At 70.6% G+C, this 56291-nt stretch carries 53 protein-coding genes (2 of these 53 cut by a window edge); 33 read left to right on the forward strand and 20 right to left on the reverse strand.

Features of this window, described 5'->3' with window-relative positions; genetic code table 11:
* From typA to ACWC94_RS10200, 6 genes are all read left to right on the forward strand, one after another.
* Positions 1–428 carry the 3' portion of a translational GTPase TypA gene (typA, locus tag ACWC94_RS10175; protein ID WP_450796064.1) on the forward strand. The gene continues 1480 nt to the left of window position 1, outside the view, so the window shows 428 of its 1908 coding nt (coding positions 1481–1908); its start codon lies beyond the left edge, outside the window; the stop codon is at positions 426–428.
* Between the two features lie 407 nt (positions 429–835).
* A complete protein-coding gene (locus ACWC94_RS10180) occupies positions 836–1870 on the forward strand; it encodes an ABC transporter permease (RefSeq protein ID WP_450796065.1) in 1035 nt (344 codons plus the stop codon).
* A 60-nt stretch (positions 1871–1930) separates the two neighbouring features.
* Positions 1931–3739 carry an ABC transporter substrate-binding protein gene (locus ACWC94_RS10185; RefSeq protein WP_450796066.1) on the forward strand — a complete coding sequence of 603 codons (1809 nt, stop codon included), beginning with the start codon at positions 1931–1933 and terminating at the stop codon, positions 3737–3739.
* A gap of 86 nt (positions 3740–3825) precedes the next feature.
* Complete coding sequence (locus ACWC94_RS10190; protein ID WP_450796067.1) at positions 3826–4806, forward strand: ABC transporter permease; 981 nt, start codon at positions 3826–3828, stop codon at positions 4804–4806.
* A 10-nt stretch (positions 4807–4816) separates the two neighbouring features.
* Entirely contained in the window at positions 4817–5839 is a 1023-nt protein-coding gene (locus ACWC94_RS10195; protein WP_450796068.1) for an ABC transporter ATP-binding protein, read from the forward strand.
* Between the two features lie 12 nt (positions 5840–5851).
* Positions 5852–7024, forward strand: a complete 1173-nt coding sequence (locus ACWC94_RS10200; protein WP_450796069.1) for an ABC transporter ATP-binding protein — start codon at positions 5852–5854, stop codon at positions 7022–7024.
* On the opposite strand, the gene ACWC94_RS10205 is transcribed toward ACWC94_RS10200, so the two are convergent.
* The 7 genes from ACWC94_RS10205 to ACWC94_RS10235 form a co-directional block, all read right to left on the reverse strand.
* Positions 7021–7761 carry a class I SAM-dependent methyltransferase gene (locus ACWC94_RS10205; protein ID WP_450796070.1) on the reverse strand — a complete coding sequence of 247 codons (741 nt, stop codon included), beginning with the start codon at positions 7759–7761 and terminating at the stop codon, positions 7021–7023. The two genes, ACWC94_RS10200 and ACWC94_RS10205, sit on opposite strands and share 4 nt — an antisense overlap.
* Positions 7762–7825: 64 nt before the next feature.
* Positions 7826–8041: a DUF397 domain-containing protein gene (locus tag ACWC94_RS10210; RefSeq protein WP_450796071.1), complete on the reverse strand. Its 216-nt coding sequence runs from the start codon at positions 8039–8041 to the stop codon at positions 7826–7828.
* A gap of 65 nt (positions 8042–8106) precedes the next feature.
* Positions 8107–9165: an ABC transporter ATP-binding protein gene (locus tag ACWC94_RS10215; RefSeq protein ID WP_450796072.1), complete on the reverse strand. Its 1059-nt coding sequence runs from the start codon at positions 9163–9165 to the stop codon at positions 8107–8109.
* A gap of 25 nt (positions 9166–9190) precedes the next feature.
* Positions 9191–10216, reverse strand: a complete 1026-nt coding sequence (locus tag ACWC94_RS10220) for an ABC transporter ATP-binding protein (protein ID WP_450796073.1) — start codon at positions 10214–10216, stop codon at positions 9191–9193.
* A gap of 8 nt (positions 10217–10224) precedes the next feature.
* A complete protein-coding gene (locus tag ACWC94_RS10225) occupies positions 10225–11205 on the reverse strand; it encodes an ABC transporter permease (protein ID WP_450796074.1) in 981 nt (326 codons plus the stop codon).
* An 82-nt stretch (positions 11206–11287) separates the two neighbouring features.
* Positions 11288–13069 carry an ABC transporter substrate-binding protein gene (locus tag ACWC94_RS10230; RefSeq protein WP_450796075.1) on the reverse strand — a complete coding sequence of 594 codons (1782 nt, stop codon included), beginning with the start codon at positions 13067–13069 and terminating at the stop codon, positions 11288–11290.
* Positions 13070–13143: 74 nt separating this feature from the next.
* Positions 13144–14172 carry an ABC transporter permease gene (locus ACWC94_RS10235; RefSeq protein ID WP_450796076.1) on the reverse strand — a complete coding sequence of 343 codons (1029 nt, stop codon included), beginning with the start codon at positions 14170–14172 and terminating at the stop codon, positions 13144–13146.
* A gap of 487 nt (positions 14173–14659) precedes the next feature.
* On the opposite strand from ACWC94_RS10235, the gene ACWC94_RS10240 reads away from it, so the two are divergent.
* From ACWC94_RS10240 to ACWC94_RS10260, 5 genes are all read left to right on the forward strand, one after another.
* Positions 14660–16279 (forward strand): peptide ABC transporter substrate-binding protein, encoded by a 1620-nt coding sequence (locus ACWC94_RS10240; protein ID WP_450796077.1) that lies wholly within the window; start codon positions 14660–14662, stop codon positions 16277–16279.
* A gap of 5 nt (positions 16280–16284) precedes the next feature.
* Entirely contained in the window at positions 16285–17205 is a 921-nt protein-coding gene (locus tag ACWC94_RS10245) for an ABC transporter permease (protein WP_450796078.1), read from the forward strand.
* Positions 17198–18178, forward strand: a complete 981-nt coding sequence (locus ACWC94_RS10250) for an ABC transporter permease (protein WP_450796079.1) — start codon at positions 17198–17200, stop codon at positions 18176–18178. Before ACWC94_RS10245 ends, ACWC94_RS10250 begins: the two co-directional genes overlap by 8 nt.
* Before the next feature lie 207 nt (positions 18179–18385).
* Complete coding sequence (locus tag ACWC94_RS10255) at positions 18386–19369, forward strand: ABC transporter ATP-binding protein (RefSeq protein ID WP_450796080.1); 984 nt, start codon at positions 18386–18388, stop codon at positions 19367–19369.
* On the forward strand, positions 19353–20417 hold the full coding sequence (locus ACWC94_RS10260) for an ABC transporter ATP-binding protein (protein WP_450796081.1): 1065 nt from the start codon (positions 19353–19355) through the stop codon (positions 20415–20417). The genes ACWC94_RS10255 and ACWC94_RS10260 overlap by 17 nt, the downstream gene beginning before the upstream one ends.
* A 116-nt stretch (positions 20418–20533) precedes the next feature.
* On the opposite strand, the gene ACWC94_RS10265 is transcribed toward ACWC94_RS10260, so the two are convergent.
* On the reverse strand, positions 20534–22672 hold the full coding sequence (locus ACWC94_RS10265) for a prolyl oligopeptidase family serine peptidase (RefSeq protein ID WP_450796082.1): 2139 nt from the start codon (positions 22670–22672) through the stop codon (positions 20534–20536).
* Between the two features lie 164 nt (positions 22673–22836).
* On the opposite strand from ACWC94_RS10265, the gene ACWC94_RS10270 reads away from it, so the two are divergent.
* The 8 genes from ACWC94_RS10270 to ACWC94_RS10305 all read left to right on the forward strand — a co-directional run bounded on the left by ACWC94_RS10270 (position 22837) and on the right by ACWC94_RS10305 (position 30627).
* Positions 22837–23031, forward strand: a complete 195-nt coding sequence (locus tag ACWC94_RS10270; protein ID WP_161287201.1) for a hypothetical protein — start codon at positions 22837–22839, stop codon at positions 23029–23031.
* A gap of 59 nt (positions 23032–23090) precedes the next feature.
* On the forward strand, positions 23091–23951 hold the full coding sequence (gene mshB / locus ACWC94_RS10275; protein ID WP_450796083.1) for an N-acetyl-1-D-myo-inositol-2-amino-2-deoxy-alpha-D-glucopyranoside deacetylase: 861 nt from the start codon (positions 23091–23093) through the stop codon (positions 23949–23951).
* Positions 23948–24364, forward strand: a complete 417-nt coding sequence (locus ACWC94_RS10280; RefSeq protein WP_450796084.1) for a DUF6113 family protein — start codon at positions 23948–23950, stop codon at positions 24362–24364. The genes mshB and ACWC94_RS10280 overlap by 4 nt, the downstream gene beginning before the upstream one ends.
* Before the next feature lie 191 nt (positions 24365–24555).
* Positions 24556–26985, forward strand: coding sequence for a hypothetical protein (locus ACWC94_RS10285; RefSeq protein WP_450796085.1), 2430 nt, complete (start codon positions 24556–24558; stop codon positions 26983–26985).
* A gap of 144 nt (positions 26986–27129) precedes the next feature.
* Positions 27130–28083: an ABC transporter ATP-binding protein gene (locus ACWC94_RS10290; RefSeq protein WP_450796086.1), complete on the forward strand. Its 954-nt coding sequence runs from the start codon at positions 27130–27132 to the stop codon at positions 28081–28083.
* A complete protein-coding gene (locus ACWC94_RS10295; RefSeq protein ID WP_450796087.1) occupies positions 28080–28820 on the forward strand; it encodes an ABC transporter permease in 741 nt (246 codons plus the stop codon). The genes ACWC94_RS10290 and ACWC94_RS10295 overlap by 4 nt, the downstream gene beginning before the upstream one ends.
* Positions 28821–28825: 5 nt before the next feature.
* Positions 28826–30016, forward strand: a complete 1191-nt coding sequence (locus tag ACWC94_RS10300) for a sensor histidine kinase (protein WP_450796240.1) — start codon at positions 28826–28828, stop codon at positions 30014–30016.
* On the forward strand, positions 30013–30627 hold the full coding sequence (locus ACWC94_RS10305; RefSeq protein WP_450796088.1) for a response regulator: 615 nt from the start codon (positions 30013–30015) through the stop codon (positions 30625–30627). The genes ACWC94_RS10300 and ACWC94_RS10305 overlap by 4 nt, the downstream gene beginning before the upstream one ends.
* Before the next feature lie 4 nt (positions 30628–30631).
* On the opposite strand, the gene ACWC94_RS10310 is transcribed toward ACWC94_RS10305, so the two are convergent.
* The gene (locus tag ACWC94_RS10310) at positions 30632–31519 is read right to left on the reverse strand and encodes a transglutaminase family protein (RefSeq protein WP_450796089.1); all 888 of its coding nucleotides are present in this window, start codon (positions 31517–31519) and stop codon (positions 30632–30634) included.
* Positions 31506–32528, reverse strand: coding sequence for a GNAT family N-acetyltransferase (locus ACWC94_RS10315; RefSeq protein ID WP_450796090.1), 1023 nt, complete (start codon positions 32526–32528; stop codon positions 31506–31508). The genes ACWC94_RS10310 and ACWC94_RS10315 overlap by 14 nt, the downstream gene beginning before the upstream one ends.
* A 140-nt stretch (positions 32529–32668) precedes the next feature.
* On the opposite strand from ACWC94_RS10315, the gene fdxA reads away from it, so the two are divergent.
* Both fdxA and ACWC94_RS10325 read left to right on the forward strand, forming a co-directional pair.
* The gene (fdxA, locus tag ACWC94_RS10320) at positions 32669–32989 is read left to right on the forward strand and encodes a ferredoxin (protein ID WP_023546973.1); all 321 of its coding nucleotides are present in this window, start codon (positions 32669–32671) and stop codon (positions 32987–32989) included.
* 137 nt (positions 32990–33126) lie between these two features.
* Positions 33127–34224, forward strand: a complete 1098-nt coding sequence (locus tag ACWC94_RS10325) for a bifunctional succinyldiaminopimelate transaminase/glutamate-prephenate aminotransferase (protein WP_450796091.1) — start codon at positions 33127–33129, stop codon at positions 34222–34224.
* A gap of 78 nt (positions 34225–34302) precedes the next feature.
* Here ACWC94_RS10325 and ACWC94_RS10330 read toward each other — a convergent pair whose 3' ends face one another.
* Complete coding sequence (locus ACWC94_RS10330; RefSeq protein ID WP_450796092.1) at positions 34303–34722, reverse strand: ATP-binding protein; 420 nt, start codon at positions 34720–34722, stop codon at positions 34303–34305.
* A 287-nt stretch (positions 34723–35009) separates the two neighbouring features.
* Complete coding sequence (locus tag ACWC94_RS10335) at positions 35010–35996, reverse strand: heavy metal transporter (protein WP_450796093.1); 987 nt, start codon at positions 35994–35996, stop codon at positions 35010–35012.
* 201 nt (positions 35997–36197) lie between these two features.
* Here ACWC94_RS10335 and dapE point away from each other — a divergent pair, with 201 nt between their 5' ends.
* On the forward strand, positions 36198–37277 hold the full coding sequence (gene dapE, locus ACWC94_RS10340) for a succinyl-diaminopimelate desuccinylase (protein WP_450796094.1): 1080 nt from the start codon (positions 36198–36200) through the stop codon (positions 37275–37277).
* A 105-nt stretch (positions 37278–37382) separates the two neighbouring features.
* A complete protein-coding gene (locus ACWC94_RS10345; RefSeq protein ID WP_450796095.1) occupies positions 37383–38141 on the forward strand; it encodes an LOG family protein in 759 nt (252 codons plus the stop codon).
* A 358-nt stretch (positions 38142–38499) separates the two neighbouring features.
* Here ACWC94_RS10345 and folP read toward each other — a convergent pair whose 3' ends face one another.
* A complete protein-coding gene (folP, locus tag ACWC94_RS10350) occupies positions 38500–39360 on the reverse strand; it encodes a dihydropteroate synthase (RefSeq protein WP_450796096.1) in 861 nt (286 codons plus the stop codon).
* 137 nt (positions 39361–39497) lie between these two features.
* On the opposite strand from folP, the gene ACWC94_RS10355 reads away from it, so the two are divergent.
* Together ACWC94_RS10355 and ACWC94_RS10360 are read left to right on the forward strand one after the other, a co-directional pair.
* Positions 39498–39854, forward strand: a complete 357-nt coding sequence (locus tag ACWC94_RS10355) for a DivIVA domain-containing protein (protein ID WP_450796097.1) — start codon at positions 39498–39500, stop codon at positions 39852–39854.
* Positions 39851–40441 (forward strand): DNA-3-methyladenine glycosylase I, encoded by a 591-nt coding sequence (locus ACWC94_RS10360; protein WP_450796098.1) that lies wholly within the window; start codon positions 39851–39853, stop codon positions 40439–40441. Before ACWC94_RS10355 ends, ACWC94_RS10360 begins: the two co-directional genes overlap by 4 nt.
* 175 nt (positions 40442–40616) lie before the next feature.
* On the opposite strand, the gene chcB is transcribed toward ACWC94_RS10360, so the two are convergent.
* Positions 40617–41420 (reverse strand): 2-cyclohexenylcarbonyl CoA isomerase, encoded by an 804-nt coding sequence (gene chcB / locus ACWC94_RS10365; RefSeq protein ID WP_450796099.1) that lies wholly within the window; start codon positions 41418–41420, stop codon positions 40617–40619.
* Between the two features lie 372 nt (positions 41421–41792).
* Here chcB and ACWC94_RS10370 point away from each other — a divergent pair, with 372 nt between their 5' ends.
* Positions 41793–41960 carry a DUF3117 domain-containing protein gene (locus ACWC94_RS10370; protein WP_018544333.1) on the forward strand — a complete coding sequence of 56 codons (168 nt, stop codon included), beginning with the start codon at positions 41793–41795 and terminating at the stop codon, positions 41958–41960.
* An 87-nt stretch (positions 41961–42047) separates the two neighbouring features.
* On the opposite strand, the gene ACWC94_RS10375 is transcribed toward ACWC94_RS10370, so the two are convergent.
* The gene (locus ACWC94_RS10375) at positions 42048–42746 is read right to left on the reverse strand and encodes an O-methyltransferase (protein ID WP_450796241.1); all 699 of its coding nucleotides are present in this window, start codon (positions 42744–42746) and stop codon (positions 42048–42050) included.
* A gap of 234 nt (positions 42747–42980) precedes the next feature.
* Between ACWC94_RS10375 and sigE the strand changes: the two genes are divergently transcribed.
* From sigE to ACWC94_RS10400, 5 genes are all read left to right on the forward strand, one after another.
* Positions 42981–43691 carry an RNA polymerase sigma factor SigE gene (gene sigE / locus ACWC94_RS10380; protein WP_450796100.1) on the forward strand — a complete coding sequence of 237 codons (711 nt, stop codon included), beginning with the start codon at positions 42981–42983 and terminating at the stop codon, positions 43689–43691.
* The gene (locus tag ACWC94_RS10385; RefSeq protein ID WP_450796101.1) at positions 43688–44737 is read left to right on the forward strand and encodes a zf-HC2 domain-containing protein; all 1050 of its coding nucleotides are present in this window, start codon (positions 43688–43690) and stop codon (positions 44735–44737) included. Before sigE ends, ACWC94_RS10385 begins: the two co-directional genes overlap by 4 nt.
* Before the next feature lie 134 nt (positions 44738–44871).
* Positions 44872–46902 (forward strand): trypsin-like peptidase domain-containing protein, encoded by a 2031-nt coding sequence (locus ACWC94_RS10390; protein WP_450796102.1) that lies wholly within the window; start codon positions 44872–44874, stop codon positions 46900–46902.
* A gap of 104 nt (positions 46903–47006) precedes the next feature.
* Positions 47007–47459: a sec-independent translocase gene (locus ACWC94_RS10395; protein WP_450796103.1), complete on the forward strand. Its 453-nt coding sequence runs from the start codon at positions 47007–47009 to the stop codon at positions 47457–47459.
* A 250-nt stretch (positions 47460–47709) separates the two neighbouring features.
* The gene (locus ACWC94_RS10400) at positions 47710–48375 is read left to right on the forward strand and encodes a hypothetical protein (RefSeq protein ID WP_450796104.1); all 666 of its coding nucleotides are present in this window, start codon (positions 47710–47712) and stop codon (positions 48373–48375) included.
* A 55-nt stretch (positions 48376–48430) separates the two neighbouring features.
* On the opposite strand, the gene ACWC94_RS10405 is transcribed toward ACWC94_RS10400, so the two are convergent.
* A complete protein-coding gene (locus tag ACWC94_RS10405) occupies positions 48431–51019 on the reverse strand; it encodes a DUF6185 family protein (protein ID WP_450796105.1) in 2589 nt (862 codons plus the stop codon).
* Positions 51020–51193: 174 nt separating this feature from the next.
* On the opposite strand from ACWC94_RS10405, the gene ACWC94_RS10410 reads away from it, so the two are divergent.
* Entirely contained in the window at positions 51194–51604 is a 411-nt protein-coding gene (locus ACWC94_RS10410; RefSeq protein WP_450796106.1) for a hypothetical protein, read from the forward strand.
* An 80-nt stretch (positions 51605–51684) separates the two neighbouring features.
* Here the strand turns inward: ACWC94_RS10410 and ACWC94_RS10415 are convergent, their stop codons facing one another.
* From ACWC94_RS10415 to ACWC94_RS10425, 3 genes are read right to left on the reverse strand one after another with little or no spacing between them, the layout of a single operon-like run.
* Entirely contained in the window at positions 51685–52818 is a 1134-nt protein-coding gene (locus ACWC94_RS10415) for an Mrp/NBP35 family ATP-binding protein (protein ID WP_450796107.1), read from the reverse strand.
* Positions 52819–52861: 43 nt separating this feature from the next.
* Entirely contained in the window at positions 52862–53476 is a 615-nt protein-coding gene (locus ACWC94_RS10420) for a DUF1003 domain-containing protein (RefSeq protein ID WP_450796108.1), read from the reverse strand.
* Positions 53466–54755 (reverse strand): magnesium transporter MgtE N-terminal domain-containing protein, encoded by a 1290-nt coding sequence (locus ACWC94_RS10425; protein WP_450796109.1) that lies wholly within the window; start codon positions 54753–54755, stop codon positions 53466–53468. The genes ACWC94_RS10420 and ACWC94_RS10425 overlap by 11 nt, the downstream gene beginning before the upstream one ends.
* A gap of 225 nt (positions 54756–54980) precedes the next feature.
* Between ACWC94_RS10425 and ACWC94_RS10430 the strand changes: the two genes are divergently transcribed.
* Positions 54981–55730, forward strand: coding sequence for a hypothetical protein (locus ACWC94_RS10430; RefSeq protein WP_450796110.1), 750 nt, complete (start codon positions 54981–54983; stop codon positions 55728–55730).
* Between the two features lie 176 nt (positions 55731–55906).
* Here ACWC94_RS10430 and ACWC94_RS10435 read toward each other — a convergent pair whose 3' ends face one another.
* Positions 55907–56291, reverse strand: partial view of a hypothetical protein gene (locus ACWC94_RS10435; protein WP_450796111.1) — the 3' portion only. The gene runs 128 nt beyond the window's last position; only the last 385 of its 513 coding nucleotides appear in the window; the start codon falls outside the window, past its right edge; the stop codon is at positions 55907–55909.

The following is a 56291-nucleotide window of genomic DNA, read 5'->3' on the forward strand; positions in this document are numbered from 1 at the left end:
GCCACTCCATCCACGAGGGCCACGAGCCCTGGTTCGGCACGCTGCAGACGCGTAACAACGGCTCGCTGGTCGCCGACCGCGCCGGTGCCGTCACCGCGTTCGCGATGACGAACCTGCAGGAGCGCGGCGTGCTGTTCGTGGAGCCGGGCACCGAGGTGTACGAGGGCATGATCGTCGGCGAGAACTCCCGCTCCGACGACATGGACGTCAACATCACCAAGGAGAAGAAGCTCACCAACATGCGGTCCTCGACGGCCGACGTGGCCGAGTCGATCGTGCCGCCGCGCAAGCTGTCGCTGGAGCAGTCGCTGGAGTTCTGCCGTGACGACGAGTGCGTCGAGGTGACCCCGGAGGCCGTTCGCATCCGCAAGGTCAACCTCGACCAGCGTGAGCGGGCCCGCGCCGCGAGCCGCGCCAAGCACGGCTGATCCAGGACCCGTTGAGCCCGGGTGCCCCCCAGGATGGGGGCACCCGGGCTTTTTGCAACCCGTTTTCGGGACCCCTATGTCCGGCATGCGGAGATCGTTGCCCGATAGCCAAGTAACAAGTCCGTTTCGTGCCTTCTTCCGTCGAACACTTTGTCCAGATTTTGGAAGCTTCTGCGGCGATCCGTGACTGAATTGAGATCTACGGGCGGTGGTCGGTGGTCGACCCATGGCAGATAGTTAGCCGCGAAGCGCTCGGGTCAACGGGTCTCGCGCACTGTGGGGACAGTGTGCCGACTCACGAGCACCAGGGGGTGTCTGTCCCTCCGTCAGGGGTGTCGGAGGGACGACGGAAACCCTCTCCTGTTGGTGAACGCGTGGAGTCACTCATACCTTGAAACGGACGAACCGTGACAAGTCCTATCGACATTGAGGGCGGCGGGACTTCGGTCGTCGTCGACGGCGAACCAGGGCCGGAGGCGAAGGGCGAAACCGTCAAGCTCGAGGGCCGGTCTCCCGGCCAGCTGATGTGGATGCGCTTCAAGCGCGACCGCACGGGCGTGATCTCGGCCTACGTCGTGGGCTTCTTCTTCCTGGTCGGACTGCTCGCCCCGCTGATCGCCAAGCTGTACGGCAAGAACCCGTACACGGTGTACGCGGACGAGCGCCCGGACCTCTTCGACAGCGCCGGTGTGCCGGTACAGCCCAACGGAGGTATCAGCGGCGACTTCTGGTTCGGCCTCGAACCCGGCAACGGCTACGACGTCTTCACCAAGCTGATCTACGGCATCCGCACCTCCCTGACGATCTCGGTCGCCGTCACCCTCGCCGTGGTCGTGACCGGCATCCTGCTCGGTGTCGCGGCCGGCTATCTCGGCGGCAGGACCGACTACTTCATCGGCCGGGTCATCGACTTCCTGCTCGCCTTCCCGGCCCAGCTGTTCTTCATCGCGAGCATGCCGGTCGTGGTCTCCCTGTTCGTCAGCCCGCGCGACGAGACACCGACCTACGTCCGGGTGGTGGCCCTGATCCTGGTCCAGTGGTTCCTGGGCTGGATGGGCCTCGGCCGGATCCTGCGCGGCACCGCACTCGCCCTGCGGGAGCGGGAGTTCATCGAGGCGGCCAAGGTCAGCGGGGCCTCGCCGTGGCGGATCATCCGCAAGGAGATCCTGCCGAACATCGTCACCCCGCTGCTGGTGCAGTCGACGTATCTGCTGCCCAACTTCGTGACCGCCGAGGCCGGTCTGTCGTACCTGGGTGTCGGCATCGTCGAACCGACGCCGGACTGGGGGCAGATGTTCTCCAAGGCGTCCACCGAACTGGTGATGCAGAACGACATCACCTACATGTTCTTCCCCGGCGTCTCGATGATCATCTTCGTCGTCGCGTTCAACCTGCTCGGGGACTCGGTCAGAGACGCCTTCGATCCCAAGACCGCGCGCTGACCTGGCACCACGTCAACCACACGGTTCGTCACTTTTCACAGATGGGTGGGAAATTTCGTGATGAGTAGGGGCGGACGCCACGCATACGGCGCACTCTCCGTGCTCGCGGCCGGAGCTCTCGTGCTCACCGGTTGCAGCAAGGGCGGCAGCGACAGCAGCGCCAACGACAAGAAGGACCAGGAGAACGCCAAACGGCAGCAGGCGTCGATCAAGTTCGGTGGGGCGGCGGACTCCACCGGCCCGGCGGCTCCGGTGCCCGGTGCCAAGCCGGGCGGCACCATGGAGGTGCTGCAGCGGGACTCGTACGCGCACCTCGACCCGGGCCAGATCTACGTCTCGGACCAGATGTCCGTCGCGCAGCTGCTGCACAGAGGCCTGACCGGCTACAAGGCCACCACCAACGACGGCAGCGGGCACGAGGTGGTCGGCGACCTCGCCACCGACTCCGGGACCACCACGGACGGCGGCAAGACCTGGAAGTACACGCTCAAGGACGGCATCAAGTTCCAGGACGGAACCCCGATCACGTCCAAGGACATCCGGCACAGCGTCGAGCGGCTCTTCGCGCCGTTCATCAACCAGGGCCCCGCCTACCTCCAGCAGTGGCTGGCCAACGCCTCCGGCGCCGCCTACCGCAAGCTGCTGCCCGACGGGCCGTACAAGGGCAAGCACCTGCCCGGCTCCGTCCTGGAGACCCCGGACGAAAAAACGATCATCTTCCACTTCAAGACCCCGCACCCCGACCTGCCCTACGCGCTGGCGATGTCCGGCTACGCGGTGGTCTCGGAGAAGGGCGACACCAAGCAGCGGTACGACAAGGCCCCGGTGGTGTCCGGCCCGTACAAGATCCAGTCGTTCAAGTCCGGCAAGTCGATGGTGCTGGTCAAGAACCCCCACTGGGACGCGAAGACGGACCCGATCCGGCACCAGTACGTGGACCAGTTCAACATCACGTTCAACCAGCAGTACGAGACCTCCACCAAGGCCCTGCTGGCCGACAGCGGCGCCGACCGGACCGGCATCAGCTTCAACAACCAGGTCGACGCGGGCAACCTGTCCCGGGTCCTCAAGGACCCGAAGATGAAGTCCCGCACGGTCGGCGGCTACCAGCCGTACGTGGGCCAGATGAACATCAACATGAGCCACAAGGCCATGCAGGACAAGACGGTCCGCGAGGCCATCGCCTACGCCCTGCCGATCACCCCGTTCCTGCGGGCCTACGGCGGCACCGACGCCATGGAGGTCGCGGGCGGCCTGATCTCCCCGACCGTCTCCGGCTACGACCCCACCTTCGACCCGTGGGGCAAGAAGAAGAAGCCCGCCGGCGACCCGGACAAGGCCCGTGAGCTGCTGAAGAAGGCCGGCAAGCTCAACATGAAGCTGACCTTCGGCTACATCAACACCCCCGAGGGCCAGCAGTACTCCACCGCCATGGCGGCGGGCCTGAAGAAGGCCGGCTTCGACGTCCAGCGCCAGGAGATCCCGTCCGAGACCTACTACGACCAGGTCTCCAAGGTGAACAACAACTACGACATCTTCCACACCGCGTGGGGTGCCGACTGGCCGTCCGCCTCGACCGTGATCCCGCCGCTGTACGACGGCCGTGTGATCGCCGACGGCGCGCAGAACTACTCGCAGGTCAACGACCCGAAGATCAACAGCGAGATCGACCGGATCGGCAAGATCACCGACCCGGTCAAGTCGGCGGCCGAGTGGGAGAAGCTCGACCAGTACATCGTGAAGGACAGCGTCAACGTCATCCCGACCGCGTACTACAAGCAGGTCCAGATCGCCGGCTCCCAGGTCGGCGGCCTCGTCTACGACGACGTGATCGGCGGCGTCGACCCGCGTCGCCTCTTCATCAAGTAACCGTCCCCGCCCGGTACCCGGCACCCTCCGCCAGCGGAGGGTGCCGGGTACCGCGGAGGCCGCCGACGTCTGAGAGCTGCCCTGTCATGCTGCGCTTCCTCGTGCGCCGGTTCATCGGTGCGGTCGTCATTCTGTTCCTGCTGAGCATCGTCACGTTCGTGCTGTTCTTCGGGGTGCCCCGGGACCCGGCGCTGATGATGTGCGGCAAGACCTGTAACCCGGACAGCATCGCGAACATCCACCATGTGCTCGGCCTCGACAAACCCATCACCGAGCAGTACGGGATCTTCCTGCACAACCTGTTCATGGGCAGCGGCCAGTTCGCCCAGGGACCCTGCCCCGCACCCTGCTTCGGCTACTCGTACCACACCAACGAGCCGGTCTGGGGCACGCTGATGGACCGGCTGCCCACCACCGTCTCGCTCACCCTGGGCGCGGCCGTGTGCTTCCTGTTCGTCGGCCTCGGCACCGGGCTCCTCGCCGCCTGGCGGCGAGGCACGCTGATCGACAAGACGGCCACCGCCGGCGCCATGGTGATCAGCTCGCTGCAGATCTACTTCCTCGGCCCGCTGGCCCTGGCGATCCTCGTCTACCAGACCCACTGGTTCGACAAGCCCGCCTACAACGAGTTCACCCAGGACCCGGTCTCCTGGTTCACCGGCCTGATCATCCCCTGGGTGATCCTCTCCACGATCTTCGCCGCGCAGTACACCCGTATGGCGCGGTCCTCGATGATCGAACAGCTCCAGGAGGAACACGTCCGCACCGCCCGGGCCAAGGGCATGTCCCGCCGATACGTGTTCTTCCGCTACGCCTGGCGCGGCTCGCTGATCCCCATCGTCACCATCTTCGGCATCGATCTCGGCTCGCTGTTCGGCGGCGCCATCATCACCGAGTACACCTTCGGCCTGCCCGGCCTCGGCAACCTCGCCGTCCAGTCCGTCTTCTTCAGCGACCTGCCGCTGCTGCTCGGCGTGATGCTCTTCTCCGCCAGCATGATCCTGCTGTTCAACATCGTCGTCGACGCCGCCTACGCCTTCATCGACCCGCGCGTGCGGCTGTCCTAAGGAGAGACACATGAGCACTCCCCTCCTCTCCGTACGGGACCTGCACGTCAGCTTCAAGACCGAGGACGGCGTCGTACGGGCCGTGGACGGGCTCTCCTTCGACCTGGAGCGCGGCAGGACGCTCGGCATCGTCGGCGAGTCCGGCTCGGGCAAGTCGGTGACCAACCTGACCATCCTCGGCCTGCACAACCCGATGTTCACCACGGTCGAGGGGGAAATCCTGCTGGACGGGCAGGAGTTGACCACGGCGCGGGAGTCCGAACTGGAGAAGCTGCGCGGCAACAAGGTCGCCATGATCTTCCAGGACCCGCTCACCGCGCTCTCCCCGTACTACACGGTCGGACGGCAGATCGCCGAGCCGTACATGAAGCACACCGGCGCCTCCAAGAAGGGGGCCTGGGAGCGCGCCGTGGAGATGCTCGGCAAGGTCGGCATCCCGAACCCCGCGGAGCGGGCGAAGGACTACCCGCACCAGTTCTCCGGCGGTATGCGCCAGCGCGCGATGATCGCCATGGCCCTGGTCTGCGACCCCGGCCTGCTCATCGCCGACGAGCCGACGACCGCCCTGGACGTGACGGTGCAGGCGCAGATCCTGGACCTGCTCAAGGACCTGCAGCAGGAGTTCGGCACCGGCATCGTCTTCATCACCCACGACCTGGGGGTGATCGCCGACATGGCCGACGACATCATGGTGATGTACGCGGGCGGCGCGGTGGAGCGGGGCACGGTCGACGAGGTGCTCAGAGCACCGCGCCACCCCTACACCTGGGGCCTGCTGAACTCGATGCCGCGCCTGGACTCCGACCTCGGTGGCCAGCTGTCCCCGATCCCCGGTTCACCGCCCTCACTGCTCAACCCGCCGCCCGGCTGCCGCTTCCACCCCCGCTGCACCTTCCAGGACCGGGTCGAGGGTACGGGCCGCTGTGTGCGCGAGCGTCCGCTGATGGCACCGGACCGGCCCTCCGCCTGCCATCTGACGCAGGAACAGAAGCAGACCATCTTCACCGAGGAGATCAAGCCCCGTCTGGGCTAGGAGGACAGTGTCATGACCGAGGGGACGACAGGGGAGACGGCAGGGGAGAGGGCGGGGGAGAGCGTCCTCACGGCCCCGCGTGAGCACGGCGCGGGCACGGACGGCGAGCCGCTGTTGCGGGTCTCGGGCCTGACCAAGCACTTCCCGGTCAAGGGCGGCTTCCCGATCCGCCGGACGATCGGTTCGGTACAGGCCGTGGACGGTATCGACCTCGCCGTGCACGCCGGGGAGAGCTTCGGCCTGGTCGGCGAGTCGGGCTGCGGCAAGTCGACCACGGGCCGGCTGATCACCCGCCTCCTGGAGCCGACCGGCGGCACGATCACCTACCGGGGCCGGGACATCAGCCGCGCCACGCGCAAGGAGCTCGCCCCGATCCGCTCCGAGATCCAGATGATCTTCCAGGACCCGTACTCGTCGCTGAACCCGCGGCAGACGGTCGGCAAGATCATCTCCAGTCCGATGGAGATCAACGGCATCAACCCGGCCGGCGGCCGGGAGAAGCGGGTCCGCGAACTCCTGGAGATCGTCGGCCTCAACCCCGAGCACTACAACCGCTTCCCGCACGAGTTCTCCGGCGGTCAGCGCCAGCGCATCGGTGTCGCGCGGGCGCTGGCCCTGGAGCCGAAGCTGATCGTGGCGGACGAGCCGGTCTCGGCCCTCGACGTCTCCATCCAGGCCCAGGTGGTGAACCTCCTCCAGAAGGTCCAGAAGGAACTGGGTATCGCGTTCGTCTTCATCGCCCACGACCTCGCCGTCGTCCGGCACTTCTCGCAGCGCGTCGCGGTGATGTACCTCGGCAAGATCATCGAGGTGGGTGACCGGGAGTCCATCTACACCCGGCCGCGCCACCCGTACACCCACGCCCTGCTGTCCGCCGTCCCCGAGGTGAACCTCGCGGTGGAGGACGCGGGCGGACGCGAACGCATCCGCCTGGCCGGCGACGTCCCGTCCCCCATCTCCCCGCCGTCCGGCTGCCGCTTCCGCACCCGCTGCTGGAAGGCCCAGGACAAGTGCGCGGCCGAGGAACCGCCGCTGGTGCGGATCCCCGGCAACCACGAGGGCCACCTGACGGCCTGCCACTTCCCGGAGGAGCCGACGACCGGGGCCCGGGACGAGGACATCGTGCTGGATCCGGCGCTGGCGGCGCTGGAGGAGGGCACGACGGACCAGGGGGACTCCGCCTAGGCGCGGCGTGCCACGGTGATGATCTCGGGAGCCGTGGGGGTCAGCGGTCCCCGCGCCCAGTCCCCGTACTGCTCGACGACCGTCAGCCCGGCGTCGGCCAAGAAGTCCCCCAGTGTGCGGGGGTCCAGGAAGCGCAGGACGCTGTGGCACACCCGGGGGGCCGGCCAGCCGTCGCCGTCGTAGGTCTCCGTGAACCGCACCCGGTCCCCGCCGGGCCCGTCGTCCTGGACCTCGTGCCACACCCGCACCGGTGTCCCGTCGGCGGCGGTGATCTCGTACACCCGCTCCGGGACCCACCGCTCCCAGACGCGGGCGGCCGGGTTGCGGGTCTCGAACACGAACCGCCCGCCGTCGGCGAGGGCCGCCCGGACCGCGCGCAGGGAGCCGCGGATGTCCTCGTCCCGGACCAGCTCCTGGAAGGCGTGTCCGGTCATGACGACGAGGTCGAATTCACGGGTCCACAGCCGGGTGCGCATGTCCCCGAGCACCCACTCGACGTCCGGCCGGGCCCGCCGTGCCTGTACGAGCATGGCGGGGGCCGGATCGAGGCCCATCAGCCGGCCCCGGTGCCCCTCGTCCCGGGCCCGGCGCAGCAGCCGCCCGGTGCCGCACCCGATGTCCAGCACCGAGCGGGCCTCACGCACCAGACCGAGGTAGAAGTCGTCACCCGGCCCCCAGGGGTTGAGGTGGTCGTAGAGCGCGGCGAGCGTGAGATCTGTGAAGACTTGATCCACCACCGCCGCAGTCTTGCACACGTTCCTGAACGATGGGTCAGTTTCCCGTGCAGTTTTTGAGCATCTCTCAGCTTTCGTGCTGCGCAGCGTCGATGAAAGAGGTGAAGGCGGTGGGTGCGACGGTGAGGGTGGCTCTCGCTGGGGGCCTTGAGCCGCGGACGGCCGTGCGGGTGTCCTGGTACGCGACTTCGACGGTGCGGGTGTTCGACGTGGAGTGAGCGGGCATGCCGAAGGCCCGCGTCCGGGGAGACGCGGGCCCTCGTTCCCTGGAAGCGGACGTCATGGGCTCGGGTCAAGGGGCCGGTGAAGTCCGTTCCGCAAGGGGCGGCTGACGGAGAAAGGGGTGTGTCAGGCCGCCGCCTCGGGGTCCTTGGAGAGACGGTCCTCGGAGGCGCGGGGAGCCGGGATCGTCTCCGTCGTCTCCGGGTAGTGGCACGCCGTCAGATGGCCCGGCTTGTTGCCCTCCGCCTGGACCAGCGGCGGTGCCTCGCTCGCGCACTTCTCCGTCGCCTTCCAGCAGCGGGTGCGGAAGCGGCAGCCGGAGGGCGGGTTGATCGGGGACGGGACGTCGCCGACCAGGCGGATGCGCTCGCGCGGCTCCGCGTCCACCGTCGCCTCGGGCACGGCGGACAGCAGGGCCCGGGTGTAGGGGTGGCGCGGGTTGCCGTACAGGTCGTCGCGGTCGGCGATCTCCACGATCTTGCCGAGGTACATCACCGCGACGCGCTGCGAGAAGTGCCGGACGATCGCGAGGTCGTGGGCGATGAAGACGAACGCGATGCCCAGTTCCTTCTGGACCTTCTGGAGGAGGTTCACCACCTGGGCCTGGATGGAGACGTCGAGGGCCGAGACCGGCTCGTCCGCCACGATCAGCTTCGGCTCCAGGGCCAGCGCGCGGGCCACACCGATGCGCTGGCGCTGACCGCCGGAGAACTCGTGCGGGAAGCGGTTGTAGTGCTCGGGGTTGAGGCCGACGATCTCCAGGAGTTCGCGGACCCGCTTCTCCCGGCCGCCCTCGGGCTGGATCCCGTTGATCTCCATCGGGCCCGAGATGATCTTGCCGACCGTCTGCCGCGGGTTCAGCGAGGCGTACGGGTCCTGGAAGATCATCTGGATCTCGGAGCGGATCGGGGCGAGCTTCCTGCGGTCCGCGTGCGTGATGTCCTGCCCGCGGTAGGTGATCGTGCCGCCGGTCGGCTCCAGGAGGCGGGTGATCAGCCGGCCCGTGGTCGACTTGCCGCAGCCCGACTCACCGACCAGGCCCAGGCTCTCGCCCTCGGCCACCTGGAAGTCCAGGCCGTCGACCGCCTGCACGGCGCCGACGGTACGGCGGATCGGGAAGCCGCCCTTGATCGGGAAGTGCTTGGTGAGCCCGGAGACGTCCAGGAGGGGGTTCGTGTTGCTCATGGTGTGAAGTCCCGTCTGGTGTCCGTCAGTTGTGCCGGGTTGCGGCGAAGTCGGCGAAGAGGTCCCGCTTCTGGTCCGAGGTGAGGTGGCAGGCGGAGCCGCGGCCCTCGGTCACCTCCAGCGTCGGGCGCTCGGTCGAGCACAGGCCGCCCGCCACCTTCTCGGTGAACGTGCAGCGCGGGTGGAAGCGGCAGCCGGACGGCGGGTTGAGGAGGGACGGCGGGGAGCCGGGGATGGGGGTGAGCGGCACGTCGACCGGCCCGTCCAGGCTCGGCATCGAGTTCAGCAGGCCGAGGGTGTAGGGGTGGTCCGGGGCGCTCAGCACCTGCTTCTTGGTGCCGCGCTCCACGCACCGGCCGCCGTACATCACCAGCACGTCGTCCGCGATGTCGGCGATCACGCCCAGGTCGTGCGTGATGAAGATGATCGCCGTGCCGAACTCCTGCTGGAGGTCCTTGAGCAGGTCCATGATCTGGGCCTGGACCGTCACGTCGAGGGCCGTCGTCGGCTCGTCGGCGATGAGCAGCTCGGGGTCGCAGACCAGGGCCATGGCGATCATCGCGCGCTGGCGCATACCGCCGGAGAACTGGTGCGGGTAGTCGTCGACGCGGGTGTCGGGCTGGGGGATGCCGACCCGGCGGAGCATCTCGATCGCACGGTCCCGGGCTTCCTTCTTGGAGGCGCCGGTGTGCTTGCGGTACGTCTCGGCGATCTGCGCGCCGATGGTGTGGTACGGCGAGAGCGAGGCCAGCGCGTCCTGGAAGATCATGGACATCTTGTTGCCGCGCAGCTTCTCCAGCTCGGACTCGGAGGCGTTGATCAGCTCCTTGCCCTCGAGGAGGATCTCGCCGTCCATCGTGGTGTTCCGCGGGTCGTGCAGGCCCAGGATCGCCATGTTGGTGACGGACTTGCCGGAGCCGGACTCACCGACGATGCCGAGGGTCTTGCCCTTCTCCAGGTCGAAGGAGAGCCCGTCGACGGCCTTGACGACGCCGTCCTCGGTGGAGAAGTGGACCCGCAGGTCGCGCAGGGAGAGGAAGGGGGTGCTCATGACTCTCCTTAGGCGAGGCGCACGCGCGGGTCGACGAGTGCGTACACGGCGTCGACGAGGATGTTGAAGACGACGATCGCGGCCGCCGCGACCAGGATGACGCCGAGCAGCACAGGAAGGTCGTTGGTGCCGACGGCCTTCACCGAGAGGGCGCCGATGCCCTGGAGGCTGAAGGTCCACTCGGTGATGATCGCGCCGCCGAGCAGCTGGCCGAGGTCGAGGCCGAAGATGGTGATGATCGGGCCCATCGCGCCGCGCCAGGCGAAGCGGAAGAACACCGCCCGGCGGGACAGTCCCTTGGCGCGGGCCGTACGGACGTAGTCCTCGCTGAGCGACTCGACCAGCTGGGAGCGCGTCATACGGGTGTAGTTGGCGGTGAAGATCAGCGACAGCACCAGCCACGGCACCAGCAGACCGGTGAACCACTTGCCCGGGTCGTCGGTGAACGGCGTGTAGTTGGCGCGGTCCAGCAGGTGCCACTGGTCCACGAGGAGGTACGTGGCGAGCACACCGACGACGAAGATCTGCATCGAGGACGCGACCAGCGACGCCGAGCTGGCGATCTTGTCGAGGGCCTTGCCCTGCTTCACCGCGGCCAGCATGCCCGTGCCGACACCGAAGAGCAGGAAGACCACGGAGCTGCCGAGGGCCAGGGAGAGCGTGGTCGGGAAGCGGTCCTCGATGGTGGCCATGACCGGCTCGCGGTTCTGGAACGAGTAGCCGAGGCACGGCGCGTCGCAGCGCCCGTACGAGGTGTAGTCACGCCCCACGAACAGGCCCTTGAGCCAGTCCCAGTACTGCACGGGGAGCGAGTGGTCGATCCCCAGGTTCTTCTTCACCAGGGCCAGGGTCTCGGGTGTGCAGACCTTGCCGCACGCGATGCGGGCGGGGTCGCGCGGAGCGGCGTAGAACAGGACGAACACCAGGGCGCTGATGATCAGCAGGATCACAGCGGCGCCGAGGGTCCGGCGGATGAGGAAGCGGAGCATGGCAGTTGGGTTTTCCTGACGGATGCCGTAGGGGGTGGAGAGGGCGGGGCGGCACGGGGCCGCCCCGCCGGGGGGTCGTACGTCAGGCCTTCACGAAGGTCTTGTACAGCAGGGTCGAGGCGAACTGCGGGTCCATCTGGGCGCCGCCGACCTTGGAGCCGTGCAGGTAGTAGCGGCGCTGGAAGGTCTCGGGAATGATCGGCGCGACCTCCTTCATGATCCGCTTGTCCAGCGCGGCCCAGGCCTTGCCCGCCTCCTGCTGGTCGGCGATCACCGCGTTCTTCTTGATCCCCTCGTTGATCCAGCTGATGTTGGTCTGCGAGATGTTGTTCTGGCCGTTGCCGATGGCGGCACCGTCGAACAGCGGCTGGATCACGGTGAAGGCGGTCGGCCAGTCCGGGGACCAGCCGAACCACATCACGTCGTAGGTGTTGTCGATCTGCTGGATCTGGTCGTAGTACGTGGTCTGGTCGATCGGCTTCATGACCGGCGTGAAGCCGGCCGCCTTCAGCGCGTTCTCGATGACGACCTTGGTCTTCAGGTAGGTCGGGTCACTCGGGAACGCGTAGACGATCTTCATGCCCAGCTTGCCGGCCTCCTTCAGGAGGGCCTTGGACTTCTCCGGGTCGCCCTGCGGCTTGGTGTTCTTGCCGTAGAGGTCGTACTTCTCGTAGCCGATGAGGTCCGGGCTCATGATCGAGGTCGCGAAGTCACCGGCGGTCGGGCCGCCGTAGATCTGCCGGATCTGCTGCAGCGGCCAGGCGTGGTTCAGGGCCTGGCGGACCTTCAGGTCGGTGACGCGCTTGGTGTTGATCGCGTAGTAGTACAGACCGGTGAGGAGGCCGTTGAAGGTACGCGCCTTCAGCTGCGGGTCGGTGAGCACCTTCTGGATGCGCTCGGCCGGGACTTCCTTGTAGATCGACACGGCCTGCTTGTCGTTGCCCTGGTCCGCGATGAAGCGGTCGGTGGACGTGAGGATCGTGACACCGAACTCGAACTCGAAGCTGTCCGGGTAGGCGTTGCGGATCGAGTCGGTCGCCGGGTCCCAGTGCGCGTTGCGGACCAGGACCATCGACTTGTCGGTCGTGTGCGCCTTGATCTTGTACGGACCGCAGGCGGCCGGCCGCTTGTCGTACTTCTCCTTGGTGTCCAGCTTCGGCGAGGTGGCGGCGTACGAGTGCATGCCCAGCGTGAAGTTGAAGTCCGGCTTGGCCTCGGCCAGGTGGAAGGTGATCGTGCGCTTCGCCTTGTCGGTGACGATCGAGTCGAGGTGCTTGCCCTTGTACGGGCCCTCGTAGGCGTCACGCCACTTGGCGCCCTTGCCGGTCAGCGCCATCTGGACGTAGGTGGCGGACTCGGTGATGAACGGGGCCCACAGGCGCTCGATGCCGTGGCGCACGTCCTCGACGGTCAGCTCGCTGCCGTCCTCCCACTTCAGACCCTCCTTCAGCGTGAAGGTCCAGGTCTTGTTGTCCTTGGAGGCGGTGCCGGTGTCGGTGGCGAGGTCGCCGACCAGCGTCTGGTGGCCCTGGGCGTCGGTCTTGTAGCCGGTCAGGCAGCGGTGCAGGAGCAGCGCGGCCGAGGAGTTGTACGCGTAGTAGATGCGCTGCGGGTCCAGGTGGGAGAAGTCCTGCGGCGACAGACCGTAGATCGTGCCGCCCTTCTTCGCACCGGGGATCTCCGGGGCCGGGCCGGTCGAGTCGGCCTTGGTGCCGATGGCGACCTTGGCGGCCGTGTAGGAGGTGGCACCGTCGGTCGGGCTGCCGTTGCCGCCCCCGCCGCCGCTGCTGCACGCGGACAGCAGCGTCGAGCCTGCGGCCGCGACAGAGGTGGCGATGACGAAGTTTCTGCGGGAGAGAGACATGGCTGACCCGTTCGTAGTGGAGGAAAAGAGGTGCTTGCGCCTGGCCGGGCCCCGTCGCCCGGCCGGGGCGGAACTCAGCGCTTGGTCTTCGGGTCCAGGGCGTCGCGGACCGAGTCACCGAGGAGGTTGAAGGCGACGACGAAGATCACCATGGCCAGGCCCGGGAAGAGCATGAAGGTGATGTCGTCCTGGTAGACCTTGGCGCCGTTCTGGATCATCACGCCCCAGTCGGGGGTGGGGTCCGAGAGGCCGACGCCGAGGAAGGCGAGGGCGGCTTCCGTGGTGACGTAGGTCGGCAGGAGGAGCGTTGCCTGGATGAGGATCGGGGTCCACAGGTTGGGCAGCAGTTCCTTGAAGATGATCCGGGCCGGGGAGGCACCGGTGACCTTGGCCGCCTCCACGAACTCGCGCTCGCGCAGGGCGAGTACCTCACCGCGCAGCAGACGCGCGATGGAGGCCCAGCCGAAGGCCGTCATCACGAGGATGAGGCTGGTGACGGTCAGCCAGACCGGGGTGGCGTCCGTCGGCGCGACGAAGATCGCCATGACCACCGGCCAGAAGGCGATGAAGAACAGCGTCTGCGGGAACGCCAGCAGGATGTCGATCACGCGGCCGACGAAGTAGTCCGTCTTGCCGCCCAGGTAGCCGGCGGTGATGCCGATGACGACACCGAGCAGGACCGTCAGCAGGGCGGCGGCCGTGGCGATCAGCAGCGAGTTGCGGATGCCGTACAGCAGGAAGGTGAAGACGTCCCGCCCGAGCTGCGGCTCGATGCCGAACCAGAAGTCGGAGCTGATGCCGCCGTTGGGCTTGATCGGGTAGCCGAACTGGTTGAACAGGCCCGGGATGTTCATGCCGTACGTGGTGTACGGGTCCTTGCCGTACACCTTGGCGATCAGCGGCGCGGCGATGCCCACCACGAAGAAGAAGATCACCACGAAGGCGGATATGACGCCCGAACGGTCCCGCTTGAAGCGGGTCCAGGCCAGCCGTCCCGGAGAGCGGCTCTCGGTGCCCTTCGGGTTGCCGGGCTTCGCCGATGGGGCGCTGTCTTCTTTGGTCACCTCGAGTGGGGCGGCCGACGAAGGGGTTGGGGGGGTCATGATGCTCCGTGCCCTGTGGTCAAGGCTCCGCAGGGCGCTCCCCTACGGGCTACGCCGGACTTTTTCAACGCAATTCATTCAAGGTCAATAAATTCTCGGTCGCCTTGGTTGCGTCTTTACGTTCTTTACTTGATCTTGACCGTTCCGTAGCTACGCGGGTAGCACGCCGTAATCAATCCGTGCTTCACATCGGACCAACTGCACCAATCGGGCAATGAGTTCGATATGCGGACGGCAGTGTGTCGAAATGCGTACATCGACACGTCACAATCCAACGTTTCGGCAACGTTGCACGGAGATCTGTTGCGCGGTCCGCGCAAGATCGTCCGGGCTCGCCCAGGTGGCTGTCTGCATTCGGATGACGTGTCCCCCTAAAGGCCCCCAATCCAGCGACGGGCATGCGATATGCCCTGTATGAGTCGATATTGGCCGGTATCTGATTCGATAGTGACCGGTATCGGATCGGTGAGCGCTCAGGAGGCACTGCATGCGTGGAAGAACGCACGCCGGACGGGCCGCCTGCGTGATCGCCACGGGGCTGCTGGCCGCCGGCTGCGGGGGCGGCGGCGGGTTCGGCGGCCCCGGTGTCCTGACCTCCTCCTGGGGTGACCCGCAGAACCCGCTGGAGCCCGCCAACACCAACGAGGTGCAGGGCGGCAAGGTCCTCGACATGATCTTCCGGGGTCTGAAGAAGTACGACCCGAGGACCGGCAAGGCCCAGAACATGCTCGCCGAGCGCATCGACACCCCCGACTCGCGGCACTTCACCGTCACCGTCAGGAACGGCTGGAGGTTCAGCAACGGCGAACCGGTCACCGCCCGGTCCTTCGTGGACGCCTGGAACTACGGGGCGAGCCTCAGGAACAACCAGAAGAACGCGTACTTCTTCGGCTACATCGAGGGCTACGACAAGGTCCACCCCGACAGCGGCGCGCAGACCGCCGACACGCTGTCCGGACTCAGGGTCACCGGCCCCAGGACGTTCACCGTCACCCTCGGCCAGAAGTTCTCCAGCTTCCCCGACACCCTCGGCTACGCGGCCTACGCCCCCCTCCCGCGCGCCTTCTTCACCGACCACGCGGCCTGGGTGAGCAAGCCGGTCGGCAACGGGCCCTACCAGATCGAGTCGTACACCAAGGGCTCCGCGATGAACCTGAGGAAGTGGGACGCCTACCCCGGCCCCGACCCGGCCCGGAACGTCGGCGTGACCCTGCTGGTGTACACCGACAGCGGCACCGCGTACACCGACGTGCTGGCCGGCAACCTCGATCTGGTCGACGACGTGCCGGCCAGCCAGCTCAAGAACGTCGGGACCGACCTGAACGGCCGCTACATCAACACCCCGGCCGGCATCCTGCAGACCCTGGCCTTCCCCTACTACGACCCGAAGTGGAACACCGCCGGGGCACGGAAGGTCCGCACGGGCCTGTCCATGGCGATCAACCGCAAGCAGATCACCGAGACCATCTTCCGGAACACCCGCACCCCGGCCACCGACTGGACCTCCCCGGTCCTCGGCGAGGCCGGCGGCTACAAACCCGGACTGTGCGGCCACGCCTGCGACTACGACCCCGCGCAGGCCCGGAAGCTCATCCAGGAGGGCGGCGGGATCCCCGGCGGCCGGCTGACGATCACCTACAACGCGGACACGGGCTCGCACCGGCAGTGGGTGGACGCCGTGTGCAACTCCATCAACAACGCCCTCGGCGACGACAGGGCCTGCGTCGGCAACCCGATCGGCACCTTCGCCGACTACCGCAACCAGACCACCCACCAGAAGATGACCGGCCCCTTCCGGGCCGGCTGGCAGATGGACTACCCGTTGATCCAGAACTTCCTGCAGCCGCTGTACTACACGGGCGCCTCCTCCAACGACGGCAAGTGGTCCGACAAACGGTTCGACCGGCTCGTCGACCGGGCCAACGCCGAGACCGCGCAGCCCACCGCCGTCCGGCTCTTCCAGCAGGCCGAGGAGGTCGTCCGCGACAACATGGCCGCCATCCCCCTCTGGTACCAGAACGGCAGCGCCGGCTACACCTCCCGGCTCTCCCACGTGGCCCTCAACCCCTTCAGCGTGCCGGTCTACAACGAGATCAAGGTCGGCTGAGACGCATGGGGCGCTATGTCGCGAGGCGGCTGCTCCAGATGGTCCCGGTGTTCATCGGGTCGACGCTGCTGATCTTCCTGATGGTGAACGTGATGGGCGACCCCATCGCCGGCCTGTGCGGGGAGCGGGCCTGCGACCCGGCGACGGCCGCCCAGCTGAAGCGGGAGTTCGGCTTGGACAAGCCGCTCTGGCAGCAGTACGCGACCTACATGGGCAACGTCCTGACCGGCGACTTCGGCACCGCCTTCAACGGCCAGGAGGTCACCGAGCTGATGGGATCGGCGTTCCCCGTCACCATCCGGCTCACGATCGTCGCGATCCTCTTCGAGATCGTCGTCGGCGTGTCGCTGGGCGTGCTGACGGGCATGCGGCGCGGCCGGCCCGTCGACACCGGGGTCCTGCTGGCCACCCTGGTGGTGATCTCCGTCCCCACCTTCGTCACCGGCCTGCTGCTCCAACTGCTGCTCGGCATCAGATGGCAGTGGATCAGCCCGTCCGTGCGCTACGGAAGTTACGACGAGCTGATCGTGCCCGGCCTGGTCCTCGCCTCCGTCTCCCTCGCCTACGTCACCCGGCTGACCCGCACCGCCATCGCGGAGAACAAGCGGGCCGACTACGTCCGTACGGCGATCGCCAAGGGCCTGCCCCGGCGCCGGGTGATCGTCCGGCACCTGCTGCGCAACTCCCTGATTCCCGTGGTCACCTTCATCGGTGCCGACATCGGCGCGCTGATGGGCGGGGCGATCGCCACCGAGCGGATCTTCAACATCCATGGCGTCGGCTTCCAGCTCTACCAGGGCATCCTGCGCCAGAACACCCAGACGGTGGTCGGTTTCGTGACCGTCCTCGTCCTGGTCTTCCTCGTCGCCAACCTCCTCGTCGACCTCCTGTACGCCGTACTCGACCCGAGGATCCGCTATGCCTGAGCAGCCGTACGAGCCCGAGGGCGCGATCGCCGGGACCGGCATGGGCGGGACGATGGACCTGGGCGCGAGCGAGGCGGCCACCCTGGAGCGGACGCCCGGGGGACCGGAGGGCACCGGGCCGTCCGGCAGGCCTCGCTCCCTGTGGTCCGACGCCTGGCGGGACCTGCGCCGCAACCCGGTGTTCCTGATCTCGACCCTGGTCATCGTCTTCCTGGTCTTCATCTCCCTGTGGCCCTCGGCGATCGCCTCCGGCAGCCCCCTGAAGTGCGACCTCGCCAGGGCCCAGGACGGCCCGGGGCCGGGCGCGCCCTTCGGGTACGACGGCCAGGGCTGCAACGTCTACACGCGCACGGTGTACGGCGCGCGTACGTCCGTCACGGTGGGCGTCCTGGCGACCCTCGGGGTGGCCGTCGTCGGGGCGGTGCTGGGTGCCCTCGCCGGGTACTTCGGCGGCGTCTGGGACTCGGTCCTGTCCCGGATCACCGACATCTTCTTCGCGATCCCGGTGGTCCTGGGCGGTCTCGTCCTCCTGTCGGTGGTCACCAGCAACACGGTCTGGCCGGTGATCGGCTTCATGGTCCTGCTGGGCTGGCCGCAGATCAGCCGGATCGCCCGCGGCTCGGTCATCACCGCCAAACAGAACGACTACGTCCAGGCCGCCCGCGCCCTCGGCGCCTCCGACTCCCGCGTCCTGCTGCGCCACATCGCCCCGAACGCCGTGGCCCCGGTGATCGTGGTGGCGACCATCGCCCTCGGCACCTACATCGCGCTGGAGGCGACCCTGTCGTACCTCGGAGTGGGACTGAAACCGCCCAGCGTCTCCTGGGGCATCGACATCTCCAACGCCTCCCCGTACATCCGCAACGCCCCCCACGCCCTCCTGTGGCCCTCGGCCGCCCTGGCCATCACGGTCCTGGCCTTCATCATGCTCGGCGACGCCATCCGCGACGCCCTCGATCCGAAGCTGAGGTGATGGCGGGTGCTGCGGTGCCGCGATCCACGGGGGGACCGGGCGGCCGGGGGTGACCGGTGGCGCGAAGCGGGGGCGGGGTGGGAAGGGACGCGTGTCGGCGCGGGTCCGCTGTGGACTGCGGACGCGTCGGCGATCAGTGTGTCCGTCCTCGTCATGCTCGGCGACGCCATCCGCGACGCCCTCGATCCGAAGCTGAGGTGATGGCGGGTGCTGCTCGAAGTGCGGGATCTGCGGGTGGAGTTCCGGACGCGGGACGGGGTGGCGCATGCCGTCAACGGGGTGAGTTACGAGGTCGACGCGGGGGAGACCCTGGCCGTGCTCGGGGAGTCCGGGTCGGGCAAGTCCGTCACCGCGCAGGCCGTCATGGGGATCCTCGACATGCCGCCGGGGAGGATCACCGGGGGCGAGATCCTGTTCCAGGGGCGGGATCTGCTCACCCTGAAGGAAGAGGAGCGGCGGAGGATCCGGGGCGCCGGGATGGCGATGATCTTCCAGGACGCCCTGTCGGCCCTCAACCCCGTCCTGTCCGTCGGGGACCAGCTCGGCGAGATGTTCGTCGTGCACCGCGGCATGTCGAAGAAGGACGCGCGCGGCAAGGCCGTCGAGCTGATGGAGCGGGTGCGCATCCCGGCCGCCGCCCAGCGTGTCCGCGACTACCCCCACCAGTTCTCCGGCGGCATGCGCCAGCGCATCATGATCGCCATGGCGCTGGCCCTGGAACCGGCGCTGATCATCGCCGACGAGCCCACCACCGCCCTGGACGTCACCGTGCAGGCCCAGGTCATGGACCTGCTCGCCGAGTTGCGGCGCGAGTACCGCATGGGGCTCATCCTCATCACCCATGACCTGGGGGTCGTGGCGGACGTCGCCGACCGGATCGCCGTGATGTACGCCGGGAAGATCGTCGAGTCGGCACCCGTGCACGACATCTACAAGGCGCCCGCCCACCCCTACACCCGCGGCCTGCTGGACTCCATCCCCCGCCTGGACCAGAAGGGACAGGAGCTGTACGCCATCAAGGGCCTGCCGCCGAACCTGATGAACGTCCCGCCCGGCTGCTCCTTCCACCCGCGCTGCCCGATGGCCAGGGACGTCTGCCGCACCGACGAACCCCCGCTGTACGAGGTCTCCGGCGTACGCGGCAGCGCCTGCCACTTCTGGAGGGAGTGCCTGGATGACCGCGACCACTGAGCCGATCCTCGAGGTGACCGGGCTGGTCAAGCACTATCCGCTCACCCACGGCATCCTGTTCAAGCGGCAGGTCGGCGCGGTGAAGGCCGTCGACGGCGTCGACTTCACCCTCGGCCGGGGCGAGACCCTCGGCATCGTCGGGGAGTCGGGCTGCGGCAAGTCGACCGTCGCGAAGATGCTCTGCAGTCTCGAACGCCCCACGGCCGGCTCCATCAGGTTCAAGGGAGAGGACATCACCCGGCTGTCCGGCAAGGCACTCAAGGCGGTCCGACGCAACATCCAGATGGTCTTCCAGGACCCGTACACCTCCCTCAACCCCCGTATGACGGTCGGGGACATCATCGGGGAGCCGTACGACATCCACCCCGAGGCCGCACCGAAGGGAGACCGCCGCCGCCGGGTCCAGGAGCTGCTGGACGTGGTCGGCCTCAACCCGGAGTACGTCAACCGCTACCCGCACCAGTTCTCCGGCGGCCAGCGCCAACGCATCGGCATCGCACGGGGGCTGGCCCTGCGCCCGGAGGTGATCGTCGCCGACGAGCCGGTGTCCGCGCTGGACGTCTCGGTCCAGGCCCAGGTGATCAACCTCCTGGACCGCCTCCAGTCGGAGTTCGACCTCTCCTACGTCTTCATCGCGCACGACCTGTCCGTCGTCCGGCACATCTCCGACCGGGTGGCGGTGATGTACCTCGGGCGGATCGTGGAGACCGGCCGGGACGCCGAGATCTACGACCACCCCACGCACCCCTACACCCAGGCGCTGCTGTCGGCGGTCCCGGTCCCGGACCCCGAGGCACGCGAACACCGTGAGCGGATCATCCTCACCGGCGACGTGCCGTCCCCGGCGAACATCCCCTCCGGCTGCCGCTTCCGCACCCGCTGCTGGAAGGCGCAGGAGCGCTGCGCCCGCGAGGTCCCGGCCCTCGCGGTACCGGCCGCCTTCCGCGACACGTCGGGCCCGGCGGCCCACGCCTCGGCCTGCCACTTCGCGGAGGAGCGGCAGGTGGTGCCGGCGGAGGGCGGCGAGCACGGCAACGGGCCGGGATGACATGGCGCACCCCGGCCCGTTCACGGCACCCGCACGGCCGTACGCTGATCAGCCTCGCGCGTCCGTATATCGGTACGGCTTCCGCGAAGTTGCCCGCGTGTTAACGCGGTTGGCGGTCATTTTCCCGGCTGGGGCAGGGCACGCCGGAGGAAGTCCAGCTGCAGCCGCAGCAGGTTCTCCGCGACGGTCTCCTGCGGGGTCATGTGCGTCACCCCGGACAGCGGCAGGACCTCGTGCGGGCGGCCCGCGGCGAGCAGGGCGGAGGACAGCCGCAGGGAGTGGGCGACGACGACGTTGTCGTCCGCCAGCCCGTGGATGACCATCATCGGGCGGTGCGGTTCGGCCGGGTCGACCAGACCCGCGTCGTCGATCAACGAGTTGCGGCGGTAGACCTCCGGCTGTTCGTCCGGGTGGCCGAGGTAGCGCTCCTGGTAGTGGGTGTCGTACAGGCGCAGATCGGTGACCGGGGCGCCGACGACCGCCGCGTGGAAGACGTCCGGGCGCCGCAGCACCGCCAGCGCCGCCAGATAGCCGCCGAAGGACCAGCCGCGGATCGCCACCCGGCCCAGGTCCAGCGGGAAGTCCCCGGCGAGGGCGTGCAGCGCGTCCACCTGGTCCTGGAGCACGACGGCCGCCAGCTCGTCCCGGACCGCCTTCTCCCAGGCCGGCGAGTGCCCCGGGGTGCCGCGTCCGTCGGCCACGATCACCGCGAAGCCCTGGTCGGCGAACCACTGCGAGGTGAGGTGGGGGTTGTGCGCGGCGAGCACCCGCTGGCCGTGCGGGCCGCCGTAGGGGTCCATCAGGACGGGCAGGGGCGTGTCACCCTGGTAGTCGCGTGGCATGAGCACGGCGCACGGAATTCGGCGTGCGCTCCCCTGGGTGAGGGTCACCCGCGGGGACAAACCGGGATCTTCGGCGTATGACCGGACAGTCACCGCCGGTTTTCCGTCACGCAGCACCTGGACACGGGTGCCCGGCCTGTCCAGGCTTGCCGACACGAGCACCGTCACGCCCCCGGCGCGCACCGCCGAGTGCACGCCGGGCTCCTGCGACACGCGCTCCACGCCCAGCTCGTTCACCCGGTACACATGGACCTCGCCGGTCTCCGGCTCCTCGGCCGCCGTGCCCGCCGAGGCGGAAACCAGCACGTCGTCGGCGCCCACGTCCAGTACCGCGCGCAGATGCAACTGGCTGCCGGTCAACGGCCGTTCGCCGACGGCCAGTACCCGGGCGCCCCCCTCGTCCGCGATCCGGACAAGCTGCCCGGAGGGGCTCCAGCAGGGCACTCCGGCGAACAATTCAAGCCAACTTGGATCTTCGTCCGCGTGCACCATGCGCGTCGCCCCGGTGTCCGGGTCCACCGCCAGGAACAGCTGGCTGCGCTGGTCCCGCGCCTGCACCAGCACCAGCGGCGCACCCGCCGCTGACCAGTGCACACGTGCCAGATACGGATAGCGGGCCCGGTCCCACGCGACCTCCGTGCGCACCCCGTCGAGCCCGATGACGAACAGCCGCACGTCCGCGTTGGGCGTGCCGGCGGCCGGGTACGCGACGTCGTGCGGCGCGCGCTCCGGGTGGGCCGGATCCGCGATCCACCACCGCCGCACCGGCGTGTCGTCCACGCGCGCCACGAGCAGCCGGCGGCCGTCCGGCGCCCACCAGAAACCGCGCGAACGCCCCATCTCCTCGGCCGCGACGAACTCCGCGAGCCCGTAGGTGACCTGCCCCGGGCCTGCCGCCGGCTCCGGCTCCGCCAGCGCCCGGTCGTCCTCGCCCTCGGCGCCCACGACCCGCAGCGCACCCCGGGCGACATACGCGACGTGCCGGCCGTCGGGGGAGGGGCGCGGGTCGATCACCGGTCCCGGCACCCGGAGTTCCCGTGTCGTGCCGGCCCGCAGCTCGGCCGTGAAAAGCCGCCCCGACAAGGCGAAAGACGCCAACTCCACGGCCGTGTCGGTGGCGTAGCCGACGATGCCCGCACCCCCCTCCCGGCTGCGTTCCCGGCGCGCCCGCTCCTCGGTCGAGAGCTCTTCGCGGGCGCCGCCGAGAAGGAGGCCCGGATCCGCCGCCGGGCGCTCTTCGCCCCCCGGAAGGTCCATGACCCAGAGGGAGTTGGCCCGGTCCGTGCCGGAGCCGGAGCGCAGGAACACGACACGGGAACCGTCGGGCGCCACGGTGAACGCGCGCGGCGCGCCGAGCGTGAACCGCTGGGTCCGGGCGTGCCGACGGGGGAAGGAGTCAGGCTCGGTCGTCATACCCCGACCATATTGGCCATGCGCCCCCTTGTGCGGCTGTGCGCCGAGCGATGCGCGAGCACGGATAGTTATGATCACTACCGCTGCGTGGGTATGAACCTGCTGGCGTCCGCATGGATTTGCTCAACTGATCTAGATCTGGCGATCTTTGGAGGTGAGCCGCCGTGGCACTCTCGATTTCGGCGGTGGTGCTGCTGGCGATCATCGTCTTCCTGCTGATCAAGAAGTCAGGACTGAAGGGCGGCCATGCGGTCGTCTGCGTCCTGCTCGGCTTCTATCTCGCCTCCTCGACCGTCGCCCCCACGATCAGCGAGCTGACGACGAACGTCGCCAGCATGATCGGCAGCATCAAGTTCTGAGCGGCGTCCGGCTCGGCCTGCCGCGCCGCGAGGGCGGGGCGGCCTCGTAGGGTGGTCCCATGACGGAACTGCCAGCCCGGCGTCTGCTGCTGGTGCACGCGCACCCGGACGACGAGTCGATCAACAACGGCGCGACCATGGCCAGGTACGCGGCCGAGGGCGCCCATGTGACCCTGGTCACCTGCACCCTCGGGGAGCGGGGCGAGGTCATCCCGCCGGAGCTGCGGCACCTGACGGGCCCGGCACTGGGCGCCCACCGGCGCGGGGAGCTGGCCGCCGCCGTGCGCGAGCTGGGCGTGACGGACGCCAGGCTGCTCGGCGGGGCGGGGCGGTACGGGGACTCCGGCATGATGGGCATCCCGGACAACGAGGACCCCGGGTGCTTCTGGCAGGCCGATGTGGACCAGGCCGCCGGGCACCTCGCCGAGGTGATCCTCGAGGTCCGCCCCCAGGTCCTCGTCACCTACGACGACCACGGCGGGTACGGCCACCCCGACCACATCCAGGCCCACCGCGTCGCCATGCGCGCCGTCGACCTCGCGGCCGAACGCGGCCACCGGATCGCCAAGGTCTACTGGAACCGCGTCCCGCGCTCCGTCGCCGAGGCCGCCTTCGCCCGCCTCCAGGACGAGCTGTCGGTACTGCCGTTCGACAAGAGCGCGTCCCTGGACGACGTACCCGGCGTGGTCGACGACGAGCGGGTCACCACCGCCGTCGACGGCGGCGCCCACGGCGCGGCCAAGGCCGCCGCGATGCGCGCCCACGCCACCCAGATCGCCGTGGCCGAGCCGTACTTCGCGCTCTCCAACGAACTGGCCCAGCCGCTGTTCACCACCGAGTACTACGAGCTGGTGCACGGCACGGCGCGGCCCGGGGAGACCGACCTGTTCGCCGGACTCGACCTGCAGGAGACGCCATGAGCAACCCGGGACAGGGCCCGCTGCTGGCCCAGCCGCTGCGCCCGCCCTCGGCCGGACGGGCCGCCGCCCATGTCGGCCTCTTCCTCCTCGGCGCCGTCACCGGTGCCGCCGGCACCCTCGTCCAGGCCGCCTGGTTCCCCGGCGGGCTGCTGCTCGCCCTCGCGGGCGCGGCCGGCCTCTTCCTGGGCGGGGCGCAGGCCACCGGCGGCCGGGGCGGGGCGGTCGCACCGGTGGCGGGCTGGATCGTCGCCGTCGTCCTGCTCACCACCTCGCGCCCCGAAGGCGACTTCCTGTTCAGCGCGGGAGGCGGTTCCTACCTCTTCCTGCTCGGTGGCATGGCCCTCGCTGTGATCTGTGCCACCGTTGGCGCCGGGCGGCAACCTCGCGGCGGTGCCGCCCGACTTGGCAAGTGACGTACCACTTCGCCGTGCGGTGCACGTGCGAGTCCGGTGTGGGTTTCCTCAGCGGTCATGGGATACGCGCCAGAAGTGGCCAGTATGGTGGTGCGCGCCGCCGAGCCTCCCCCGCTCCCGGCTTCACTCGAGCGGGGGGACCCCCATCGTGAGGTCGTGTCGGGCGGTGGAGCCAACTGGGAGAACCTGCCTTGAGTCGTGAAACTGACACTCCGTCCTCCGGGCCCAACGGGCGCGGCGGAGCCGCATACCCTTCCGGCACGCCGCCGTACGGGACCCCCATGGCTTCCGGTGACGGTGCGGACGCGGGCCGTTCGGGCACGCGGCCGGAGGAGAAGAAGACCGAGACCACGCTGACGACCCGGATCCGCATCAACATCCCCGGATCCCGGCCCATCCCGCCCGTCGTCGTGCGCAAGCCCGTCGGGGACGCCGACGGTGCCGGGGACGAGGCGCCCGCCGACGTGCGGCCCGCTGCCGACCGGACCACCACCGGGACCGGCACCGCCGAGCCCGCCGCCGAGCCCGCGGCCCAGGCCGAGGAGAAGACCAGCGACTGGTTCGCTCCCCGCAAGTCCGGCGCCGGCAAGGGCGGTCCGGCCGGCGGCGGCACGAACGGGACCGGGATGTCCGGTGGTTCCACCCCGGCCTCCGGCGCGTCGGGCACCCGTTCGGGTGGTCCGGGAGCATCCGGTGCGGCCGGTACCACCGGCGCACGCCCGGGCGGCGGCCGTCCCGGCGGTGTGGTCGGCTCCATGAGCGTGCCGGGCGGCTCCCGTTCCGGCAGCACGAACGGCAAGGGCCTGCCCGGCGCCACCGGCGGCCCCGTCGCCCCCGGACACGGCGGCGGCACCGGCTCCTTCGACGTGACCGAGGCACTGGCCGCGGGCCCGCTGGGCGGCGGCTCCCGCCCCGGCGCGTCCGGCGGCGAACCGCGCCGCGACGACCTGCCCTACTTCTCGGAGAACGGCGGCCAGGACCCCTTCGGCGCCGCGGACCCGACCGGCCAGGACGGCTTCGGCGGTACGGCGGGCGCCAGCGGACCGAACGGTCCCGGCGGCGCCAGCGGCTTCAACGGCCCGCGCGGCCAGGGCGGTCCCGGCGGCCCGCAGGGCCCGGCCGGCCCCACCAGCGGCCCGGTCACCGGCGACGGCCCCCTCCTCCCGTCGGCCGGCGGCCCCGGCCCGGACGGCGGCGAACCCTTCGACGGCCCCCGCCCCGGGGGCTCGCTCGGCACGGGAGACGGCTACGGTGGCCCCGGCGGCCGGGGCACCCAGCCTCCCCGCAGCGCCCTCGCCGATCTCGCCGACCTCGAAGGTCCGTCCGGCCCCGGCGGCCCCGGCGGTCCGGGTACCGGCTCCGGTGGTCCCGGCGGCCGGTCCGGCGGTCCCACGGGTCCCGGCCGGTCCGGCGGCCCCACCGGACTCGGTCCGGGCGGCGGGCTCAGCGACGACACCGCGATCCTCACCCCGCAGAAGCCGGCCCCCGAACCGGGCACGCCCGGCTACCGCCCGGCCGACAACGTCTCCGGACACACCGTCACCAGCGGCATCCCGGTCATCCCCGACGCCGGCACCTCCCCGTTCGGCGGCGCCCGGCCCGACGGCCCGGCCGCGCAGACCCCGGCCAAGCCGCAGCCGGCCCCCGCGCCCAAGGCGCAGGCCAAGCCGAAGAAGAAGGGCCGCAGCAAGCTGGTGCTGCTCGGCGCCGGCGTGGTCGTCGTCGCGGGCGGTGCCTACGGCGCCGGACTGCTGATGAACCACACCGACGTGCCCAAGGGCACCACGGTCCTCGGCGTGGACATCGGCGGCGGCACCCGTGACGACGCCGTCAAGAAGCTCGACGACGCCTTCGGCAGCCGGGTGAACAAGCCGCTGAAGCTCTCCGTCGGCGGCAGCACGGTCAGCGTCACCCCGGAGAACGCAGGCCTCCAGTTCGACTTCCAGGCCACCGTGAGCAAGGCCGCGACCAGCGACTACAACCCGGTCCACGTCATCGGCTCGCTCTTCGGGCAGAAGCGGGTGATCGACCCGGAGATGCCGGTGGACGAGGAGAAGCTGCAGGCGGCCCTGCAGCAGACCGGCGGCGGCTCCGGCTCGGTCACCGAGGGCGGCATCGACTTCAAGCCCGGCGCGGCCGTCGCCGTCTACGGCAAGGCGGGCAAGGCCATTGACGCGGCCCAGTCGACACAGGTGGTCGAGCAGGCCTACCGCACGATGGTGGAGACGAACACGGCGACCCCGGTCACCGTCCCGACGGCCACCAAGCAGCCGACGGTGTCCAGGGCCGAGGTCGACCGCGAGATGAAGGAGTTCGCGGAGCCGGCGATGTCGGGCAAGGTGACCGTGTCGGCGGGCGCGGGGCACGTGGTGCTGATGAGCCCGGAGAAATCCCTCTGGAAGTTCCTCAAGGTGGTGCCCACGTCGGACGGCAAGCTGGTCGACAAGCCCGACCTGGCCGCCCTGAGGCAGCTGTACGGCAAGGCCTTCGACGGCGTGCTCATCACCCGGTCCAACGGCAAGAAGACGCCGGTCACCCCGCAGGAGGTCTACCTCGCCCTCCGCCAGGCCCTGATCAGCAAGACCAACCGGGTCGCGGTCATCGACACCAACCCCAGTTAGTCTCCGGCCGTACACGGGGGCGCCCGGCGGTACCGGGCGCCCCCGTCGCCACGCCCGTCACCCGATCCGCATGACATCTGTCATCCAGTACTCAGGACCCCCGACACTGCCCGGCACCCGGCCCCCGCCGCGAGCATGGATGCCATGACGACAACTGCGGCACCGGCCACCACCACCCCGGTGGTCGGCTTCGACCAGGTGACCAAGACGTACGGGAGCGTGCGGGCCGTCGACGGGCTCTCGCTCCGGCTGTACCCGGGCGAGACCGTCGCCCTCCTCGGCCCGAACGGGGCCGGCAAGTCCACCACCCTCGACCTGCTCCTCGGCCTCAAGCATCCCGACAGCGGCACGGTGAGCCTGTTCGGCGGTACCCCGCGCGAGGCGATCGTCGCCGGGCGGGTCGGGGCCATGCTGCAGAGCGGCGGCCTGATGGACGAGGTCACCGTCGAGGAACTGGTGAAGCTGGGCTGCTCGCTGCACCCGAAGCCGTACAAGGCCGCGGACGTCATGGCCCGCGCGGGCATCACACAGATCGCCGCCCGCAAGGTCAACAAGCTCTCGGGCGGCCAGGCCCAGCGCGTCCGCTTCGCCCTCGCCACCGCCGGCGACAGCGACCTGATCATCCTGGACGAGCCGACCACCGGCATGGACGTCTCCGCCCGCCAGGCCTTCTGGGCCACCATGCGCGAGCAGGCCGACCAGGGCCGTACGGTCCTGTTCGCCACCCACTACCTCGAAGAGGCCGACGCCATCGCCGACCGGGTCCTGGTGCTGCACCGCGGCCGGCTCCTCGCCGACGGCACCGCCGCCGAGATCAAGGCCAAGGCGGGCGCCCGGCGCGTCTCCTTCGACCTGGAGGGGGAGATCGACGAGGCCGCCCTGCGCGCCCTGCCGTTCCTGACCTCCGTCACCGTGTCCAACAGCGGCTCCGCCGCGGGGTCCGGCCAGACCGTGCGCATCCAGTCGTCCGACGCCGACGCCACCGTGCACGCCCTGTACGGCCTCGGTGTCTACCCCCGCAACCTCGAAGTCGCCGGTCTCGGTCTGGAGCAGGCCTTCGTCGCCATCACGGAGGCCGAGGAGGCCAAGCAGTCATGAACGCCCTGATCAAGCTGGAACTGGCCCGCGCCCTGCGTAACAAGAAGTTCCTGTTCTTCTCCGTGCTCTACCCCACGGCCCTCTTCCTGATCTTCTCCAGCAGCTCCGGCTCGAACGAGAAGGTCCAGGGCACCGGCCTGACCGTCGCCACCTATCTGATGGTCTCCATGGCCTCCTTCGGCGCCCTGACCGCCGTCCTCATGGGCAACAGCGAGCGCATCGCCAAGGAGCGCGAGAACGGCTGGGTACGGCAGCTGCGGCTGACCACGCTCCCCGGGCGCGGTTACGTCATCGCCAAGACCGCCAGCGCCGCCGTGGTGAGCCTGCCGTCGATCATCGTGCTGTTCATCGCCGCCGCCGCGATCAAGCACGTCCACCTGGACGCCTGGCAGTGGCTCGCCCTCACCGGGGTCATCTGGGCCGGCAGCCTCGTCTTCGCCGCGCTCGGTGTCGCCCTCGGCTATGTCGCGAGCGGTGACGCGGTCCGCCCCCTCACGATGATCATCTACTTCGGTCTGTCGGTCCTCGGCGGCCTGTGGATGCCGTCCACCACCTTCCCGAAGATCCTGCAGGACATCGCGAAGTGGCTGCCCACGCACGCGTACGCTGCACTGGGACGGGCGATCGAGCAGAGCCAGGCCCCGAGCGCGACGGACATCGCCATCCTCGCCGCCTACTTCGTCCTCTTCGCGGGCGGCGCGGCCTGGCTGTACCGGAAGGACACGCTGAAGGCGTGAGCACGATGACGGAAGACCCGCAGGTCTGCGAGAAGCGGCCGGAGCAGCAGGTGAGGATCGGCCAGGCGCCCCGCGACCGGCGTGAGCTGGTGGTCAAGCTGCTGTGGATCGGTATCTGGCTGATCTTCCTCAGCTCGCCGGTCAAGGACCTGGCCTCGGGCCACCACACCACGGCCGCCACGGCCGCCGGCGCGATCGGCCTCACGTCCTTCGTCGTCGCCTACCTGACGCTGGTCATCCGCAACATGGGCCGGTCCTTCAGCCCCCGCCTCGTCGTCTCGCTGCTCTCGGTCCTCGGCGTCCTCGCCCCCCTGCTGGCGTACGCCTTCGGCGGTGCGTGGCTCGGCCTGTTCATCTACCTGTCGGTGGCCTGCGGGGCCACCCTGCCGGTGCGGGCCGCGTTCTGGGCGATCCCCGGGGCGACCGCGGCGATGTTCCTCGTCGGAATGCGCTGGCACGAGAAACCGGACGACAGCCTGCTCCTCGTCCCGCTGATCGGGTTCGCGATGGTCGGCGTCGGTCAACTCATCCGCACCACGGTCGAGTTGCGCAAGGCACGGGCCACCGTCGCCCACCTCGCCGCCAACGAGGAGCGCCTCCGCCTCGCCCGCGACCTGCACGACCTGCTGGGTCACTCCCTGTCCCTGATCACGCTGAAGAGCGAGCTGGCCGGCCGGATGCTGCCCGACCACCCGGACAAGGCGGCCCAGCAGGTCGCGGACATCGAACAGGTCAGCCGGCAGGCCCTGGTGGACGTACGGGAGGCCGTCACCGGGTACCGGCGCCCCCGGCTCGCCGCCGAACTCGCCGGCACCCAGGTCGCGCTGACCGCCGCCGGTGTCACCGCCGAGGTGCCCGCCGAACCCGACCTCGGCGGTGTCGCCGAGGAGGCCGAGTCCGTGCTCGCCTGGGCACTGCGCGAGGCGGTCACCAACGTCGTCCGGCACAGCGGCGCCGACAAGTGCCTCGTCCAGCTCACCCACCGCCAGACCCTGGACGGTCCGATGCTCGAACTCTCCGTCGAGGACAACGGATCCGGGGGCGCCGGTGGCGGACCCGGCAACGGTCTGACCGGCCTCGCCGAGCGGCTGGAGAAGGCCGGCGGCACCCTGGAGGCGGGCCGGATCAGGCATGGATTCCGGCTGGTCGCCCGCGTACCTACGGCCACTTCGGTGGACGTAGGATCCGGGGCATGACGAGCACGATCAAGGTCCTCCTGGCCGAGGACCAGTCGATGGTCCGCGAGGCCCTGGCCGCCCTGCTCGGCCTGGAGGACGACATCGACGTCGTCGCCCAGGTCGCGCGCGGGGACGAGGTACTCGGGGCCGTCGCCGCGCACGGCGTGGACGTGGCGCTGCTCGACATCGAGATGCCCGGCTGCACCGGCATCGAGGCGGCGGCCCGGGTCCACCGGGCGTTCCCGCAGGTCAAGCTGGTCGTCCTGACCACGTTCGGCCGCCCCGGCTATCTGCGCAGCGCCATGGAGGCCGGTGCCGACGCCTTCCTCGTCAAGGACGCCCCGGCCGCCCAGCTCGCCGAGGCCGTCCGCAAGGTGCTGTCCGGCGAGCGGGTCATCGACCCCACGCTCGCCGCCGCCGCGCTCGCCGAGGGCGCGAACCCGCTGACCGAGCGCGAACGCGAGGTGCTCCGCGCGGCGGCCGACGGTTCCACCAACGCCGAGCTGGCCACGGCCCTCCACCTCTCCCAGGGCACCGTCCGCAACTACCTCTCCACGGCCATCCAGAAGCTCGCGGTACGCAACCGGGCGGAGGCGGTGCGGACAGCCCGGGAGAAGGGCTGGCTCTGACAGCTCAGTTGAGCATGGCCCGAGCGGTGTGGGCCTGTTGGCGCACCTTCTGCGCGGCCGGCTCGTCCACCACCTCGATCAAGTCGGCGTAATGCTCCAGCTCTTTCGCACCTGACACGAACTCGCCCCGCTGCACGAGCAGTTGTCCCCGCTCGTACCGCAACCGCGCCGGGTGCGCGGGTACCAGCAGGGACAGCTCCACGGCCCACAGGGCCACATCGGACCGCTCGGGCCGCGCCGTGGCCCACGCGCGGACGTTGTTCAGGATCCGCTGGACGACGTCCAGCGGCGCCGCGGGCTCCAGCATGGCGGCATCCAGGGGCGCCCCCGTGGCCCCGGCCACGAGCATCTCCGCGTCGGCCCCGGTCAGCACCCGCCCGCCGTCGAACGGATCGGCCAGCACCTGTTCCCCGGCCGCGCCGAACCCCACCACGAAGTGCCCCGGCAGCGCGACCCCGTACACCGGAGCCCCCGCCCGCCGCGCCACCTCCAGCCACACCACCGACAACAGGATCGGCAGCCCGCGCCGCCGCCGCAGCACCTCGTGCAGCAGGGAGGACTCCAGCCGCTGGTAGTCGCCGGGCGTCCCGTGGAACGCGTAGCGCGCCCCGAGCAGCCGCCGTACGGCCTCCGCCCAGGCGTGCGGGCCGCCCGGCCGGTACGGCAGCTCGCCCGCGAGCCGGTCCAGCTCCGCCTGTGCCGCGTCGATGCCGGTCTCGTCGAGAGAGCCGTCCGCCTCGGCGCCGATCAGCAGGCACAGCGCCGACAGATCCGGCCGCTCGGACCGGGCCTCCTCGGCGAACCGCCGGCGCAACTCGGCCGACCGCTCCGGCGGGGGCGGATACGGCGGCGGGAGATACGGAGGACGCATGGCAGGCTCATGCCCTTCCATGGCGGTCGCCCTGCTCTTGCGGCGCCCGGTAGTGGTGGTACGCGTGGTGCGGTGCGAAGCCCAGCGCGGCGTAGAGCGCGCGGGCACCCTCGTTGTCCGTCTCGGCCTGCAGCCAGGCCGCCGAGGCGCCCTCGTCCAGCGCGCGCCGGGCCAGCGCGGCCATCACCTCGGTGGCGAGCCCCTGCCGGCGCCGCCCGGGATCCACCTCGACGGCGGCGAACCCGGCCCACCGCCCGTCCACGACACACCGCCCGATCGCGGCCGGAGGCTCGCCCTGCGCACCCGGCACGGACGCGAACCACACCGACGGCCCACCGCTGAGCACCCGCAGGGCCACCTCGCTCACCCCTTTGCGCTGGTACCGGGCGAGCCACGCCTCGTCCGCCCGCCGCGACAACACCACACCGGCGCCCTCGGCCCGGTCCGCGACCGGCGCCAGGGCACCCGTCCACACCTCGGCCGTCACCTCCCGGACCCAGCCGTGCCGCTCCAGGTGCGCGGACAGCAGTTCCTGCGTGCCCTCGGCTCCGGTGGCGGTCTGGACGTAGGCGGGCAGGCCACGCTCGCCGTACCAGCGTCGTACGGCCGCAAGGGCCGCGTCGAGCGGAACGCCCGGATCACCGAGCGGCAGGACGCTGTTGGCCCGCCGGGTGAACCCTCCGGCGGCCCGCAGCTCCCACTCCCCGAGCCGTTCGGTCTCCAGTGCCGGCCATCCGCGTGAGACGACCGGCGCGAGCTCCTCGTACGAGGCGGCCGGCCCCCGGCGGCGCGCCGGAGCGGCCGGCACGACCTTGCCCGCGACCAGGGCAGACTCGGCGATCCGGACACTCCGCCCGTCCCGTCGTGTGATCATGAGCACGCCATCATCCCATGATGTGAGAACACCCACCGTGTCGGTGAACTTCTCCTGTGCCGCCCCAGGTTCGCTCAAGCGCCGTACCGAGACTCGTTTTCCCACGTCAGCGGGGGTGATTCGGACTTCCAGGCGTCCTGTCGCCGAGATTTCCACTGGTCAGTTCACCCCTCCTGTTCGGATCATGCTCCGGAACGGAGATACTAGGGGCGGGCATCGACGACGCCGCGCTCCCGCGCGCCAGGCGGCGGAGCCTGAGGAGGCCCGCCAGCGCCCTATCGAGGAGGAACGACAGCGTGACCTACGTCATCGCGCAGCCTTGTGTCGACGTGAAGGACAAGGCGTGCATCGAGGAGTGCCCGGTCGACTGCATTTACGAGGGCTCCCGGTCCTTGTACATCCACCCGGACGAATGCGTCGACTGTGGTGCCTGTGAGCCGGTCTGCCCGGTCGAGGCGATCTTCTACGAGGACGACGTCCCGGAGGAGTGGAAGGACTACTACAAGGCGAACGTCGAGTTCTTCGACGAGCTCGGCTCTCCCGGCGGCGCCAGCAAGCTCGGGCTGATCGAGCGGGACCACCCCTTCGTCGCCGCGCTGCCGCCGCAGGGCGAGTGACCGTTCTGAGCGCCTAGCGGCCGCCCGCGAACCGCGCCGCCTCGGTCCCGTACGGCCCGATCAGCCCCCGTCGGCCTGATCACCGCCGTGCGGGACCGAGGCGTTTGCCGCACCGTACGAAAGTGAGCCTGATTCCCGTGTCCGCAGTCTCCGACCGGCTCCCCACCTTCCCCTGGGACAAGCTGGAGCCGTACAAGAAGACGGCCGCCGCCCACCCCGACGGGATCGTCGACCTCTCCGTGGGAACCCCCGTCGACCCGGTGCCCGAACTGATCCAGAAGGCCCTGATCGACGCGGCCGACTCGCCGGGCTACCCGACCGTCTGGGGCACCCCTGCGCTGCGCGACGCGATCACCGGCTGGCTGGAGCGCCGCCTGGGCGCCCGCGGGGTCACCCACCGCCATGTCCTGCCGGTCGTCGGCTCCAAGGAACTGGTGGCCTGGCTGCCCACCCAGCTGGGCCTCGGCCCCGGCGACAAGGTGGCCTACCCGCGCCTGGCCTACCCCACCTACGAGGTCGGCGCCCGCCTCGCCCGCGCCGGCTACGAGACCTACGACGACCCGCGCGAGCTCGACCCGACGGGCCTGAGGCTCCTCTGGCTGAACTCCCCGTCCAACCCCACCGGCAAGGTCGTCCCGAAGGAGGACCTCACCGCGATCGTCGCCTGGGCCCGCGAGCACGGCGTCCTGCTGGTCTCCGACGAGTGCTACCTGGAGCTGGGCTGGGAGACCGACCCGGTCTCGGTCCTGCACCCGGACGTCAACGGCGGCTCCTACGACGGCATCGTCGCCGTCCACTCCCTCTCCAAGCGCTCCAACCTGGCGGGCTACCGCGCGGCCTTCATCGCCGGCGACCCGGCCGTCCTCGGCCCGCTGCTGGAGATCCGCAAGCACGGCGGCATGATGACCTCCGCGCCGACCCAGGCGGCCGTCGTGGCGGCGCTGTCCGACGACGCCCACGTCCACGAGCAGCGCGAGCGCTACGCCGCCCGCCGCGAGGCCCTGCGGGCCGCCCTGCTCGGCCACGGCTTCCGCATCGAACACAGCGAGGCGAGCCTGTACCTGTGGGCCACGCGGGACGAGTCCTGCTGGGAAACGGTCACCCACCTGGCCGACCGGGGCATCCTGGTGGCCCCGGGCGACTTCTACGGCGAGGCGGGCGAGAAGTTCGTCCGCGTGGCCCTGACGGCGACGGACGAGCGCGTCCGGGCAGCGGTGTCCCGCCTGACGGCCTGAGCTGGCCGCACCGCCGGGGACAAAAGGCGACGGGGCCCAGGGAACTCCCTGGACCCCGTCCCACGGTCACGGCCGGGCTCAGCCGAGCGGCAGCGCCCCACCCTGCACCGGCAGCTGCGGCAGTCCGCTCTTCGCCGTGGAGGATGCCGTGTCCCCGACGACACTTCCGGCCGCCCCGGCCACTTCCCCAGCGGCCTTCCGCGCCACCGGCGCCGTCTTGTTCACGGCACGGGTGCCGGTCTTGGCCGCGCCCGGCACGGTCTTCCCGACCGCGGTGCCGCCCGTGGCGGCCGCGAGGGTGGTGGCGTTCTGCGCGGCACCCTCGACGGTGTTGCCGACGTTCGCCGTGTCCGGGGCGGTCACGCCGCTCAGGTTCGGGGTCGCCACCGGCTGGTTCGTGGCCGCACCGGCGGAGCCGGCCGCACCGACCCCGGCAGCCGCTCCCGCTGCGACGAGCAGCGCGGCACGGGTGATCCGGCGGGTCAGAGGGAGGGACATGATGCTCCATTCGACGGGAGAGAACGGTGTGTGTGGTCCGGGCCCGTGTCCGGCTCGGACGCCGTGACTACCGCTCGAAGCCCGCGAAGGTTGCGGACGCCCCAGGTAAAGAATGGATAACGCATCGCATTATCAGGTGTGGATAAAAACGGGCAAAGAGCGTCTGCCCGAAATCCCGCAGAATCCTTACAGCCTTTGATTTCCAAGGGATCCCGGATCCGGCGTCGATCCCGCCCGGGACACGCGCCGAACCGGCGCCGTACAACCCGCCGGAGTGATCCCTCGTACTACTGACCGGTCACGATCCGGACGGCCACCGCGGACTTCTCCGCACCGCCGCCCCCGCCCGTGGCCGCCGCCTTCCACGGGTCCTCCCCGCTCCCGGCGGTCCACTCCCGCCCCGCGAACGACACGCGCTGGATGTGCAGCGCCGAGGAGTTCGCCACCGCCCACTGCGCCAGCTGCCAGCCCCGCTCGCGCCCGGTGCGCCCGCTCGCGTCCGTGTCCTGCGGCACCGGAACGGTCACCGTCCGCCCGTGCGCGGTCGCGGTCACGCTCGGCGAGGGAGACGGCGACGGCACGGGCGCACCGCCCACCCGCGCACCGGTCTCCTGCAGCGCGTCCCGCCCGAAGTCCCGGACCAGCGCCGCCCGTACCGCGTCCGGACCCGTCGCCGAGGCGGCGGGCTCCGGGCGCCCGTCACAGGTCAGCGTGGCCGCGGCGCGGCCGGTCAGCGCCGCCGCCAGCAGCTTCGCGTCCGGCTCGTGCTTCGCGTACGCCTCCGGATAGCCGCTGCGCTGCACCTCCTGGGCCGCCCGGGTCAGCGGCAGCGCGGCGTAGTCCGGCACCTTGGCCAGGTGCGCGTAGAAGATCCCCGCCGCGTACGCCGGGTCCATGATCTGCTGCTCGGTGCCCCAGCCCTGCGAGGGCCGCTGCTGGAACAGGCCGAGCGAGTCCCGGTCGCCGTGCTCGATGTTGCGCAGCCCCGACTCCTGCAGGGCGGTCGCCAGCGCGATCGTCACGGCCCGCTCGGGCATCCCGCGCCCGGTGCCCACGGCCGCGATCGTCGCCGCGTTCACGGCCTGCTCCGGCGTGAACTCGTACGACGTCGCGTCGCCGTCGGCGGAGACCACCTTGCAGCCGCGCGCGCCGCCGCCTCCGGTGACGTACTGCACCACGAGGTAGGCGGCGACACCGCACAGGACCAACAGGGCCGCCGCGAAACGGAAGAGGCGGCCGCGGCGTTTGGGACGGGTGGGGGACGGCTCTGGCACGCGTACAAGGTACTGGAGGGCCGTCCCGCCCTCACGTGGGGTTACCGGACAGCGCTTACCCCCGGGCCCCTTTGGGCGGCGCGCCAGGGGGTGTCCTCTGGATCGGGCCGACGGGAACGCACGGTTCCGCACGGCCGGCCTGTGCGTGCCGGACCCCGCGTCGCTGGCCTGATCCGGAGGGCACCCCCTAGGGTCGACGCCATGGCCGACACCTCGCTTGACCTCACGCTGGATGCCGCCGCGCTCACCGCGCAGCTGGTGGACTTCCCCTCCGAGAGCGGCACCGAGAAGCCGCTCGCGGACGCGATCGAGACCGCCCTGCGCGCCCTGCCGCACCTGACGGTGGACCGCTACGGCAACAACGTGATCGCCCGCACCGACCTCGGCCGCTCCGAGCGCGTGATCCTGGCCGGCCACATCGACACGGTGCCGATCGCCGGCAACGTGCCCTCGCGCCTGGACGAGGACGGCGTGTTGTGGGGCTGCGGCACCTGCGACATGAAGTCGGGCGTCGCGGTGCAGCTGCGCATCGCGGCCACGGTCCCCGCCCCCAACCGCGACCTGACCTTCGTCTTCTACGACAACGAGGAGGTCGCCGCCGACCTCAACGGCCTCGGGCATGTCGCCGAGGCCCACCCCGAGTGGCTGCGGGGCGACTTCGCGGTCCTGCTGGAGCCCTCCGACGGCGAGGTCGAGGGCGGCTGCCAGGGCACCCTGCGCGTGCTGCTGAAGACGGAAGGTGAGCGGGCCCACTCGGCGCGCGGCTGGATGGGCTCCAACGCCATCCACGCGGCGGCCCCCATCCTGGCCCGCCTGGCGTCCTACGAGCCCCGCTGGCCGCTGATCGACGGGCTGGAGTACCGCGAGGGCCTGAACGCGGTACGCATCGGCGGCGGGGTCGCCGGCAACGTCATCCCCGACGAGTGCGTGGTGACGGTCAACTTCCGCTACGCCCCCGACCGGACCGAGGAGGAGGCGATCGCGCACGTCCGCGAGGTGTTCGCGGACTGCGGGGTGACGGAGTTCGTGGTCGACGACCACAGCCCCGGCGCGCTGCCCGGCCTCTCCCACCCGGCCGCCGCCGCCTTCATCGAGGCGGTCGGCGGCACCCCGAAGCCCAAGTACGGCTGGACGGACGTCTCCCGCTTCTCCGCGCTGGGCGTCCCCGCGGTCAACTACGGCCCCGGCAACCCCCACTTGGCCCACAAGCGCGACGAGCGGGTGGAGACGGCGAAGATCCTGGCCGGTGAGGAGCGCCTGCGGACCTGGCTCACCGCGTAAGGCCCCGCCGCTCGGCGGTTCGTACCGGACATGCTCACGTCCCCCCTCCGTAACCCGCGTGGATCTAGTCTGAGATCGAACTACCGGCAAGCGGAGGGAGTGCACATGCCTACCGGCAACCCCGAGGGGAAGAAGCAGCCGCCGGACGAGCAGCGGCTCGGACCGGTCCTCCGGCGTCGCGGCCAGGTGATGCCCAGCACGACCGACCAGCGGCTGCTCGACGAGCGCGCCCCCACGGACTGGGTCCACACCGATCCCTGGCGGGTCCTGCGGATCCAGTCGGAGTTCATCGAGGGCTTCGGCACCCTGGCGGAACTCCCGCCCGCCATCAGCGTGTTCGGCTCGGCCCGTACGCCGGTGGACTCGCCGGAGTACGACGCGGGGGTGCGGCTCGGCCGGGGCCTCGTGGAAGCCGGCTGGGCGGTGATCACGGGCGGCGGCCCGGGCGCGATGGAGGCGGCCAACAAGGGCGCGTGCGAGGCGGGCGGGGTCTCGGTCGGCCTCGGCATCGAACTGCCCTTCGAGCAGGGGCTCAACCCCTACGTCGACATCGGCCTCAACTTCCGCTACTTCTTCGTCCGCAAGATGATGTTCGTCAAGTACGCCCAGGGGTTCGTGGTCCTGCCCGGCGGCCTCGGCACGCTCGACGAACTCTTCGAGGCGCTCACCCTGGTCCAGACCCAGAAGGTCACCCGCTTCCCGATCGTCCTCTTCGGCAGCGAGTACTGGGGCGGCCTGGTGTCCTGGCTGAGGAACACCCTGGTGGCCCAGGGCAAGGCCGCCGAGAAGGACCTCCTCCTCTTCCACGTCACGGACGACGTGGAGGAGGCGGTGGCCCTGGTGTCGAAGGAGGCGGCCCGCTAGGCCCTGTCGTCACACTCCCGTCTGCCCCGCGACGCCATGCACGCTCCCCCACTGCCTCAAGGGCGTGGGAGGTGCCCCCACTCGCCGCACCGGGCGCGGACCCAAGTACATCCAGTACGAGGGTCGGCGCCCGGCACGGCGAGAGCACGCACCTGACGCCGCAGGGCCGCCCTCCGGGCGACGACGGGAGTGTGACGACAGGGGGCCTAGCGCGGGGGCCTCGACCGACGTCCACCGGCGCCTGGTGTCACCGCCGACCCCGGGCGCTCCGCCCCCGGTACCTGGGGGTTCGATTGGTTTCGTCTGGATCAGCCCGGGTCCGCGACGCCCGGCACGGCACCTCGACCGCGTCGTCCGGCTAGGCCAGACCCCGCCGAGCCACCGCGGGGACCCGGTGCCCGGCGATGGACGCCACCATCTCCAGGACCTGGCGGGTCTCGGCCACCTCGTGCACCCGGTACACCTGCGCCCCGAGCCACGCGGACACCGCGGTCGTCGCCAGCGTGCCGATCAACCGCTCCTTCACCGGCCGGTCCAACGTCTCACCGACGAAGTCCTTGTTGGACAGCGACACCAGCACCGGCCACCCCGACGCGACCATCTCGCCCAGCCGCCGCGTCGCCTCCAGGCTGTGCCGCGTGTTCTTCCCGAAGTCGTGTCCGGGATCGATCAGCACCGACTCCCGCGGCACCCCGAGCGACACCGCCCGCTCGGCCAGCCCCACGGTCACGTCCAGGATGTCGGCCATCACGTCGTCGTACGTCACCCGATGCGGACGTGTACGCGGCTGCACACCCCCCGCATGCGTGCACACCAGCCCCACCCCGTACCGCGCGGCGACCTCCGCGAGTCCCGGATCGACGCCGCCCCACGCGTCGTTCAGCAGATCCGCCCCCGCCTCGCACACCGCCGCGCCGACCTCGGCCCGCCAGGTGTCCACGCTGATGACCACGTCGGGGAAGCGGCGCCGCACCTCCGCCACGAAGCCGACCGTGCGCCGCGCCTCCTCCTCGGCCGTGACCTCCTCGCCCGGCCCGGCCTTGACCCCGCCGATGTCGACGATCGCGGCGCCCTCGGCCACCGCCTGCTCCACGCGTGCGAGGGCCGGCTCGTCGCGGAAGGTGGCCCCCTGGTCGTAGAAGGAGTCCGGAGTCCGGTTCACGATCGCCATGATCACCGGCTCATGGGGCCCGAATTCCCGCTTGCCCAGCCTGAGCATCCGCTGTGACCTCTCCTAGTGCGTCCCGCTGTACGGCCGCCTGTGACCCTAACTGTCAGACTCGCATGGCACGATCGGACCTTGAGAGATTCAGCGTCCGGAGCAACGTCCGGCAGAGAGCGTGGGGACCCCTGGCGATGGTGATGTTCTTGTTCCTGGTCGTCGCGCTGGCCGTCGTGGTCGCCGCGGTGACCCTCGCCGTGGTGGGCGGTGGCGGGAGCGGCCCGCTGCCCGAGGCGGCGCCGGAGCGGCTGCAGGACCCGCTGCCCGAGGACCGCCCCGTGGACCGCGCGGACGTGGAGAGCCTGCGCTTCCCCGTCACTCCGCGCGGCTACCGCATGGCGGACGTCGACGACGCCCTCGGCCGGCTCGCCGCCGAGCTCGCCGAGCGGGACGCCCGTATCGCCGACCTGGAGTCCGCGCTGGCCGGCGCGAGAGCCGCCGCCGCACACGCCCGCCTGGACAAGGGCGGTCATCCGGAGGACCAGCGATGACGGCCGGTGCCGCCCTCGCCGGGCCGGACGGCGCCCTGCGCTGCCCGTGGGCCCTGTCCACCGAGGACTACGTGTCGTACCACGACGAGGAGTGGGGCCGCCCGGTCCACGGCGACGAGGCCCTCTTCGAGCGGATCAGCCTCGAGGCCTTCCAGTCGGGCCTGTCCTGGATCACGATCCTGCGCCGCCGCGAGGGTTTCCGCGCGGCCTTCGCCGGCTTCCGTGTCGAGAAGGTCGCCGCGTTCACGGACGAGGACCGCGAGCGGCTGCTCGCCGATCCCGGCATCATCCGCAACCGCGCCAAGATCGACGCCACACTCGCCAACGCGCGTGTGCTCGCCGACTGGGCCGAGGGCGAGCTGGACGAGCTGATCTGGTCGCACGCCCCCGACCCGGCCGCCCGCCCGGCTCCGAAGACCCTCGCCGACGTCCCGGCCGTGACCCCGGAGTCGACGGCCCTGTCCAAGGCCCTGAAGAGACGGGGCCTCAGATTCGTCGGCCCGACCACCGCGTACGCGCTGATGCAGGCATGCGGCCTGGTCAATGATCACTTGGAGGCATGCGTGGCGAGAGGCGCGGCCTCCTGACGGGCTGCCGGGCCGGTGCCGCTCCCTGCGCCGGGCCCCAGCCGTCCCTTGCTCCGGAGCGCTGCCGTCCACCTGCGTCGGAGCCCAGCCGCCCCCTGCTCTCGGGCGCGGCTGTCCCCTCGCTCCGGGGCCCGCGGCTTCCTTGCCCGGGGGCCCGCGGTCCCTTACCCCGGGATCACCGGCCCAGGTACTTCGGCTTTTCCTTGTTGACGAATGCCTGCACGGCGATCGCGTGGTCCTCGGACCGGCCTGCGCGGGTCTGCAGCTCGTCCTCCTTCTCCAGGGTCTCGGCGAGGGAGTGCGAGAGGCCGTAGGCCACCGCCTCCTTGATCGCCGCGTACGCCACCGTCGGCCCCTCGGCCAGTGCCCGCGCCGTCTTCTCGGCCTCGGCGCGCAGCTCGGCGGCGGGTACGACCCGGTTGGCGATACCCAGCTCCAGCGCGTCCTGGGCGCTGATGCTGCGCGGGAAGAGCAGCAGGTCGGCGGCGCGGCTCGGGCCGATCACCCGGGGCAGGGTCCAGGAGATCCCCGAGTCGGCGGTCAGGGCGACGCCGGCGAAGGAGCTGTTGAAGGCGGCCGTGTCGGCGACCAGCCGGTAGTCCGCGGCGAGGGCGAAGCCGAAGCCGGCCCCGGCCGCGACCCCGTTCACCGCGGCGACCACGGGCTTCGGTGCCCCGGCGAGGGCCTTCACGATCGGATTGTAGTGCTCCTTGACCGTGCTCATCGTCTGCCCGGACCCGGTCTCCCGGTCCGACGCGAGGAGCCCGATGTGCTCCTTGAGGTCCTGGCCGACGCAGAACGCCCGGTCGCCGGCGGCGGTCAGCAGGATCGCCCGTACGGCCGTGTCCCCGGCCGCGGATTCCGCCGCCTCCCGGAGGGCGACCTTGGTCGCGATGTTCAGCGCGTTCATCGCCTCGGGGCGGTTCAGCGTGATCGTCGCGAGTCCGTCGCTCACCTCGTAGAGCACGGTGTCGGCCATGGCGCATCCCCTCCGGTGTCACGGATGACGTACCGCTCGGTACGTCCCTGTCTGAAGGACAGCATGGCGGAGATCGCCGTCCAGGGGCCGGACCGGACGTGTGACCTGCGTCAAAGAAAACCGGAGCCGAGCCGGTCCGCGGATCTCCGTGCAGCGGTGCAGTATCGCAGCCGCGTCCCCGAATTGGGTGGTTTTGCTCGCGCGCGTTGCCCAAGCGATGCCGACTGATGTTGGTCATCGGGTCCTGCGATGCGGGATAATGGCTGGGAAGCAATGTGTTCGATGCCGGTGTCGCGTGTCCGTTCCGGAACCGCGGATGCCCTCCGAGGGCTCTCGGCAGACGATGAGCTGGTTTCAGGAAGGGGAACGAGCATGGCGGCCATGAAGCCGCGGACGGGCGATGGCCCGCTCGAGGTGACCAAGGAGGGGCGGGGCATCGTCATGCGCGTTCCGCTCGAAGGCGGCGGTCGACTCGTCGTCGAGCTGACCCCTGACGAGGCCGAGGCGCTCGGCGACGCCCTCAAGAAGGTCGTCGTCTGACGCCCCAGCGACAGTGTCCTTCCGACTGCCCCGGCATCGTACGCGGTGCCGGGGCAGTCGCGTCTCCCGGCCCCCGTGGCGGGCCGGTCACCGCTTGACGGCGCACAGCAGACCGTCGCCCACCGGCAGCAGCGACGGCACCAGCTCCTGGCTCTCGCGCACCGTGCGCAGCAGATCGCGCAGCTTGAGCACCTCCGTCGGCTGCGGTCCCGAGTCGACCGTACGGCCGTTGGCGAAGACGCCCTCGAAGACCACCAGTCCGCCGGGCCGGAGCAGGCGCAACGATTCAGCGAGATAGTCCAGGTACTCCAGCCGGTCCCCGTCGCAGAAGACGAGGTCGTAGCCGGCGTCGGCGAGACGCGGGAGGACCTCCAGGGCGCGGCCGGGGATGAAGCGGGCCCGGTTGCTGGCGAAACCACAGGCGCGGAAGGCCTGCCGGGCGAACTGCTGGTGCTCCGGCTCCGGGTCGACCGTGGTGAGCACCCCGTCCGGGCGCATCCCGTGCAGCAGATGGATGCCGGACACCCCGCAGCCGGTGCCGATCTCCGCGACCGCCTTCGCGTCCACGGAGGCGGCGAGCAGACGCAGCGCGGCACCCGTGCCGGGCGACACCGAGCGCAGCCCTGCCTCGCGGGCCCGGTCACGGGCCCACCGCAGCGCTTCGTCCTCGGCGACAAAGGCGTCGGCGAACGCCCAGCTCGTCTGCCGGTTGCCGGTAATGACCCTCTCCTGTCCCCATGGATGCCTGGGCGTGACTGTATCCGTTGGCGCCGGGAACCCGCAGATGGGACCGGGCGTTTATAGGGATGAGACGGTGGCCGGCGATGCGACGGGGGGCGAGAGGTGGATCAGGGCATCGAGCAACTCCTGACGCAGCCGCACGAGCCGGATCAGCGAGTATCAAATTCTCGTAAAACCGCTTATCCGGAGCTAACGGGCGAGGTGGCTATGGTAGGGGCTCCACTGGACACCACCAGAGCCGACAGGGGAGGTGCGGCTGCGCCCGGGGATCGGGGCGGAGTGCTGCGGCGCTTCCTCGGGTCGGCGGGCAGGCCGAAATCCGTGACCGACACCGCTGCTGACCACCACGCCGGTCTCGCCGCAGGCGAGACCCAGACCGCGACCTTCTCCACCGACGCGGACGGGCAGGCGTGGACTCCGCCCACGTGGGAGGAGATCGTCAGCACCCACAGCGGCCGGGTCTACCGGCTGGCCTACCGCCTGACGGGCAATCAGCACGACGCCGAGGACCTCACCCAGGAGGTCTTCGTCCGTGTCTTCCGCTCCCTGTCGACGTACTCGCCGGGCACCTTCGAGGGCTGGCTGCACCGCATCACGACCAACCTCTTCCTGGACATGGTCCGGCGCAAGCAGCGCATCCGCTTCGACGCCCTCGGCGATGACGCGGCCGAGCGCCTGGCCAGCCGCGAACCAACCCCGCAGCAGCTCTTCAACGACGCGCACTTCGACGCCGACGTCCAGCAGGCCCTGGACACCCTCGCGCCCGAGTTCCGCGCCGCCGTCGTCCTGTGCGACATCGAGGGACTGTCGTACGAGGAGATCGCCGCGACCCTCGGCGTGAAGCTCGGCACCGTCCGCTCCCGTATCCACCGGGGCCGCTCCCAGCTCCGCAAGGCCCTCGCACACCGTTCCCCGGAGGCCCGCGCCGCCGAGCGGCGTTCCTTCCTGGCCCGTGTCCCCGCTCTGGGGGGAGGGGGCGCGACCGCGTGAGTGGATCACGGCCGAAACCTGCGGAGGCACACCTCGCAGAGCAGCACCTGGGAGACCGGCTCTCCGCCCTGGTGGACGGAGAGCTAGGTCACGAGACGCGTGAGCGGGTCCTCGCGCACCTGGCCACCTGCGCCCGGTGCAAGGCGGAGGCGGACGCCCAGCGCGCACTGAAGAACGTGTTCGCGGAGGCGGCCCCGCCGCCGCCCTCGGCGAGCCTCCTGGCCCGCCTCCAGGGCCTCCCCGCGGGAGGTGACCTGGACGGCGACGGCATGCCGCCGCCCGGGGGCGGACTCCTCGGGGACGCCCCCGACGACCATGCCACCGGAACCTCCGGTGTCTTCGGAGCCTTCGGCGTCTTCGGAGTGAGGCGCGGCGAGCGCTTCGCGTTCGGATACGTCCCCGTCCGCCCGCACGGCACCGCCCCCGCCGGCTCGGACCACGCCGCCCCGGCACCGGAGCGCGGCTTCCGCATCCATCCCGTCGGCCGCCCGGACGACGGCCGCTCCGCCTCGCGCGGTCTGCGGTTCGCGTTCGCCGCCGCCGGCGCGGTCTCGCTGGCCGCGGTCACCCTCGGCGGTGTGACCACCGCCATCCCGGGTGACACCACCGCGGACGCCCGCGGTGGCGGATCCGGCACCGGCAGCAATGTGGTCCCTGCGCGCTCGGCCGGCACCGGCACGGGCGCCGCCGCGGCCGACGGCCAGCGCCGTCGTGCGGCGGGACCACTGCTCGCCCAGGGCGGCGCACAGCTCGGACAGACACCGGCGGTCCCGACCTCGATGTCCGCGCCGCTGGTCCCCGGGATGCCGTCCCCCGGCGCCGGCCGGCCCCTGGGCGACGCCCTGCGGGGACTGACCGCGCCGGTGGCGGCGGGTGCGGCCGCCGTCTCCCCCCTGATACGTCCGCTCGACGACACCGTGGTCTATCCGCTCACCGCCTGGTCCGCGGTCCCCGGAGTGTCCGCCTCCGGCCTGCTGCCCGCCCCCGTCCCCGGCACCCCGTCCGCTCCCTCACCCTCCCCCTCCACACCCCGCCCGACTCCCTGACCGGCCACTGCGCCACGGCCCGCGAACCTGGTTGAATCCTGTGAGGGCCGTTCCCGCGGCGATGACCCGGGGGCGTAGTCGACGTTCCGTGGCCGCCGCCGAAGCGCGCGGCCACGGCCAGCCGTGGGGAGAGCATGAACGAGGGGAACGGTGTCCCGCCGGAGGCCGGACCGGAGGAAGCGGCGGGAGTGACACCGGCCGTCCGCACCGACGCCGCGGCACGCGAGACCACGGAGCGGGACGGAACGCCGGGCGGCAACGGGACGGGCGGGGGCGAGCCGACGGTCTCCCGCCGGCCGGAACCAGCGCCGGCCGGCGCCGGGGCGGCCGATGTCGCGTCGGGCGACTTCGCCCTGGCGCGTCCGGTCGGATCGGTGGACGGCGAAGGGGAGAAGGCCGGATCGGACGGGGCCGGGGCGGGTGAGCCCGAGGCCGGGAGCGACGGGGACTTCGAACTGGCCAAGCCGGCGCCGGGCCCCACGGGCGGTGCCGAGGGGCAGGGGAGCACGGCGGCCGGTGCCGCCCCGGAGGGGCGCACGGCGGTGGACGAGTCGCCCGAGCACCGGGAGTCTTCCTGGCCGGCCCCCACCGAGCGGCCGAAGCCGTTGCACGACCCCGACCCGTACGGCACCCCGCCGTACGGCGAGCCCGGCCCCTGGGCGCCCGCACCGCCCGTACAGCACCCGGCGGCCACCCCGGCCCAGGGGACACCCGTCCCGGCACCGACGGCACCACCGACGCCGGCACCCCCGGCATCGGCACCCGCGCCGGGGTCGCCGATTCCCGCGCCGGGGGCTCCCGCGCCCGCACCCATGCCGGTAGCGGGGGCGCACACTCCGGCAGCCGGAGGCGTACCCGCGCAGCACACCGCCGGAGCCGGCGCCCCGCCCGTCGCCGCCCCCGCACCCGTGGGCTCCCCGGCGCCCGGCGGCCCGACGGGGGACGGAGCCCGGCGCTACGACCCCTGGGCCGCCGGTTCGCCCACCGCGCGGGGGCTGGTGCACGGGGGGCTGCAGCAGACCGGTGCCGGTGTGCTGACGGACGAGCAGCGCCGTCGGCGGGCGAAGCGGCTCGCGCTCGTGTGGACCCTCGTGGTCGCCCTCGTCTCCGCCGGCATCGGCGGGGTCGTCGGCGCGTATGTCGAACGCCAGAGCCTGGGCGGTGACGGACGTCTGCCGCAGGCCGGAAGCGTGCCCGCGGGACGGCCGCCGGTCAGTGTGGCCGGGATAGCCGCCCTGGCGCTGCCCAGCGTCGTCACGCTGCACGTCACCGGGACCGACCAGGCGGACACCGGCACCGGCTTCGTGCTCGACACCCAGGGCCACATCCTCACCAACAACCACGTCGTCGCCCCTGCCGGATCGGGCGGCGCGATAACCGTGACCTTCAGCAGCGGCGACGCGGTCAAGGCCAAGGTGGTCGGCCGCGACAGCGGCTACGACCTCGCGGTCGTCCAGGTGCACGGCGTGCACGGGCTCACCCCGCTGCCCCTCGGCAACTCCGACGACGTCCGGGTCGGCGACCCCGTCGTCGCCATCGGCGCCCCCTTCGACCTCGCCAACACCGTCACCTCCGGCATCATCAGCGCCAAGGAGCGGCCCATCACGGCGGGCGGAGAGAAGGGCGACGGGAGCGACGTCAGCTATGTCGACGCGCTGCAGACCGACGCGCCCATCAATCCGGGCAACTCCGGCGGCCCGCTCCTCGACGCCCGGGCCCAGGTGATCGGCATCAACTCGGCGATCCGTTCGGCCGACAGCGGCTCCGAATCGGACGGCGGCCAGGCCGGCTCGATCGGTCTCGGCTTCGCCATCCCCGTGAACCAGGCCAAGCGCGTCGCCGAGGAACTGATCCACAACGGCCGTGCGACCCACCCCGTGATCGGCGTCACGCTCGACATGGCGTACACCGGTGACGGCGCCCGTATCGACAGCAAGAGCGCGGGTGGCGGGCCCGCCGTGACCCGCGGCGGCCCCGGTGACCGGGCCGGTCTCAAGCCGGGCGACCTCATCACCGAGGTCGACGGACAGCGCGTGCACACGGCCGAGGAGCTGATCGTCAAGATCCGCACCCACCGGCCAGGTGACCGGCTGCGGCTGACGGTCCGGCGCGACGGCACCGACCGGCAGGTCCCGCTCCGGCTGGGCACCGCGGAGCAGAACTGACACCCCTGGACCAGAACTGACAGAAGTCTCACCTCGGGACGGTACCGGCCGGACAGGAACGCCGGGTACCGTTGAGCGACCGAGGACATCGCAAGGAGCGTCAGGTGTTCAATGACATAGGGCCACTGGAACTGGTGACGATCATTGTGCTCGCCGTGCTCGTCTTCGGTCCGGACAAGCTCCCGAAGGTCATCCAGGACGTGACGCGCACGATCCGGAAGATCCGCGAGTTCTCCGAGAGCGCCAAGCAGGACATCCGCAGCGAACTGGGCCCGGAGTTCAAGGACTTCGAGTTCGAGGACCTCAACCCCAAGACGTTCATCCGCAAGCAGCTGGACAGCGACGAGCTGGGGCTGACGGAGATCCGCAACGGCTTCGACCTGAAGAAGGAGATGGCCGAGGTCACGGACGCCGTCAACGGCCGGGACGGCGATTCCTCGGCGTCCTCGTCCTCTTCTTCCTCGCCTTCGTCCTCCAGTGGGCGCATCGACATGACCAAGAAGCCCGAGGGGCCCGGCACGGTCGAGCGGCCGCCCTTCGACGCGGACGCCACGTAGCCGGGGACGCCAGGCCGCACCCACGTCGACACGCGCACGCGGGCGCATGCCGCGCACGTGACGCGTTTCATAGCACGTACCCGTCGCACACGTCCCGAACAGGGCGTTCGTGCGACCCACGCCTCCAGCGCCTGCCCTGCGGCTCTCACCGGTGTGGATATGCTGCCGAGTTGTTGTGCGGACCGGAGGAGTACGCCCGAAGGGGGGCGGGCCGCCCCGGTCCGACGAGAGCGAGGAGGCGTCCGGGCAGATGGAGACGACGAGTCGGGTGGGCGCGAAGACGCCGGCCGCGGAGGGTGCGCAGCAGCTCCCCTCCGGCCGGCGTACGGTCGACGGTTACCTGCTGGCGCCCTTCCCGTGGTACGGCCTCGACGAGGCGTTCACCGGGCCGCGCTGGCTGATGCAGGTGGGTACGGCGGCCGACGGTGCCGTCGAGCACGGTTCGATCGGGCACGGTGACGAGCCCTCCGTACGGGCCGACGCCGGCTCCGCCGGTGAACCGCGGGAGAAGTTCGCGGTGGTCGTCACCGTCGCCGCGCACCCGTCCCGGCGGAGCGCCGACGGTACGGGGCTGCTGGAGGCCACCTCGGTCTCCTCCGCCGCGTGGCTGGCCGGGGTGGGGCTGCTGTCGTTCACCTGGCCCGGGCAGATGGACCACACCCTGCGGGACGACTGGCTGGACCAGCAGACGGAGACCGCGTGGGCCCTGGCCGACGATCTCGAGGGCTCGGAGTGGTCCAAGCTGTCCCTGCCGGTGGACGGGGCGGCGGCCTCCTTCTACTACCGGGAGTCCGAGTTCGGGTGGGTGCTCGCCGGTACGACGGAGGCCGGGGTGCACCTGGGGGCGTACGGGCGGGGCATGAGCGCGTACGGGCTCGGGTTCTCCGCGATCAAGGACATCGCCGCCTACGCCTAGCCGCGGCCCGGCCAGGGGGACCGCCGCAGCCGACGGCGGTCCCTGACCTGCCCGGCTAGCCGCTCGTCAGCTTTTGGAAGATGGCTACGGCCGCCCCGATCTGGGCGAGGAGCCAGGCGCCCTGTGTCGAGATCCCCCGAAGCTGGTAGATCGACAACAGCAGCGCGAAACGGCGGGGCCAGTACTGCCGCTCCTGTCTGAAGGTCGACGTGTCCATCCAGATGCTGGTGAGCGTCAGGATGATGAGCATGAGCACCGAATAGAAGAGCAGGGAGTGGAAGTCCACTTCGGTGAACTTGTTGAGCAGCAGGAACAGGGACGCGGGCACGGCGTAGGAGAAGGTCAGGCTCCAGGCGCGAGCGGGGCTGTGGTGGCCGGGGAGCAGGCGCCACAGCGCGCCCAGGACGAAGCCGGCGGCGGCCCATGTCACCTGGTAGGCCAAGAAGTTCGCGACGAGGTCCGGGATCGCGGTGGGCTCGGAGGTGAGCTGGATCAAGTACCAGGGATCCTTGACGTACAGGTAGAGCAGGGCTCCGCTGGCCGGGAGCCCGAAGCAGAAGGCCACTCGAGCGGAGTGCACTGCGTTGCTCCACCAGCTGTCTCTCGGTCCCCAGGCCAGGGCGGCGTCCAGGACGGAAAGGTGGTCGGGCGGATTCCTGTCGCCGCATCCGTCCACCAACCACTGGCGCAGCGCCCGTTGGCTCCCCTCCAACTGCTCGCGGGTGACGGTCCCGGCGCGTCCTTGGTCCAGCATCTGCAACTGGTGGTTGACATTGCGGTATTCATGGGCCTTGGCCATCAGCTCAGCGCGACGCTTCTTTGTTCTCAGCTTTTTCACGCAGAAGTCGTGGCCCATCTGGCTCAGTACCGACCACCGTCGCCCCGCGGCCAGAACCGCGAACATCGAGCCCATGTTCAGGATGAGCCAGATGCCGTACTGGGCATTGGTTCCGGTGAAGGTGGCGCCCCGCAGGCCCACCGTGAAGACGAACACCGCCGCGGTGAGCAGCAGGTCGGGGCCCGCGGGGCCCAGGACTGGCTTCTCGCGTTTATGGTTCGCATGTGCCTTTTGTGTCCTGACGCGAAAGTGCAACAGGGCGAAGAGTGCGACACCCGTCAAAATCCAGCTGTAGGTGAAAATCCATGCCAGGTCGGTGAACGAGAAATTCGCCCGGGAGGTACTGATGCGTTTCTGGTAGCCGGGCACAGCGGTCTCGTCGGTGAGCCAGCTGACCCTTCTCCATTGGTTTTCGCTCACCCACCAGAAGCAGCCGATCAGGCCTCCGGCGACCGCGGCGAGCCCGGCGGAGACGGCGAGGACACAGCGCATGGGAGCGTTGTTCCACGTCCGGGACCAGGAGGCGGGGAGCAGTGCTCCCTCGCGGGCGAAACGCCACACCCACGCGGCCATGGCGGCGAGCCACAACCACACGGTCGCCATGCCCATGAGCACATAGCCGACGTCACCGGTGACACTCGGCTCCGTCTTCGACACGAGGGACCCCGGCAGGCCGAACATCCCTGGCGCCAGAACCACCAGCAGACCGACCGCCGCCACCGTCGACGCGACGCCGACCACGGCGTGCCTCTGGCGAGGCTGATGGCCGTCGGCGGTGCCGGTGTCATCGGCCGCACCGTTCCGGGCGGGGACGAGTGTGCCGCTCTGCCAGGGGCGGGCGATGACGATCAGGGCAAAGCCGGCGGCGATGCAGACGAGAGTGCGCCACTGGGGGCTGATCGGTGGCTGGGCGAAGAGCAGCAGCAAGAGGGCGAACGCCCCGCTGAGCAGGGCCCATTGCAGCACGGCTCCCGCAGGGCTGTCGTCGTCGCCGGCGTCGGCGGCAACGGCCTGCCCCGCGGGGGCCGGCGTCCCGCGCGCGGCGGCGGAACGCGTCCGCCGGGAGCGCCGTGCGGCCAGTGCGATCATGACGGAAGCGCTCACCCACCAGGCCGCGACTCCGACCTTGCTCCAGATCGACTGGCCGTAGCTCAGGAGCCAGTAGCGCTGCCATGGGAGATCGATTTCGAAGGAGATGCTGGTGGGCCTCTGGTTCTTCCAGATCAGAGTGTGCCCGTTCGAGGACCATGCCCGCCTGGAGCGGTCGTTGAAATAAATGCCGCCCATTTCGGCCTTGACGGTCTTCCAGTGCGCATTCTGCAGCGTCGGGGGGTGAAGCCTGATCAGCCACATTCTTTGATGTGCTCTGGTGATCTGCCAAGGTCCGAGCCGGATTTGTTTGTAGTCCTTGATCCAGGCGAAGGAATCGTATTGCACCCTGATGTTCCGGCTGTCAGCCGTCACCACCGGATTGTGCGGTCGCCATTCCTGGAGCTGATCATTGTTCGACCCGCGCAGCAGGCAGCGCATCGCCTCGCGGTATTCCGCTGAATTTTCGCTGAAGGTCAGCTGCCTCGCTGCGGGCCACTTGTCCAGAGGCGCGTTGATCGTCATGTAGGAATAGATCTTGAGGTAGTGATTGCTGTGCTGGTCGAATCGAATTCTGGCGTCCACGCTACTGGCGTCGATTTGATTCCCCCAGCAGGCGTCACTATTGTTCTGCCGCGCCTCTGCCGAGGGGGATGCCAGCCACATCGCGGCCAGTACCGTCAGCAGTAGGAGGCGCCACCACCGGATACCCCGCATCGCCCCGAAACCTCCTCTGCGAGAAATCTAGACCCGTGTCATATGCCACGATCCCCGACGCGCGGGAGAAGATTCGACGGCCCACCCCATCGGCCGTTTTCTGCCGAATTGCAGGAAATAGGTCAGTGGCTGATAATGGAATCCGATGACCGTCAACTACTTGACGGAGGAACCATGACGGACATAAACGTTTCCGCTCCGAGGGTTCCGCTACCCGGCTTCGAGGAAGCCGAGGGGCTGGGACCTCAGGACGCGGAGTTCGTCCGGGATCTGGTGGCGGTGCTGGCCAAGCACGGGAATCTGGACCGTTTCGGGCTGTGTCTTCTGCACGACCACTTCCCGCTCGCCACGGACGAGGTGCTGGTGGAGACGAACGACCCCGTGGCCCGCACACTCCGCGTTCACGTGGAGAAGGCGGACAGGACACGGCACGTCAAGGCGTCGCAGTGGAGGTTCGTGCCGCACGCCGACCGGGAGTCCGGCACGCCGCCCGGGGGAAACGTCTGCCAGGAGATCCTGCTGTGCACCACGCAGGACCTCTGCCCGGCACGCGAGGCCGAGGACGGACAGCGGCGCCGTCCGTGAAGGACGGCGGGGCGCCGCCCGTGAAAGGCGGCGCCCCTTCGCCGTAGGGCCCTGGAAGCGGGTCTCCCGCTGAACGGCCTCTAGAACTTGTTCTTCGGGGTGAGTCCCAGGGACAGCCCCGAAAGGCCCCGCTGCCTGCCGCCCAGCTTCCCCGCGATCGCGCGCAGGGCCGAGCCCGCCGGGGAGTCCGGGTCCGTGAGGACCACCGGCTTGCCCTCATCGCCGCCCTCGCGGAGGCGGACGTCGATCGGGATGGAACCGAGGACCGGGACGCTCGTGCCCGTCGTACGGGTCAGGCCGTCGGCGACCAGCTGGCCGCCGCCCGTGCCGAAGACGTCGACCATCTCGCCGCAGTGCGGGCAGGGCAGGCCGGACATGTTCTCGACCACACCGACGATCTTCTGGTGGGTCTGGACCGCGATGGAGCCGGCCCGCTCGGCCACCTCCGCCGCCGCCTGCTGCGGGGTCGTCACGACCAGGATCTCGGCGTTCGGGATCAGCTGGGCGACCGAGATGGCGATGTCGCCGGTGCCGGGCGGGAGGTCCAGGAGCAGGACGTCCAGGTCGCCCCAGTAGACGTCCGCCAGGAACTGCTGCAGGGCGCGGTGGAGCATCGGGCCGCGCCAGACCACGGGGGCGTTGCCCGGGGTGAACATGCCGATGGAGATGACCTTCACGCCGTTCGCGGACGGCGGCATGATCATGTTCTCGACCTGGGTGGGACGGCCGTCCGCGCCCAGCATGCGCGGCACGCTGTGGCCGTAGATGTCGGCGTCGACCACGCCGACCTTGAGGCCGTCGGCCGCCATCGCCGCAGCGAGGTTCACCGTCACCGACGACTTGCCGACGCCGCCCTTGCCGGAGGCGACCGCGTAGACCCGGGTGAGGTTGCCGGGCTTGGCGAAGGGGACCTCGCGCTCGGTCTGGCCGCCGCGCAGGGCCGTCGCCAGCTCCTTGCGCTGCTCGTCGCTCATCACGTCCAGCGTGACGTCGACGCGGGTGACGCCCTCGACCCGGGAGACCGCCTCGGTGACGCGCTGGGTGATGGTGTCGCGCATGGGGCAGCCGGAGACCGTCAGGTAGACGGTGACCGCGACCGCTCCGTCTGCGCCGATCTCCACCGATTTGACCATCCCCAGCTCGGTGATGGGTCGGTTGATCTCGGGGTCGTTCACCGTCGCCAGTGCCTCGCGCACCGCGTCTTCCGTAGCCATAAGGACGATGGTACGGCGCACCGACGGGGCTGAGGGATGCCCCTCAGCGGTCGTCTGTGTCACGTCCCGGCGGGCGTTCTGCCCGTTCCGCCGGGAATACGACGTGGCCGGCGTGCCCGTCGTGACGGCGGCGCTCCTCCAGCTCCTTGACCAGGTCCTGCAGCTCCGAGCGGATCCAGTCGCGGGTGGCCACCTCGCCCAGGCCCATGCGCAGCGCGGCGATCTCCCGGGTCAGGTACTCGGTGTCGGCGATGGACCGCTCGTTCTGCTTGCGGTCCTGCTCCAGGTTCACCCGGTCGCGGTCGTCCTGCCGGTTCTGCGCGAGCAGGATCAGCGGGGCCGCGTAGGAGGCCTGCAGGGAGAGCATCAGGGTCAGGAAGATGAACGGGTACTCGTCGAAGCGCAGATGCCGGGGCGCGGCGATGTTCCACACCACCCACGCGATGATGACGACCGTCATCCAGACGATGAAGCGGCCCGTGCCCAGGAAGCGGGCGATGCGCTCCGACAGCCGGCCGAACGCCTCCGGGTCCCACTCGGGAAGGAACCGGTGGCGCGGCGGGCGCGGCTGGTCGAGGCGGGGCGTGCGGGGCCGGCCGGCGGCCGTCGCGCCCGTCGGGGTGGTGCGCTCACGGGTGCTCTCACGCTCAGGAGCCATGTGCGGCCGCCCCCTCTCCCTGGTCCAGGTGGAACTCGGTCTCCCGCCAGTCCTCGGGCAGCATGTGGTCCAGTACGTCGTCCACGGTCACCGCTCCGAGCAGCGACCCGGACTCGTCCACCACGGGGGCGGCCACCATGTCGTACGTGGCGAAGAACCCGGCGATGACGGGCAGCGCGGCGTCCGGGGCCAGGGTTTGCAGGTCCTCGTCCAGGAGCGAGCTGACCAGGGTGTACGGGGGGTCGCGCAGCAGCCGCTGGAAGTGCACCGTGCCCAGGTACTTGCCGGTCGGGGTCTCGTCGGGCGGGCGGCAGACGTAGACCTGGGCGGCGAGGGCGGGGGACAGGTCGGGGTTGCGGACCCGGGCGAGCGCGTCGGCGACCGTGGCGTCCGGGCGCAGCACGATCGGCTCGGTGGTCATCAGACCGCCGGCCGTGTGCTCCTCGTACGACATCAGGCGGCGCATGTCGGCCGCGTCGGACGGCTGCATCAGGCTCAGCAGCCGCTCCTTGTCCTCCTCGGGCAGCTCGGAGAGCAGGTCGGCCGCGTCGTCGGGGTCCATGGCCTCCAGGACGTCCGCCGCGCGCTCCTCCTTCAGCTTGCCGAGGATCTCGATCTGGTCGTCCTCCGGGAGTTCCTCGAGGACGTCGGCCAGGCGGTCGTCGTCGAGCGCGGCGGCGACCTCGGCGCGCCGCTTGGGGGAGAGGTGGTGCAGGACGTTGGCGAGGTCGGCGGGGCGCAGCTGCTCGAAGGTGGCGAGCAGGCTCTCGGCGCCCTGCCCGTGCTCCTCCAGCGAGAACCCGGTGACGGCGGACCACTCGACGGTCAGCGTCTCGCCCTTGGCCCGCCGGAAGGCGCCGCCCTTCCTCCCCTTGCGGACGAAGACGCGGTCGACCTCCCAGTCCCGGCGGGCGGGCAGCTGCTGCACGGACAGGTCGAGGACGGTGACCTCCTCGCCGGTCTCCGCCAGCCTCACCCGGCGGTCCAGCAGCTCGCCGAAGACCAGCCGCTCGGTGGGCCGCTGCTCGAAGCGCCGGACGTTCATCACGCCGGTGGTGATGACCTGCCCGGACTCCACGCCGGTGATCCGGGTCATGGGCAGGAAGATACGGCGCCGGGTGGTCAGTTCGACGACCAGCCCGAGCAGCCGCGGGGGCCTGCGGCCCACGCGCAGCATCACGACCAGGTCGCGCACGCGGCCCACCTGGTCGCCGCTCGGGTCGAAGACGGGAACCCCGGCGAGGTGCGAGACGAAGATCCGGGGGGCGCCGGCTGCCATGACTGTGCTTCCTCTGCTGACGTGCGTGGGAAACGCCCTTTGATCGGGTGTTCCGCTTTCTTTGTGAATTGCTCGGATTTGCCCGCTCGGGTGCGCTTCAGGCTAGCCCGTACTGCTCGGATACGCCCTGGTGGGGGGTCCGGACGGACTGGCTCCGCCGGGCGGCCCGGGCACCGGTACGCTGCGGTCCTCCGCTCAGGAACCGTCAGAAAGGCGACCCCACCTGTGACTGCGACTCCCCAGGGCCGTATCCGCCGGGCCGGGCGGGTGACCGCGTTCTGCGCACTCGCCGTGACGGGGACGGCGGTGCTGACCGGGTGCGGCGGCGGCGATCCGGACGCGGGGACGAACGGCGTGGGCAAGCTGCCCGCCGACCGGATCCAGGCCAGGACACGGGCTGCCGCCCAGGGGGCGCCGGCGGTACGGCTGTCCGGGACCGTGGTCACCAGCGGGCGGACGTACCAGCTGGACATGCGGCTGAAGGCCGACGGCGGCACCGGGTCGGTGACGTCGAGGGGGGCGACCTTCAAGCTGCTGCGGGTCGGCGAGCAGCTGTACTTGAAGGCCGACGCGGACTTCTGGAACCAGGCCGACGGCAAGGGCGACGGGGACGGTGCGGCCGGGACGCTCGACGGCAAGTACGTGAAGGTGCCGCAGCGGGACCCCGCGTACAAGAAGTTCAGCGGCTTCACGGACAAGGACCTCCTCCTCGACGGGCTGCTGACACTGCACGGCACACTGGCGACGGACGGCCACCACGACGACGCGGGTACCCGCACCATCCGCATCACCGGCGACAAGGGCTCCGGCGGCAGCCTCGACGTCTCCCTGGAGGGCACGCCGTATCCCCTCCGCCTGTCCCGTGCCGGCGGCGCGGGCACGCTCACCTTCTCCGACTGGGGAAAGGACTTCGCCGTGGCGGAGCCCGCGAAGGGGGACACCGTGGATTACGGCAGGCAGCTGCCGGCGTCCTAGGCCCTGTCGTCACACTCCCGTCTGCCCCGCGACGCCATGCACGCACTCTCGCCGCAGGGCCGCCCTCCGGGCGGCGACGGGAGTGTGACGACAGGGCCTAGGGGGTTTCACGTGCGGGCCGGCGAAAACCCGGCGGTGCCGAACCCCGTCCGGCCCCGCCGTTCCTTCTTCGGCCGCTACTTCTTCCGGCGTTTCGCCAGCAGTCTCGGCAAGCCCGCCGGGACCGGCCTGCGCGTGGTCACCGGAGTCGGCACCGGGGCCTGCGCCAGACTGCCGGAAGGCAACGGCGCCACGGACCCCGCCGGAGCCAGGCGCAGCACCCGGCACTCGCGGGACCAGCGGGCCGGCATCTCCTCGCCGTCGGGGGCGTTCAGGCGCTTGCCCTTCAGTTCGGCGACCGCCGCCTCCCACTCGGCGGAGCCGGGCGCCAGCTCGGACACGGTCGCCGGGAACGACACCAGTCGGCCGCCCTTGTCCTTGCTGCGCACGGTCACCTCGGCACGGCCCCCGTCGACCAGCCCCTGCAGCGGCTGCTCACCCGGCCCGTCGCCGACCAGGCAC

This window comes from Streptomyces sp. NPDC001135 (genome assembly GCF_053598395.1).

Excerpts from the sequence above, each read along its gene's own strand:
- ACWC94_RS10185 (WP_450796066.1), top strand. The coding sequence starts at position 1,931 with ATGAGTAGGGGCGGACGCCACGCATACGGCGCACTCTCCGTGCTCGCG.
- ACWC94_RS10190 (WP_450796067.1), top strand. The coding sequence starts at position 3,826 with ATGCTGCGCTTCCTCGTGCGCCGGTTCATCGGTGCGGTCGTCATTCTG.
- ACWC94_RS10195 (WP_450796068.1), top strand. The coding sequence starts at position 4,817 with ATGAGCACTCCCCTCCTCTCCGTACGGGACCTGCACGTCAGCTTCAAG.
- ACWC94_RS10200 (WP_450796069.1), top strand. The coding sequence starts at position 5,852 with ATGACCGAGGGGACGACAGGGGAGACGGCAGGGGAGAGGGCGGGGGAG.
- ACWC94_RS10210 (WP_450796071.1), bottom strand. The coding sequence starts at position 8,041 with ATGACGTCCGCTTCCAGGGAACGAGGGCCCGCGTCTCCCCGGACGCGG.
- ACWC94_RS10215 (WP_450796072.1), bottom strand. The coding sequence starts at position 9,165 with ATGAGCAACACGAACCCCCTCCTGGACGTCTCCGGGCTCACCAAGCAC.
- ACWC94_RS10220 (WP_450796073.1), bottom strand. The coding sequence starts at position 10,216 with ATGAGCACCCCCTTCCTCTCCCTGCGCGACCTGCGGGTCCACTTCTCC.
- ACWC94_RS10225 (WP_450796074.1), bottom strand. The coding sequence starts at position 11,205 with ATGCTCCGCTTCCTCATCCGCCGGACCCTCGGCGCCGCTGTGATCCTG.
- ACWC94_RS10230 (WP_450796075.1), bottom strand. The coding sequence starts at position 13,069 with ATGTCTCTCTCCCGCAGAAACTTCGTCATCGCCACCTCTGTCGCGGCC.
- ACWC94_RS10235 (WP_450796076.1), bottom strand. The coding sequence starts at position 14,172 with ATGACCCCCCCAACCCCTTCGTCGGCCGCCCCACTCGAGGTGACCAAA.
- ACWC94_RS10240 (WP_450796077.1), top strand. The coding sequence starts at position 14,660 with ATGCGTGGAAGAACGCACGCCGGACGGGCCGCCTGCGTGATCGCCACG.
- ACWC94_RS10245 (WP_450796078.1), top strand. The coding sequence starts at position 16,285 with ATGGGGCGCTATGTCGCGAGGCGGCTGCTCCAGATGGTCCCGGTGTTC.
- ACWC94_RS10250 (WP_450796079.1), top strand. The coding sequence starts at position 17,198 with ATGCCTGAGCAGCCGTACGAGCCCGAGGGCGCGATCGCCGGGACCGGC.
- ACWC94_RS10260 (WP_450796081.1), top strand. The coding sequence starts at position 19,353 with ATGACCGCGACCACTGAGCCGATCCTCGAGGTGACCGGGCTGGTCAAG.
- ACWC94_RS10265 (WP_450796082.1), bottom strand. The coding sequence starts at position 22,672 with ATGACGACCGAGCCTGACTCCTTCCCCCGTCGGCACGCCCGGACCCAG.
- mshB (WP_450796083.1), top strand. The coding sequence starts at position 23,091 with ATGACGGAACTGCCAGCCCGGCGTCTGCTGCTGGTGCACGCGCACCCG.
- ACWC94_RS10280 (WP_450796084.1), top strand. The coding sequence starts at position 23,948 with ATGAGCAACCCGGGACAGGGCCCGCTGCTGGCCCAGCCGCTGCGCCCG.
- ACWC94_RS10290 (WP_450796086.1), top strand. The coding sequence starts at position 27,130 with ATGACGACAACTGCGGCACCGGCCACCACCACCCCGGTGGTCGGCTTC.
- ACWC94_RS10295 (WP_450796087.1), top strand. The coding sequence starts at position 28,080 with ATGAACGCCCTGATCAAGCTGGAACTGGCCCGCGCCCTGCGTAACAAG.
- ACWC94_RS10300 (WP_450796240.1), top strand. The coding sequence starts at position 28,826 with ATGACGGAAGACCCGCAGGTCTGCGAGAAGCGGCCGGAGCAGCAGGTG.
- ACWC94_RS10305 (WP_450796088.1), top strand. The coding sequence starts at position 30,013 with ATGACGAGCACGATCAAGGTCCTCCTGGCCGAGGACCAGTCGATGGTC.
- ACWC94_RS10310 (WP_450796089.1), bottom strand. The coding sequence starts at position 31,519 with ATGGAAGGGCATGAGCCTGCCATGCGTCCTCCGTATCTCCCGCCGCCG.
- ACWC94_RS10330 (WP_450796092.1), bottom strand. The coding sequence starts at position 34,722 with ATGTCCCTCCCTCTGACCCGCCGGATCACCCGTGCCGCGCTGCTCGTC.
- dapE (WP_450796094.1), top strand. The coding sequence starts at position 36,198 with ATGGCCGACACCTCGCTTGACCTCACGCTGGATGCCGCCGCGCTCACC.
- ACWC94_RS10345 (WP_450796095.1), top strand. The coding sequence starts at position 37,383 with ATGCCTACCGGCAACCCCGAGGGGAAGAAGCAGCCGCCGGACGAGCAG.
- folP (WP_450796096.1), bottom strand. The coding sequence starts at position 39,360 with ATGCTCAGGCTGGGCAAGCGGGAATTCGGGCCCCATGAGCCGGTGATC.
- ACWC94_RS10355 (WP_450796097.1), top strand. The coding sequence starts at position 39,498 with ATGGTGATGTTCTTGTTCCTGGTCGTCGCGCTGGCCGTCGTGGTCGCC.
- ACWC94_RS10360 (WP_450796098.1), top strand. The coding sequence starts at position 39,851 with ATGACGGCCGGTGCCGCCCTCGCCGGGCCGGACGGCGCCCTGCGCTGC.
- chcB (WP_450796099.1), bottom strand. The coding sequence starts at position 41,420 with ATGGCCGACACCGTGCTCTACGAGGTGAGCGACGGACTCGCGACGATC.
- ACWC94_RS10370 (WP_018544333.1), top strand. The coding sequence starts at position 41,793 with ATGGCGGCCATGAAGCCGCGGACGGGCGATGGCCCGCTCGAGGTGACC.
- ACWC94_RS10390 (WP_450796102.1), top strand. The coding sequence starts at position 44,872 with ATGAACGAGGGGAACGGTGTCCCGCCGGAGGCCGGACCGGAGGAAGCG.
- ACWC94_RS10400 (WP_450796104.1), top strand. The coding sequence starts at position 47,710 with ATGGAGACGACGAGTCGGGTGGGCGCGAAGACGCCGGCCGCGGAGGGT.
- ACWC94_RS10405 (WP_450796105.1), bottom strand. The coding sequence starts at position 51,019 with ATGCGGGGTATCCGGTGGTGGCGCCTCCTACTGCTGACGGTACTGGCC.
- ACWC94_RS10410 (WP_450796106.1), top strand. The coding sequence starts at position 51,194 with ATGACGGACATAAACGTTTCCGCTCCGAGGGTTCCGCTACCCGGCTTC.
- ACWC94_RS10415 (WP_450796107.1), bottom strand. The coding sequence starts at position 52,818 with ATGGCTACGGAAGACGCGGTGCGCGAGGCACTGGCGACGGTGAACGAC.
- ACWC94_RS10420 (WP_450796108.1), bottom strand. The coding sequence starts at position 53,476 with ATGGCTCCTGAGCGTGAGAGCACCCGTGAGCGCACCACCCCGACGGGC.
- ACWC94_RS10425 (WP_450796109.1), bottom strand. The coding sequence starts at position 54,755 with ATGGCAGCCGGCGCCCCCCGGATCTTCGTCTCGCACCTCGCCGGGGTT.